Raw genomic sequence first — 57,671 nt, 5'->3', positions numbered from 1 at the left:
TGGAACATGACTTAACAACAGAGTTTGTTAAAGAGCGAAACGAAATTGTTGCTAATATTTCTAAAGCAGAAATTAATGCTCTCGCGAAAAAACACTTAAATTTAAGCGAAATGTTAATGGTGGTAGTGGGTGATGCTAAAATCTTAAAGCCACAATTAGAAGCACTTGGTTATCAAGTTATAAACTACGAAATTTAACCTAACACTCAATGATAAAGGCCGCTAATTAGCGGCCTTTTTTATATGCAGGAAGTATAGTATGCCACGATCACATGGATGTGAAAGAGTGGCGATGTATAGGCCTCTCCCAGACTTCCTGTCTTTCGAGGCACGTCGAAGCACGATTAGTTTTTTGCTCTAGACAAAAACTAAGACTTATCTTTCTGTAAGCAATACCAAGATCATACGGACGTAAAAGGTTGGTGATGTTAAGCGATTAATAATAAATAGCCGAGTTAATTATACTAATTCAGGTTTGGCTAAGCGTTTCACGGCATCAAGCAGTTCGTCTGCACAAAAGGGTTTTGTTAAGTAGGCACAAGCCCCTAAATCTTTGGCTTGTAGTTGGTCAGCTTCATCATGTGAGCCGGAAAGGAAAATAATGGGAATATCGGTACGGCTGCTAATTGATTTTATGCGCTTACAGCACTCAAAACCGTCCATTTCTGGCATTTGAATATCTAAAATTATTAATGCGGGTTTGAAAGATATTAATAGGTTTAAAGCTTGTAGTCCGGATTTTGCCGCAAATATTTTGCAACCTAGTGGTTGAATGATATTGGACACAACACGAATGTTTATCGAACTATCATCTATGATGAGTATATCGCTGTTTAAACTATTATCTTCCATGAATTCATTATCTTAGTTCCTTTAATAAGCATCATATCTGTTCGTTTAAATTTTAACAACTCCGATTAGTCATATAGCAACGTAAAGGAAAATTAATATGATTCAATATGTTACTAATAACGATAAAATAGTGAAACTAAGGCTGTTGGGGGGCTATCAACACAACAACCTTAAATAGATACGCTAAAGCTATGGTTTGCTATGATATTTTGCTGGCGTTGTTTTATTTGGCAGTGTTGCTTGCATAAAAGTACGAATATCTTGATTAGCAGACTTTAAGTCTTGGTAACGTAAGTACATCATATGGCCACTTTCATAACCTTTAAAAGATAATCTATCTCGCATTTTGCCACTTGGATCGAGCTGCCATAAAGTGTATTTAGCATCAAAGTAATTAGTGGCACCGTCATAATAACCTGCTTGCACCATTACATTTAAATAAGGGTTTTGTGCCATTGCCAAGCGTAAATTTTCGCCGGTCTTATTATTGCTTCTGTCCCAAGGATGAACATTACCAAACATATTATATTTGATATCGGTTTTGTAATTTAACTCTTCGCGTAAGTAGTAGTTAATTGCTGGCGTAAAACTATGCAGCCATGAGGTAAGTTCAGCATTGTAATCTGGGCGGCTGCCGGTAACTTTTTCATCAATACCTAAATAGCGAGAATCTAAGCGGCCCACAGTTTGCTCTCTGTCACGCAATATTTCTTTCCAAAAGTATGATGCTTCAATATCCAAGTTATTACGCAACACTTCTTGTACTGATAACCCTGAATAACGAGCAACTTGCTTAGCGATTTTTTGTTTTTCTTGTTCTGATATAAACCCACCTTTGGCAAGTGCAGGTAAGTATTGCTCAACCGTAAATTTTTCTATTTCAGGCAAAATATCTAACAAATGCTTATCTTGTAAATCTTTGGCTAAGGCATTGTGGTACCACGCGGTCGCAGCAAAGTATGGTAAGCGATTTGCAGCTTTTACTGGCCCGTCACGCTTGATGCCGATATCAGTTGGAGAAACTAAAATCACCCCGTTTAAATACATCCATTGACGAGCTTGTAACTCAAGCGCTAAGCCCGAAACGCGAGTTGTACCATAGCTTTCGCCAATTAAGTATTTAGGCGATTGCCAACGGTTATTACGAGTGACAAATGTATTGACCCAATCGGCTAGGTATTTAACGTCAGCATTAACACCAAAAAACATTTTCTTTTGTTCGGCTTTGCTTGGCATTTTGCCGTCTTTTTTCGGTAAAACACGTGAATATCCTGTATTAACAGGGTTAACAAAGACAATGTCGGCGGTATCCAAAATAGAATAATCATTTGGTTTTACACCGTAAGGTTGTAATGGGAAGCCTTCATTATCAACATTAAGAACCTTTGGGCCAGTATAGGCAACATGCATCCACACAGACGCAGAACCCGGACCACCATTGAAGGATATTAGTAATGGTCGCGTTGCACGGTTTTTAATGTTGCTTCGTTGATAATATGTATAGAAAAGAGTTGCTGTTGGGTTGCCTTCATTGTCCCAAACAGGTTGAGTGCCGGTAGTAGCGGTGTAGTCAAATGTTTTACCATTAACAGTAGTGCTATGAGTGCTGGTACTATTTTCATCGATAGCAACTTTTCGTTCAAATTCAGCGAAGGCCAAAGGTGACAAAAGTAGTAACAGACTAAGCGCTGGAACTAACAACCTGGTTTTCATACATTATCCTTAAAATACTGTGTAGTTAATATTTTCAGCCTACGCGAGCTAGCGCTAATTGTCATAATTAAAAGTCAGAAAGGGTATTTCTAGCGATTAATGACTCTAACTCGTGTAAAAGCGCAAAGGTAACTAATAACCTTCGCTCTTAATCGCAGCTATTTAGGTAGATCATTATGATATTCTCGCCATCGATATAAGTGGTATTTTCTTCAACATTCGATAGCTTTACTAGATGGCCTTGTGGTGCAACTAGGTTGTTTTCGTTGTTGCTAAAGCTGATTTTTATGTCGGAAGATAAACTATAAACAAAACAAAGTTCGCCTTTTTCGACGGTAATATTCATTGCATGTTGGTGGCAATTAACTTTTGTATGATAGCGCGACGTGCGTGCGATAACGTTAAAGTCAGTTATTGCGCCTGTGTGCAAGTTGCCAACAGTTTTATCGCCACCATCAAAAGTTGCAAAGTCCAGTAATTGGCTTAAACGGTCAATTTTGCTGTTGTTGTGTTGTAAATTAATGCCGTCGCCTTCAATTAATATTAGATTACGGGTATAGCCAGAAAAGTTTGAGAACTCACCATCTTCAACCACGCTAGCCATACTTAGGCGCCAGTCAAAATCATCTAAGGTGCCTCCCGGGTTGATCGTCATCTCTATTGTTTCACCTTTACCATTTTTCCATGGTACGGTTTTAAATGCACTTGGCGCGATAATATCTAACACGAAAACTACCTTATTTAGTGATGTAACTGAACTTGTGATCATAACGTGAATGGCGATGAAATGCCTTTGCAATAATGCACGAATTCTAACGTTTAAAGGTGTTATTCATAATTTGTTACGCTTAATGGTTATCAAAATATTATTTAACAATTGCTTAACAAGAATTGGGTTGTTAGCATGCGCGCTTTCCAAACTTTAGTAAATAATGATAAGGATATTCCTGTGTTTAAGAAGTCTTTAATTGCACTTTCACTTTTAACTCTGCCTTTAACGGCTGCAGCCAATTGGTCCGCTGGTGCTGGTTATGCGAATTTATCAGCCGAAGATGATGGTGTTGATGTTTCGTTAGGTGCTATTTATGGCTCAGTAGCTTATGAGTTTATGCTAGAAAACAAATCTATTTCTATTTTACCTGAATTTCGAATTGCTACCGGTATTTCAGACGATGATATAGAAGCTGATTTTGGTAAGGTTAATATTGAGTTAAATAGATTTTTTGCTTTCTCTATTCGCGCTCAGTATAACTATGACAATGGTGTGTATATATATCTTATGCCGTCGTATGCCGATGTTGATTTTGATTTTAAATTCAGGGGATTAACAGAAAGTGAAGGAGATGGTGAATTCGGTTTTGGCGGCGGTGTTGGTAAAAAAATTAACGACAAAACTCGTATTGAAGCATCATTTGAAAGCTACGATGACACTGACGTGTTTACTGTAGGGTTTAAATACTCATTTTAATGTCACTTATTGCGTTTGGTATTTAAGGGAAGCTAAGCTTCCCTTTTTTATATTCGCAAAAGCTACACGTTCTAATGACCCAAAATATTTAAGGTATTTACGTAGAAGTTGGCATCTACCGTTACTGATGAGTTATCAGTTATTGGCATTCTTTGCCATTTAGCATTAGGCGATAACCAATGTTCTTTGTCGTTAATCAGAATTTTTATTGGCATATCAAAGCCATCGACAATATTACTCCAACGGTATTGCATTTGTCCGTTCTTAGTAAAATATTCAAAGGTTGGAATGCGAATATCACGTAGATATTGGTCGAATACTTTAGTTAAATTTTTGCCTGATTTTTCGCTAATATAATTTTCAATTTGGGACGTTTCAGCAATACCATGGTAGAACTTCTTATTTAAGCCTCGTAAAATAGTACGCCAAGTTTCGTCATTATTTATAACTTGGCGGATGGTGTGCAACATGTTGCCGCCTTTATCATACATGTCGCTTGAACCTTCTTGATGTACGCCGTATTGGCCAATAATTGGTTTTTTATTCTGAACATTTAAGCGAGTGCCGCGAATGTACTCAAAAGCTTTTGTTTTATCGTAATGGTATTCTAAAAATAGACTTTCGGAATAATTGGTAAAGCTTTCGTGTATCCACATATCGGCAATATCATTATGGGTAATGTTATTAGCAAACCATTCATGCCCAGTTTCGTGAACAATAATAAAATCAAATAACATGCCAGGCCCTGTTTGGCTGCGATCACGACCTAAATAGCCATTTTGATAACCATTGCCATAGGTAACAGAGCTTTGGTGCTCCATGCCTAAGTAAGGAGCTTCAACAAGTTTAAAACTGTCCTGATAAAATGGATAAGGGCCAAACCAATATTCAAAGGCTTCAATAGTGCGCTTAGCGTCTTTGAATTGTACTTTCGCTTTTTCAATATTGTGGCGAAGTACGTAGTAATCCATATCTAGCTGGCCAGACTCACCTTGATATTGCTCACCAAAATGCACGTAGTCACCAATATTGATATTAATACCATAGTTGTTAATTGGGTTAACAACTTGCCAGTGATAAGTTTTTGTTTTTGCTTTTTTGTTATGATCAACTTTTACTAAACGGCCGTTGGAAACATCCATTAAGTGTTCTGGTACTTCAACACTAATTATTGCGCCATTGTCAGGCTCGTCATAGGCGTGGTCCTTATTTGGCCACCAAATGCTAGCACCTAACCCCTGACAAGATGAGGCAATAAAATCATTGCCTTTTTCGTCTGTTGACCAGGTAATTCCCCCATCCCATGGCGCTCTAATTGCCTCATGCGGAATGCCTGAGAAATGCATTACTAACTGGTATTCCTGACCAATTTTTTGTTCAGCAGTGGTGGTAATGAAATAGGAGTAACCCATTTGCTCAACAGCTAATGCTTGGCCGTTTTGCGTTACTTTAGTTAGTTGCATCGGTGCTTGTAACTCTATTTGTAAGCGCTTCTTTTCAGATAGCACCTTATATTTCATAGTATTAGTACCTGCAATGGTTTTAGTGCTTGGATCTACAGCAATATCTAAGTGGTAATGGGTTAAGTCCCACCAAGCGCGTTGCGGTGTGATTGTTCCGCGAAAAATATTTTGCTGGTGATCGTCAATGGTGTGCTTAGGAAATAACTCAGCATGAGTATTATGGCTAAGCAATAAACCAGCAAGTAATAATAGTGTTGATAAAAATGACATATTCATTAATGTAGTCGCTAGATAAGACGTGTAAAAAATGCCTTTGATATTAGCAATGAACATTGAAGTAATACAATGACATCTTGCATTTAACTAGATTTAATCTCTCTGGAAGAAAATGTAGTTTGATTTGTGATGCTATTGCAGGTGTCAAACTAGGAGCTTAGTTTTTGTCTGGAACAAAAACCTGACCGTACATCGACGTACATGGATGTACTAATGCTTTGGAAGGCAGGAGGCCTGCGAGGGGCCTGTACATGGTCACTCTTTCGCATCCGTGCGATCGTGACATACCGTACATCCTGTGCATAAAAAAGCAGCGAATAAACGCTGCTTTTTATTTTAAATCTATAAGCCTAAATAGGCTAAAAAACCTTACTTAAGAGAAGACATATATTGTGAAAGGGCAACAATCTCTTCATCAGTTAAGTTCGCAGCAACACCTTGCATCATGCCGTTTAAGTCATTATTACGAGAACCATTACGGAATTTCTCTAGCTGACTTTTCAAGTAGTCAGCACTTTGGTTTGCTAGTGCAGGGAAGCCAGCACTTGGCATACCGTGACCATTAATGCCGTGGCAAGCAACACATGCAGTAACTTCCATTTCATTGTTACCACCTAAGTAAAGTTTCTTACCGTGTGCATCATCACTACCATTACCTGCAGTTGCTTGTTGGCTTGCATAAAACGCTGCAACGTCGGCCATATCCTGTTCACTAAGTGCCATCGCCATACCACCCATCACTGGGTCAACACGTCCAGATTTTCCAGCTGAAGTCATGCCTAGCTTGAAATCAGCAAGTTGTTTAGCTAAATAACTTGCACTTTGTCCAGCTAATTTAGGGTACATAGGCACTAAACTATTGCCGTCAGCACCATGACAAGCAGCACACATAGCTGATTTGCTTTTACCTGCTTCGGCGTTACCTTCAGCAGCATTTGCCGCAGTAACTGCACTTAATCCTAGTAAAACAGTAATGATAAATTTTTTCATTGGGTTGGTCTCTGCTTGTCGTTAATACGTTTATATATTGAGTATCTTACTTGCATTGGCATTTTACACGAATTTATTGAATGTGAAATATTGTCGTGAAAAAATCGTTGAGTTAGCAAGTAAATAGATCACACTTTCTAGAAAATTGTTAATAAAAAAGCAGCGACTAGCGCTGCTTTATATTCAGATCTTTCTCAGACGTCTTGTCTTTCTAGACAAATCCGCGCAATAAAACTTACTTCATTGCTGCCATGTATTTAGCTAGTTCTTCAATATCGCTATCTGAAAGTTTAGCAGCAACGCTTTGCATCATAGTGTTGTAGTCGTTATTACGTTCACCATTTTTAAACTTCATTAGCTGTGCTTTTAAGTAAGACTCGTTTTGACCTGCGATAGTTGGGAATCCTGCTTTATTCATACCTTTACCGTCAGCACCATGACAAGCTACACAAGCAGTAATTTTACGTTTTACGTGACCGCCAAAATATAGCTTTTGTCCAACATCTGAACCGGCTAACTCAGCAACAGCAATTTTTTGCGCAGCATAGTAGCTAGCAATTTCTTGCATGTCTTGTTCGCTTAGTGCGGCAGCCATAGGTGCCATAACAGGGTCTTTACGAGTGCCCGCTTTAAATTCTTGTAACTGCTTAACAATATAGCCTGCACTTTGACCAGCCAATTTAGGGTAAATAGCAACAGGGCTATTACCGTCGGCGCCATGACACGCGGCACAAACTGCTGCTTTTGCTTTACCCGCAATAACTGCTGCTGTTATAGGAGCAGCAGGCATAACTTTACGTGGTACAACATTAGCAACGGCCGCTGGGTCAGCAAAATATGCTGCCATATCTGCAATATCGTCTTCCGTCATCGCACCAGCGAATTGGTTCATTGCGTAGTTAACACGTGACTTATTTTTGAAGTTTACTAATTGCTTAGCAATATATTCAGGGTGTTGGTTCGATAAATTTGGGTAAATTAGTACATCGCTGTTACCTTCGCTACCGTGACAACCAATACAAGCACCAATGCTACGAGAAGCATCGCCTAATTCATAAAGGCTTTTACCGGCTGCTGGGTTTGGTACGTAAGCAGCAGGGGCTGCACTTGCCGTTGCACCTGTGTCTGTGCTAGCTGCGTCTTGACTAGCGCCATCGCGAGGAAGGCTGGCGAAGTAAGCTGCTACATCAGCCATATCTTGCTCAGAAAGTGGTGCTGCCATTGGACCCATTAATGGGTCTTTACGGTCGCCTGATTTGAAAGCTTTTAACTGTTTAACAATATAGTCTGAATGTTGACCCGCTATGTTCGGGTAAGTGTCAGTTGTACCAATACCGTTTGTACCGTGACAAGCGGCACAAGTTGCGGCTTTTGTTTTACCCGCTTCAGCATCGCCCGACGCTGCTATAGCAACATTAATGCTTAATAGTGTTAAAATTAGTGAAGTTAAAATCTGTTTCATAACAAAACTCTCAACATGCTTTTGTGTTTTTTATTGAATGTATTCAATAAGCCGAAAAAATTGGCGACATCATACACTAATTACGCCCTTTAGAGGGGGTTTTAGCGAAAAAATTTGCCTAAAGTCTAATACAATTGCATCTTTAGCGCGAAAAAACGATATAATACGGTTTTAATTTTCATAGTTGAGTTTAAACCTTGTCATCTACAGCCATTCATCTAAGCAAAGCGACATTTACCATTAGTGCTCCCGATATTCGTCGTTTACCGGCAGATAGCGGTATTGAGGTGGCTTTTGCTGGTCGTTCTAATGCGGGTAAGTCGAGTGCATTAAACACGTTAACCAACCAAAAAAGTTTAGCACGCACCAGTAAAACTCCTGGTCGTACGCAATTAATCAATATTTTTGAAATTGCCGAAAACAAGCGCTTGGTAGATTTACCAGGTTATGGTTTTGCTAAAGTGCCAATGGAAATGAAGAAAAAGTGGCAAAAAGCTTTAGGTGAGTATCTTGAAAAACGAGAATGTTTGAAAGGCCTTGTCGTGCTTATGGATATTCGTCACCCATTAAAAGATCTCGATATGGACTTAATTCAATGGGCAGCTGATAGCGAACTACCTGTTTTAGCTTTACTAACAAAAAGCGATAAGCTGTCTCAAGGTAAGGTGAGTGCGCAAGTACTTGCTGTTAAAAAACAATTAAAAACCTTGAATGCAGACATTAAAGTGCAGGCATTTTCATCGTTAAAACGCACAGGCTCAGAGCAAGCGAATAATGTTATTTGTAATTGGTTTCAAGATGAAAATATTGAACGATTAAATGATGAAGCGATAGCCGAAGAATAATCACTACTTCTAAGCAGTTAATATAAAAACGCCCTGAATATTCAGGGCGTTTTTATCTCAATTAAATAATTTAGTTCAAATGGGTTATTGTTCTGGCAGCACCCAATCAGCGCGTGGAAAATGGCAGGTATATCCGTAAGGAACTTGTTGCAAATAGTCTTGATGCTCAGGCTCTGCTTGCCAAAAATCTCCCGCAGGCGCCAATTCAGTAACAACAGTTCCCGGCCACAAGCCTGATGCATTAACGTCTACTATGGTTTTCTCTGCCATTAGCTTCTGCTCGTTTGATGTATAATAAATCGCTGAACGATATGAACTACCGCGATCATTACCTTGGCGATTTTTTGTTGTTGGATCGTGAATTTGGAAAAAGTATTCCAAAATTTTTCGATATCCGATCACAGTATTATCAAATAGAATTTCGATACCTTCTGCATGATCGCCGTGGTTTCGGTAGGTTGCATTTTCTATTTCACCACCGGTATAACCGACCCGAGTTGCCGTGACACCTGTTAACTGCCGAATTAAATCTTGCATGCCCCAAAAGCAGCCGCCAGCGAGTATAGCTTTTTCAATAGCCATTGTTTATCCCTCAACTTGTGCCAAATATGCTTGGTAACCTTCAGTGGCCATATCATTTCGATGAATAAATTTAAGTGAAGCGGAATTAATACAATAGCGCAAACCACCAGATGCAGCCGGGCCATCGGGAAACACATGTCCTAAGTGACTATCGCCATGAGCAGAGCGTACCTCTGTTCGCACCATGCCATGAGTTTCATCACTTAATTCATTAACATTGGTTGAAACAATAGGTTTACTAAAGCTTGGCCAGCCACAACCTGAATCGAATTTATCCGCTGAAGCGAATAATGGCTCACCTGATACAACATCAACATAAATGCCTGGAGCGGTATTCTCTAATAGTTCACCCGTCCACGGATGTTCGGTACCATTTTCTTGTGTAACTCGGTACTGCTCGGCATTTAAGGCCGCAACTGCATCGGGTGACTTTTTATATTCAGACATAAACTCTCCTTTCGAACAGCAATAAAATTGCGTAAATATTAATAAAGCGAGTAAAAAAATAATATCGTTATACGCTGTGTCTATCAATAGACCGGAAAGTAAGTAAATAATTCGCTAAATTGGTGTTTAGATGTTTTTGAAGTTGGGAGGTTTACCGAATTTTGGGCATAAAAAAACCGATGACAAAAGGGGTCATCGGTATAGTTAGCTTGGGGAAGCTAGAATTCAAAATTAATACAACAGGTGTTCTAACGAGAACAAAGCCAGTATAGAGCAACAACTCTACAAAAGTAAAGCCTTTACTCTAAAAAGATTGCAAAAATGTAAATATTTAGTTTTGTGGGCATTTGTGACTACGCGCAATGCTTGAGATTACCAATCACTGCATGAAAATCAGTCCATCTAACATCCACTTTGATACGATAGCGGACATTAGCATAATTCGATTTTATGACTTCTCCGTGCCAGAAGCGGCCGCTGAATATAAGTATTTTATTTGGTTCGAATGCGTTTATAACGCGCATTATTATTTAACTATATTTCGTGATTTTAAGTACCTTAAGCCTTTAACAACATTTGGTAATATAAGATAAGAGATTATTGGCACTATGATAGCTAGGAGCAACATTAGTCTAGCTAGTTCATTTTCTGGCAAGTATGGGTTTAATAACTTTGGCAGAAAAAACACTAAAGGTAATAAAGATAAGTAAGTAGCGATAGCTAATATGTGCTTATTGGGAGTAAAAGTGTGCATTCTTTTTTCCTGTAAATGAATAGGTGCTGAGATACAAACCAACTATCTCAGCACCTATAGTCTTAATGTAACTTAGAAAGAATTTCTTCAAATAATACTTGAATAAGCTTCCCGCCGTTCTCACTGCTCCAGTCTTGAGCTAACTCTGCGATTAACTGGTTTGTAGAAGTTAGTGTTACGCCGTGACTTTCCATTCGTCTTAAAGCTGTTTCATCAGCAAGTGTTGTCGGCGAGCCAGAGCCATCTACAACAACCTGAACGTTGTAGCCTTCACTAATAGCTGTTATTGCTGGATAGACAACACAAACATCCGTTGTGATACCCGCGATAATAATATTTTTTCGTCCGGTGGCTTTAACTGCGGCAGTAAAATTTTCATCCTTCATGCTATCTACCACGCCCGCTCGAAGGATACGGTTTTCATAAGCTTCTGGTACAGCTTGAATCAACTCTTCAAAAAGTGGCCCTTGTGCTTGGTCTTCCATGCTAGACGTAAGTATTAATGGCATGCCTGTTTCTTTTGCTGCACGTGCTAAAGCAACTGTATTTTTTTTAATTTCATCTAGCTCTAGTGAGCCAACCCAGCCCATTGTGCCGACCTGATGATCGATTAGTAACATCACTGAGTTTTCTGGTGTAAAAGTAGTAGTTTTCATTATTGACCTCTCTATTAAGATATTTGGCGAATGCCATTTGTGTGCAGTTGTCTTATCTTTTGAACACCTGCAATTAAATTTGATTTGTTGCTGTGAACTGACGCACCATTACTGATAATCGGCTGTTTTAATGGCGCACCTGTTACCACTAAAAATTCAGCATTTTGGTTTAGTGCGTTAACTGATATAAGTTCAGATTGGTTTTCATAGATACCAAGCTCACCTGACTCTAAGCGCACTCCGCCGGTTTCTATCACCCCCTTCCTGACATAAATAAATGCTGTGGAGTGTGATGCTTGGTTTGAATGAGGCCATGTACTATCGGCATCTAGCTTGATATGAAAATATGACATATCAACTGGCGGTTGAGCAGCACTTTTCTGGCCGTGATACTCTCCTACAAGGATTTTAACGCTTGCACCATTAGCTTCGACCACTGGAATGTCTTGCTCTTGTAATGTTGAATAGGTCACAGGGCCCATTTCTAAGCCTTTTTCAGGCAGTGCGATCCAAAGCTGAAAAGCATCTACAAGTTTTCTATCAGGAAATACAGTTTCTTTGTGTAAAACTCCAGCCCCTGAAGACATGATTTGAATGCCTCCAGATTTTAGCAGTCCACTATGACCACCAGTATCCTCATGCGCTATATCGCCAATTTGAGGGTAGCTAATGGTGGCGACTCCAGAATGACCGTGAAAGTCGAATCCTGCTGTACCTTCTACGTAAGGTAAATAAAAGTGGTCCCACAACACAAAAGGATTAAGTTCTTCTATATTGGTTGTAGCAACAAAGCTATTAACAGGGCCATGCTTTCTGCCATTTCTAATTTCTTTAATTTGTCTTGTCATCGCATTTCATCCGCTTCAAATTCTGTTGATAAAGGTTATTACAAGACTTATTATTTTATTAGATGGTTTATTCGGGTTTGTTAATCCCATTTTTGAAGGTAATTTATGAACCTTAATGATATCAAGGTCTTTGTAAGTGTTGTTGAAGCAGGTAGCTTTGCAGGAGCTAGCAATATATTGGCTATGCCGTCAACAACTGTCAGCAGAAAGGTCGTTCAATTAGAAGCTGGTCTAGGAGTAAAGTTACTCTATCGAAGCACACGAAAGTTATCATTGACGGAAGAAGGCCAACACTATTTTCATTTATGTCAGCAGCACCTCGTAGCGCTTGAGCAAGCCAACGAATTGATTATGCAGGCACAATCAGAGCCTAAGGGAAAGATTCGCATATCATCGCCTTTTGACTTTGCTACGCAATACGCTCAACCTTGGATTGCTGAGTTTTTAAAAAAATATCCAGAAATTAGCATTGAGTTGGATACCTCTGATAGCTATATCAATATGGTGGAAGACAGGATTGATGTTGCATTTCGCTCCGGTCAATTACAAGACTCTTCATTAATTGCAAGGCGAATAGGACCAAAGCATAGCGTTTGTTGCGCAAGTCCAGAATTCTTGAGTGCAGCAGAAAAAATAAAAGTCCCAGATGATTTGGCAAAACTCAACTGTCTTATTATGGGAAGATCACTATTATCTAATGATTGGCACTTTTTAAATCAAGAAAAAGTCTATCAAGTTAAAGTTTCAGGAAGGTATGCGACAACAAGTATGCACTTGATTATCGAGTCTGCTCTGAGCGGACTTGGCGTCGCCTACGTACCTATTGCTTTAGTTAAGAGTCACCTTGAAAGTGGCAAACTTGTGCAGCTTTTAACTGACTATGAAACGCCACAGTCCAATATGTTTATCATTTATCAATCCCATAAATACATGACCAAACCAATTAGACTTTTCATTGACCACATAATTGAAAAGGTCAGCCCTAAGGCTCCATGGAGTCTATAATTAACCTGTTCTCTATTCATTGGGAGGCAAGAATTACTCAACAACCTTTGCCTTAAAAGGTAAGTCTTTAACTATTAATGATAAGCCTATTTCACTGCCTTTATAGTTGAGTGAATTGAACTATCTGTTCTTTAAAAAGCTGCTTTTGCATGCGGCTTTTTTTCTCTGTATTATGATTTATTGTTTTTATAATTGACACCATTTGACTATCAAACTGTGCTAGACAAATGAGAGTTAGCCCACTATAGCTTCATATATTAGGGAACTAGCGAGACAGGTGTATTTAGCCTAGCACAAGAGAGTTATCGTATTATCTACAATGCGGAATAACCAATCACTTTCTCAGTGACTATTTCGAAACATATATTATCTCTTTGAATGCAGACTTGTTTGATACCTGGCGTTGCAGATATGTTTAACATGTGCGAGGTTGTTATTTCTGTTGTTGGAATATTACTAATTTTCGTTACTAAATCACCTACTTTTAAATTGTGTTTACTCACAGGAAAGTTAGGAAATATATAGCGAATAACAAATTCTCCACTCCGTATTTTTCGTAACTCTAGACCCAGTAAATTGTATCGCATACTGATTTTTTTTTGTGGCTCTAGGTACATTTTGTCGCTCGGGTAGTCGATCACGGTTTTGTATTGGTTTAATAGGGCGTTGCCAATTACCCAAAAATCGTCTTCATCCTCATCTTTGCTTGGGATCAAGTTAGTTTTAATGTTCGGGATTTTCAAACTGCCTAATCTAAGAGCAGGTAAAGTTACGCGCTCATGTTCTACTTTTCCGTTTAGGCCAAAATCTGCAGCGGTTATGCTCTCGGAATCAATTACGATATCTCGGTTTTCAGTAAACTGGGAGGAGATTTTCAAATAGTGTCGGCTACCAGTGTCAATTATAAAGTCGCCCGTGGCGTTGTCTTTTTCATTAAATACCAGTGTACCTTCAATAGATATTTTACTGAGGAAGGTATCTATTTCGAATGACTCTGTATGCTGGTTTGCTTGATAGGGTTGTGTACCGACAGTGATTGAGTTTTTAGATTTATCGAATTGCCAAATAAAATGTTTCAGCATATCGTGACCAATTACACCATCGATTAAGGCTTCATCTGCTCTTAAAAAATAGGGGCTTGTTGATATTGGTATATAGGCCGCTTTTAGGCCATTAAATTGCACTTCTGCCATATTAAAGCTATCAATATCGGTTTGGTAAGCTTTGGTACTTTCTTCTTCTCCCCAACCTGAAAGTGATAATGGAAAACCTTCGGGTAGCTCCATTGCTTTAACTTTTGGGGTGTCAAAAAGTATTAAGAAACTCGCGCCGGTATCTATTAAAAAAAGCAATTCTTCACCGTTAACGTTGGCGTTAATGTAAGGCTTTTCACCCAAAAAACTTGCTTTTAATGCAATGGGTTGAGTGCTATCAATCACCGGTTTTACATTGGAATTAATTTGCATCATACGCAGTGAATTTAAAGTGTCACAGCCGCTTGCTGAGATAAACGTAATAGCAATTAAGCTGCTTAAAAATATGTGCTTTAGCATATTGAGATTTTATAAATATAGGGTGATATGTAGTAAGTTATTACTGTTGTTGTGAAATTTATGTGAAAAATACAATAGGGTTATGATACTAAGCTTTATTTTGTTTATTGCCGTCCTTGGCTTCATTCATATGTAACTAATGGATTTATGCTGACTGCATGTTATACATAGTGGTTATCTGCTCTTTAATAGCACTGGTGAAATTTTTATAAAGTGGCGCAAAGCTTGATGTGAGTTCTGCTTGTGCTTGCGTAATAATTTCATTTGGTTTTTTACCTGCTTGATATCCGCTTTTTACTAACTGCCATACATGAGTTAATAATTTTGCATCTCGTTTTACAGACTCAACAGTGGTTACATTGCCATGACCAGTAAGTACTACATCAGGATTTAGTTTTATTACCTTATTGAGTGTGGCAATTAAGTTCGGAACATTAGCATCAGGGATAATAATTGGCATCCAATCTGAACTTAGTACATCGCCACCAAAAACAACTTTTTGCTTTGGTAACCACATCAATACATCACCTTGCGAATGGCCGTTATTGGAAAATATAAATTCAATATCCATGTCGCCTAGGCTACGCTTTTCAATGCTAGTTAATAGCTTTGACGGGTATAAAAGTTGGCTATTGCCTGTAATGCCTTTTGTCATACGTGCGAAAGCTTTAACATCATCTTTGCCATATTTGTTCATGGTATTAGCGGCTTGTTTTTTGGCGATAATTTCTGTGTTATCGTCGGCAATTCCTGCATTTCCTAGCCAATGATCAGCATGGCTATGCGAGTTAACTATCCAGCGAATGGGTTTGTTGGTGACAGTTTTTATTGCGGCTTTAATGCTTTTACCTATGGCTTCTGATGAACCGGTATCAAATACGACTACGCCTTGTTCCGTTACAACGAAATAACTATTTGAATTCCAACCCTTATTTTCAGCGGTAGGCAAGCCAAATGATGGTGAAATAATACTGTAAATATTGTGGCTAACCATTTCTGGAGAAAATTTAAAGTCGTTATTTTGTGCCCAGGCGTTACTGGAAAATAGTGTGATAAGGCCAGTAAAAAAAAGCGCTTTCCTAATATGCATTAACATTATTCCCTATAAAATCAATTAAATAATTACTATTCATCAAGCTGTAGCAGAATGATGATGTTGATTTTTATAGCAAGGACGTTACTTAAAATATATGCGTTATAGATGAATTAGCGATTTCTTACGTTAAAACAGCTTTTCATCAGTGTTTGTAGCATTTAGTTGCAATTATAATCTTAGGTACGCGATTAATCATCAATCAATTTGCATTCATCGAACATAATTAACCTTATCAGTGTGATGTATGAATTGTAGACTATTTCTCAATCTGTCGGTTTTTTTGTAGTAGTTCATGCCATCTTTGTTCATTCCCACCGGCTTTTTTATACATTGCTTTTAAGGTATGTTCACTAAAAATATTGTCGTTGTAGTCAGGTAACCAACCGTTTTCAAATAATCGTTCAATCGTTAACTTAAGTTGTTGATGTTGTTCAATTAAAGCATACCAATAGACTTTCTCTTTATCACTGGTTAGCTGTTTTTTACTAGAAAAATAATTCGTCAATTTTTCAATAATCTGTGATTTAGTATCGAATTGCAGAGTATCACCTAACAAAGTTGCTAGAAAAATGAATTGCCCAACATTCTCACTCTTTATCTCGGTATTTACGTTAATAGTTGGAAAATATTGACGAAACTTTGTTAGCGCTTCGTCTGATAATTTCATATTTTTAAGTGCAGAAATGTATGGCATTGCATATATCGCAATATCGGGTGCAAGTTCAAGGCGAGCGGTTAACTTTTTTAATGCTTGCTCATATTTTCCCTTTGCCATCGCAAGTGCGCTTTGGCTATAAAATAGAAAGCCGGGGTTCACCTCATCTTGGTTAATATTAGTGATCAGGTTTTGGGCTTTTTCTACATCGCCTAAGCTTAGCCACACTAATGCCTGCGTAAGTTGGTAAACTCTATGATTGGCAATATTGCTTGGCTCAGTGCTAAGCCATTGTATAAATGCTTGCGCTCTTTTTGTATTTAGCGGAAGAAAATCAAGCTCTTCAATCGCACGATGTGAGTAATGTGGCTCAATAATTAGTGCTCGTTGATAATAGCTTCTCGCTTTTTCAACTTGTCGCATGTTTAGGTATGAATAAGCAAGTCCACGAATAATAATCGGAGATAAAGGGTCTAGTGAAAATGCGCTTTTTGATGCTTGTAGTGCCTGGCTGTATTGCCCTGTTTGGCGAAGGAATTTGCTACGAAAGTAATGTCCCATAGCATAATTTGGCGCAACTTTAGCTGCGCGCTTAAACAATTGTTCTGCTTCCTCAAATTGGCCTAAATCGTTAAGTAAAATGGCTTGTGTAGTCAACACTTCACCATTGTTGGCATTGATTTCCAGCGCTTTGGTGACTAAAGGTTGGCAATTTTCATGGGCTTGTGAAGACGTTAACTTGCTATAAACAGATAGATAAATATGTGTATGGCAAAGACCAATTAATGAACCAAGGTGATTAGGTGATTGTTTGAGAATTTTTTGATACAGAACTTTAGCTTGGTTCAATGCCGATACATTACGTTTGTCCCATAGATGGCGTGCCAATATATAGCTTTCGTAGTGAGGGTCTTGTTCAGGAGCTACTGAGGCTTTGATTGTTGTATTTGTTGGTAGTAGGCGTGCAACAAGCGCTTCAACAATAGTGTTTTTTAGTACCAACATGTCGTTTTTTTTTGCTTTAAAGTTTTGTGCCCAAATAATTTCGTTGTTTTCTTGATTAACAAGCTGCACTGACGCTAACAAGGAGCTATTGTATTGCTGAATACTTGTTAATAAACGAGTTTTAGCTTCAATTGTCTCAATATCTTTTCGTAAATAGATAAATTTTAACTTAGTCTGTGACACTAAATCGCTGATTAATAATTGGTTAAATGAACTTAAAGATTCAATTTTAGGTTGAGTGAGGTTGTTTGTTGGTAAAACAGCAATAGTAAGCAGTTGCTGTTCATTCGCTGTTTCTTTTGATGAATAATACCAACCAGAAAGGACAAGCAAAGCGAATGTTATTAGGCCGGCGAGGGTAATAACGTTGCTTCTTTTTAAGTGTTTTTTTTCTAGCACTTTATTTGTTGATGGTTTTTTTTTACTTTTTATTTGTTCTAAGTTTTGCTTTGGCTGTAACAGTAGGCGATAGCCTTTGCCTGAAATACGTTCAATATGGTCAATGTCAGTTTGGTGGCAATTCAGTGCTTTTCTTAGTTGAGCTATCGCCTGATAAATTGAGCTATCAGAAATAACGCGTTGTGGCCAAATGGCATCAGCGATATCGGTTTGGCTGACTGGGCGGCCATGATTCTTAGTTAAATACACACAAAGAGCCATAACTTTTGGCGTTAACTTCTGAATGCTTGGTTGGTCAGTATACTCTGACGCTTTGTCTTCATTAATCCACTTTATGTTATTTAGTGCTGGCGTGATAAGCCATGGCCCTAAAATAAAAGGTTGCTGGTAGTTAATGTCACTTTGGTTTTCGGCATTCAATTGGTTAATGTCCATCAAACAATATTCAATATCAGTGTTTTTATTCTATAACAGCACATAGTAAGTTACTGATTTTAAATTATTAAGAAAAAAATTAGATTTAAATTAGAAAGTGATTAAGTAATTATTTTATGGCTAGTGCAACCTGACGCAAAATTATTCATTAAGCAGCAAAGGATTCATGAAATATATTATTTTTCTATTTATTATCTTTAATATTTTTACAAAACAAAGTCAGGCCAACGACTTAATTATTAAAAACGTTACCCTAATTAATCCTGTTGATAACAATAGCATTTTAACACTTGAGCACCAATGGCTTTTAATTGAAGGCGGTGTTATTAAAAAAGTATCTACAACTGCAATTGAAGCAATTGAAAGTACCAAAGAGATTGACGGAACCGGTAAATTTTTAATTCCGGGACTAATGGATAGTCATGTACATACGGGCACTATGCCAGGAGCAAATGCGGATTACCTAGAAACTAAGCCGTTGCAGCAAGCCTACTTAAAGCAGCAACCGAGGAGTTATTTATATCACGGTATTACCCAGATATTGGATCCTTCACGCACTCCTGCATCGGTTGAACTATTTAATCAGGCCGCGATTAAACCTGATCTTTTGTTTTGTGGTGCCGTGCCTATTATTGGTGGTTATAATCTGCTTGGCGCCGATTTAGCGCAAGCAATACAACAGCGAAAATACTTTATTTATCAGCCTGAAAAAGATGGTTTACCGCCGAAAGGATTTGATGCAAAACAGCATTCTCCGGAAAGTGTGGTAAAGCGCATCGCAGAAGATGGTGCTAAATGCGTTAAGGTCTATATTGAAGATGGTTTTGATTTAGCTTCACATTGGCCTTCAATAGAGATGAGTACCTTAAAGCGAGTACGAAAAGCGGCGGATAAATATGGAATAAAAGTAATTGCTCATGCTAATGCTGTCGATATGCAGCGCATTGCTGTTGATGCCAACGTTGATGTGTTAGCTCACGGTATGTGGAACTGGTTAACACTTAAAAGTGATAACGGTTTACCTGAAAAAATTCAACAAATTGCTGACGATATACTAGAAGGTAAAATCGTATACCAGCCAACACTTAATGTTATGCGCAGCCTTCGAGATGTTACTGTTGCAGGACATATGGAACATCCAGATTACAAAAATGTTGTATCAGCTGATGCACTTGATTGGTATGCCAGTGAAAATGGCCAGTGGTTTAGTAAAGTTATGGTTGAAGGTTATGATAATTTACCCCTTGCACAAATTCATCGTCGCATGATATCAGTGCTAAATAACGGTGAACGCGTGCTTCAATACCTCTACAAAAATGGTTTGCCTTTGGTATTAGCAACAGATACGCCTCCTGCTCCAACTTATGCTTCGCAACCTGGTATTTCTGCCAATTGGGAGCTTAAGCATATGTACAAGTTAGGTGTAAGTTTGCCACATATATTAGCGGCGGCAACGATTAACAACGCGAAGGCTTTTAATGTTGAGAAAAGTTATGGCTCTATAGCGCCTGGTAAAGTTGGTAACTTCTTATTGCTTGATTCAAATCCGCTAAAGTCCATTAAAGCTTACGATCAAATAAATACGGTTGTGTTACATGGCGTTAGCCATAAACGAGATGTATTTAAACTGAAGTAGACATTCACTCATCAAGTGATTAAGTTTGCTATTCACTTAGTCACTTCAGTATTTTGTTTTTGTGCTTAAAAATTGATTTTAGTGCCTTTTGAAGTGTTTCTTATCGGATAAATGTGCGTATATCATTAAATAGGAATGCGCAGTAAGTTAAGGATATTACCGTCGTTCATTGACATTAACCATACAAGTGCACTGCAATTGATGATTACAGTAGCCCAAAAAACTATTCTAAAGCTTTTCTTTTGAGATTTATGTCGCAGTGTTTGTTGGGCGATTATTGCACCTGGCCATCCCCCTATTAAGGCAAGTAGGTGTAGTGTTGATTCCGGTGTACGCCAAGCATTACGCTTTGCTTTTGACTTGTCGAATGCGTAGACAATAAAGGTAATAAAGCTAGTGCTTGCATAAAATAAAACTAAATTTACTGGCAAATAGTTCATCAGAGTGGCGATTGTAATCAATACAAGAAATATTGAAGCAAAATAAATAGAAAAAGCATTACTTTGCTTGGCTTTTCTTTTGATTAGTTTCTCACCTGAAAATGTCGCTTGAACAGCGCACGAGCGACCTTGCTTATCTTTGGTGATAGAAAAAGTAATCACATCATTCAATTGCGGTACGCGACTTCTATTTGTAAAAGCACGTTTATGAATAAATACTTGCTTGCCACCCCCATTAGGCAAAATAAAACCGTATGCTTTATCACTATTCCATTTAGTTAGATTTCCCTTTAAACGCATATAGATTGTGCACCTATTATGATTGCTCGTCGCTACAACATTCATCTTGCAAAAATGCGATGACCGATAAAAACTTTTCGTATTCAACGACACAAAATAGCGTTCTTCCTTCTCGGCGCTGGGTAATAAGTCCTGCCGAAGCTAAGCTCGATATATGATGAGATAAGGTTGAACCGGGAATCGATAATTCTTCTTGAACCACACCAACGGCAATACCTTGCTCACCAGATTTTACTAAGCGCTTGAATATAGCAAGGCGAGTAGGGTGGCCTAGTTCTTTTAAGGCTTTGGCAACAATCTCAATATCCATAATTAATACTCCCACAACATGTTCGACAACTAATATTTCCATATTACTAGAAATATATTGACAAGGAAAGTTTAAAGTCTATAATTCGACAAATCTAGAAATGTAGTTTTATGGTGGTTGTTATGATTATTACGCAAGAAATGGTGTTTGATACCTTAAATATGTTTGCCTTTTTGGCTGTTGAGTTAACGTTACTCTTTTTATTGATCAGCTATATTGTTGGTGTATTGCAGGAATATATTCCGCCTAGCAAGATTCAAAGTATATTAAGCAGTAAAAATGGTAAGGGTTATATTATTGCTGGATTCTTGGGCGCTATTACGCCTTTTTGTTCTTGCTCAACCATTCCTTTTTTAAAAGGTTTACTTAGAGCAAAAGCGGGCTTTGGTACTATGATGGTTTTCCTATTTGCTAGCCCATTATTGAACCCGATCATCATTGGCTTATTTGCAGTGACCTTTGGCATGAAAGTAACCGTGTTCTATTTTGTTATCGCGATGGGTGTTTCAATTGCGGCTGGTTATTTACTCGAAAAATTGGGCTTCGAAAAATACATTAAACCAGAAGCTTATATTGAGCCAGAAAGTAAAGGTTGTGGGAGTAGCTGTGGTAGCAAAGCAAAAGAAGTAAGCAAATGGCTAAGAATTTGGTATAGCACCTGGGCGGACTTCAAAAAAGTATTACCATACCTTATTGGCGGTATTGCTGTTGGCTCAATGATCTATGGCTTTATGCCGACAGAATTAGTAGCAAGTATTGCCAGCGAAGATAACCCATTTGCAATTCCGGTTGCTGCTGTAATTGGCATTCCTTTATATATTCGTGCAGAAGCCGTTATCCCATTAAGTGCAGCGTTAGCAGCGAAAGGCATGGGGTTAGGCGCAGTAATGGCATTAATTATAGGGAGTGCAGGCGCAAGTTTAACGGAAGTTGTATTACTAAAATCAATCTTTAAAAACAAAATGATTTTGGCATTTCTCACGGTTATTTTGTCAATGGCGGTTGGTGCTGGATATTTATATACTTACCTATTTTAATTGACCTTGGTATTAAGGCGTATTGCTCTTTGTGATATAAATTTTGTTCGAATTAAACGTGATTTAATCAGGTCAAAAATATACATCAAAGATTAACACGCCCTAAGCTAAATAAAAGCTTCTGCGTTAAAGCGGAAGCTTTTACTGTTTGTAAATTTGTTGCTCAAAATCATCATCGGTAAAACTTAAGTAAGGTAATTCAATGCAAAAAATATTATTAGCAATAGGTTGTTTTTTGATGTTTTCTCGCTTGGCAAACGCACAAGAATTTGCGGTTAAAATTTCTCAGGCCGAACAAGCTAGTGTTATTGAAAAAGTACATAGCATTAAGCCTAATTGGCAGGTAGTTGCTGTTGAGAAAAGTCCGCTAAAAGGTTTTTATCGTGTTGATATCAGCGGTGGTGAAGTCATTTATTTCTCTAGTGAAAATGATTACTTTTTTCAAGGCCCTTTATTGCAACATCAAGATAATAGTATGCTTGATATTACAGAAAATAATGCCCGTAAAAAGCGACTTCAGTTGATTACTGATATCGCTTTGGAAAGCGCTATTATTTACCGCCCAAAAGGGGCAGTAAAAGCGGTTGTTTATGCTTTTATTGATGTTGATTGTGGAGCCTGTCGAGACTTACATCAGCAAATACCTGCAATAAATGAGCTCGGCATTGAAGTAAGGTATTTAGCCTACCCAAGAGCCGGATTACAGTCGCAAACCTATCAGAAAATGGCATCGGCCTGGTGTGCCAAACAGCCTAAAGAGGCACTTGAAGACTTAATGATTAATACGCGCTCGCCATTAAATTTATGTGCTCAAAGCCCCGTTGCCGAACATTACAAACTTGGCCAGTTAATGGGCTTAAGAGGAACACCAGGTATTATATTAGCCAACGGCTCATTATTGCATGGATATAAAACAGCAAACGAGTTAGCTAGGGTTATACTTGCCAGCAATTGATAAATGTTAGCTAAGTTTTCTGTTTTGCTTTTCTTAACTTCAAACCATCGTTTAAATTTAATGACATCAAAGTGATGTTAATCAAACCTGCGGTGAGTTCAAGTGCTTGCACTAGGTAGAATGTCGTATCAAAAATATTAACTATTGCTAGTGAGCGTAAATAAATAGCTGAAGGAATAAGTATGAAAATACCGTTAAGTGCGATGAAAGGCATACGTTTTTTCTTTTTGCCTATAACACCACTTTTAGCGTTAGGCGCTAATTTATTACCTATTATTCCAGTTGTTGCCATTAAAGGAATCAATAACCAAATAGCGTAGAAGATATAAGTTTTAACTGTAACAATTTGCTGCTTATCACCGAATAGCTCTGAAACTAAAGTACTAATAAAAAATGTTGTGATTATTAGTAGTGCAAGCGTAGCGGCAACAGCGTGAATTTTTACCATATCTTGTCTCATAATTTATCCTTATTTACCAAAGTGAACGATATTTCATATGACATGAGCGACAAGCTGAGGTCGCGGTGTCTAGGGCATTTTCTATGCGTTGGCCGTTTTCAGTTTTACTGACTGTTGCAAGATGTTTGAAACTTAACGACCATTGAGTTAAACGATAATCAAAGTTTTTCCAGTCTTGCCATATTTTATTTTTGCTGCGACCTTCTCCTTCACTACTTTTTGGAAAGAGTTTTTTTAGCTGTATAACATCTTGCTCTAACTTGAGCGCTAAACTCGCGACTTGCGGCCAATCTCTTTCATCTACTCTGTCTTCAAGCAATTCAACGTTATTTTCAATATGCTCGAAAAGCTGTTGGCGTTGCTCAGTAACGGCTTGTTTGGCGTAACTAGGCTGTATTAGCAGAGATGTTAATACACCAACAATTGCCCATTTATTCATTTGATGCCTCTTGGAATTGCTTAAATTGTGATGACATATTAACTTGCGTTTGCTATATTTGCAAATGCAACATTATCATTTGTGAGTTAGCTATGCTAAAAGTATGGGATCTACCAATCAGGGTTTATCATTGGCTTCAAGCCATTTTGTTCATTGGGTTGGTTGTTACTGGTTATGAATTAATTGGGGCGGAGCAAGCGCATTTAGTGCTGGGGCTTGCGCTGTTTATTGCATTACTGTGGCGTATTATTTGGGGCATTGTCGGTAGCGACACGGCACGTTTTGTAAATTTTTTGCCATCATTTCAGCAATTAATACGATATGTGACTAAGCAACAAGATCATTATATTGGCCATAATCCACTTGGCGCATTAATGGTGGTTTTGCTCATTTTTCTTTTACTGTTACAGGTTGTTAGTGGTGTCTATATCTCTGAATTTATTGATGGAAAAGGTATACTTGGCCGCAACTTTTTTAGGGCTTTTGAAACGTTTCATACCTTAAACGCTATATTTTTAACGGGCTTAAGTGTTATTCATATATTGGTGATTTTCGTTTATCAATTACAGGGTAACCCCTTGATCAATGTTATGTTTACAGGCCATAAAGTGATGCCTAAAAACTTTTACCAACCTAAAATGATGACCAACACAAATGCCTTGCTTGTATTAGCAGTATGTATTGTGCTGGTAATACTGTTAATAAGCTAAATTAAAAGGAGAATATTTTTGACAGATCATAAACCTGAGCTGCCTCGACGTACGAGTTTTGGCTGGTTAATTGCCGTTTTAGGTGCTGATATGGCACATGCATTGGATAATCGTTTAAAAGAAATAGGTTTGAATATAAGTTTGTGGCCAACGCTATTTGCGTTATGGGAAGAGGATGGCTTAACACAATCTGAGCTTACTAGCCGATGTAATACTGCGCATTATACAACGACAAGGTTATTAGATTCATTGGAAAAAATGGCGCTTGTTGAGCGGCGTCCTCACCCTACTAGTAGACGAGCACATTTAGTATATTTAACCGAAAAAGGCCGTGAATTAGAAGCTACAGCCGTACCGTTGGCAAAAGCATGCAATGATGAATTTTTATCAGGATTATCTCCGACGGAAAGAACGCAAATTCAAAGTTTAATCCACAAAATAATAATTAATCGCAACCCAGCGCTACCAAGTTAGCGGTAATTTTTGTTGCTAATGTTATGAAATGAATTAACAGTTTTAACTATCTTGGTTAATTTTCCTATATAAGCCATTTTGTAGCATATTAAGGTGGTTTTTTTATAAATTCAGCAAAAACTCAGGTTTTTTTCATATTCAATTCAATTAATTAAGTCATTTTGTTTGCAAGCTAGGGGCTGGTAAATAAAAGGAATAATAAAATGAATTTTAAGTTTTTTGTTGTAACCCTGTTGCTCAGTTTTAGCTTTTACACCTTAGCAGAAGCTGATCAGCAATTCATAGATATCAGTATCGATTCAAAAATAACAAAGCAATCGTTAAGCTTTAAATTGAGCCTACCTAACGGTTATGAAAACGCGGCAGATAAGTTTTATCCGGTTTTTATTACCACTGCTGGCGGTAGTCGGATTGAAAGTTTAATATCGCAAGTGAAGTGGTTGAGCCATGTTGATTTTGCGCCAATTCCCCAAGTAATTTTATTAACTATTCCAGATATTAAATATGCAAATAAAGATAAGTTTACTTCGGCCGCTGGGCAAGAAAGTGCGACGTTAGCACAGGTACTGCGCGATGAAGTATTACCACATATAGACAATACCTATCGAACCAGTGGCTATAGAATAATAGAGGGCTTTTCTAGTTTTGGTAATTTTCCATTGTATATGCTGCGCCATCACTCAGATGTTATAAATGCCTTTTTTATTTTTAGTCCGGCATTAGGGCTTGATAGATCAGGGCTTGTTGCTTCTCTTGATGATAACTGGCAGCTTTCATCTAAAAGACACCATTATCTATATTTAAGCTTAGGAACATTTCTTGAAAATCGTCAACACTTCGAGCAGGCGAAAGCGTCACTTAATAAGCTTGCGAAAACACCGCGTACACAGTTTGAGTTTGCGGATCTCAGTAAAGACAATTATTTGTCGGGCCCGACTATTGGCTTAATTAAGGCTTCACAATCGACTTTTGCTGACTTACAGCCTGACTACACAATTTTTCACGATGGAGGTGAAGTTGCATTAACGCGATACTTTAAAAAGCTTAATGAAAAATATGGTGAAGAGATTGACTTGAAAAACAAGCTAGTTGATTTAAGTTTTTCGTACGCTAATAGCGATAAATTCGACCAAGCAATAGCACTAATGAAAAGTGTAGTGGCAGAAAACCCTACCGATACATTATTGTATATACGCCTTGCACAAGTTCAGATTAAAGCTAAGCGTAATGACGAAGCAAAGTTATCACTAAACAATGCATACAAACTTGCCAGTGCTAGTGACAACGAAGAAGCACAGTCTTACATCAAACGTATGCAGGCTGATCTTAATTAGTGGTTTGTAATTGCACCAATTGCTGCCGTTCTGTAACAAAGTTATCACTTAGCATGCTGTGTCTAATGGCAGAATAATCGGTCATAAAAAGGGCGTTAATATCATAATGCCCTATAACTTGAGCGGTGTCGGCAATTGGGTCAAACTGCCAAATATTAAGGTTTTTGTCCTGAAAATATAGTGCATAGCGGCCATTAGCATTAGCTCGCCAGAAATAGCGCCATTGCAATGTTAACGGTGGCACGCTATTAATGTTTACTTGTTTGCCATCAACATACTTTTCTAACCGGCCGTTGGCATTATTCGTAATGAAGATATGTTCGCTAACATTTTGCGCCCAGTTAACTTCTCTTTTTAGTAGAGTTTGCCACTGTTGTGTTTCAAGATTGAGGGACAATAATTGGTGTTCATTGGCGACTTTAGCACTTAGTAATACTTGTTGATCATTAGCTTGATAAAGGCGTAATGGTGTTAAATTGAGTTTTAAATCGACTGCCGCCAACCCTTTGGCTTGTAGCCATAATGTTTCATTGCTAATAAACAATAAAGCGTTGTCGTTAAATACCGAAATATAATCTTCGATTGGCGATGCTATATTGCTAGCTTGCTGTATACCTTGATTATTATGTCGCCAAATTTGTGATGAACCCGAGCGATTTGAAAGGTAATAAATGTCACTACTTTCACTGCTATATTTTGCTTTGCTCTCTAAATAGTTGCTTTCACCAATATTCTTATCAATGTTGTCAGTTAATAAACGTTCTCTAACGCTCCAGTTTTGCTGCCCTAAAATGGCGAGGTAGTTATCGGTACTAATGGCAAGTATGTCATTTATTTTTTGCATGCCCGAAAGTTTCAATTGATTAGATTCACCAGTGAGCATCATAGTTTGTATGGAATCATCGTTAATTAAGGCGAGTTTTTCAGCTGTTAACCAACGTACTTTCGCTGTGATGAAGTTAGAGGATAAAGCCTTTGTAAATACCTGCTTAAATGCATAGTTTTCTGTTGTAAAACTTAATACTGTCAATACGCCATTGGCAATAATGGCTAGGTTATTATCGAAAACATCGTAGTGCTCAATATGTGTAGTGCCTAGCTGAAGCTGTTTCTTCACCATGGTGCTGGTGTTTAATGTAAATAAGCGGTTATTTCTATTTTTATCGGTAGCTAAGTAAACGAGATAAGTGTTGTTTAACCAAGTAGGTGAATGTTCAAAATACTTACTACACGGCAATAATGGCTTTTCAATATTCGTGTTTAAGTTGAAGTTACTTAGCTGAATACACTTTTTTTTGCTTGCTGCATGTTTTGATAGTTTACCGTATGTGAGGTGTTTGCCGTTACTAGCAAGTGTGATGGCGCCATAAACATTTAAATTACTGGCTAAGGTTTTAACATTTGCCGAATCAAGGCGCTGTTTTTGCAAACTTTGCAAGTAATCTCTGTCTTCAGAATTGTTTATGAGACTGCTATTTTTCACTAGATAATAAATATCTTGTGTCGCTTTGTTGAATGCCACACTTTGTACAATCTCACCTTGTACGGTAATTGGTGTTATTTTTTTTACTGTTATGTCGCTATCTGGCACTTGGCGATATATGAGTAGAAATATTACCGGTAAAAAAAATAGCATGGCAAGCAATAGCATGGCTTTTGATAGTACGTTATTTCTTTTAGGTATATTGGTAACTTCTACGTTGTTTTCTGCATGATAAATTAAACTGTAACCTAATTTAGGGTGGGTTTTTATTGCTTTTTGGTTACGACCATCATCATCGAATAATTTTCGTAGCTGGGTGATGGCTTGTTGAATGGTATTAGGGCTTACTACAGCATTTTCCCATACCGTATCAAGCATGTGTTGTTGAGAAACAATATTGCTCTGAGCGTGCGCTAATAGTTTTAAAATAGCGAGGTGCTTGGCCTCAATTGGCTTAGTAACATTGCTTTTGCTTAATTCGGCTCTAGCCCAATTTATTACCCAGCCATTTACAACTATTTTGTTCAATACTGTTCCTGTAACTTTCTCACTTTACGTTTGAGCGAATTAGTCTGCTTGATTATGCTAGTGATAGCAACAGTAACCATTTCGACAAAGCCTTGATATAGGTGTATTAAACGCTAGCATAAGTAATATGTTGTTTTATTATTTCGAAGCAGGAATATCCTATGAATGAATCTGACGTTTTTGAACTCTTAGCAGCCAATAAGAACGATCGCGGCGTAGATAATTGGCATAAACTTACAGATACTCAAGGTTTAGAAAGTTTTGGCATTGGCTTAACGGTATTGCGAAAGCTGGCAAAGAAAATTGGGAGAAATCATGAGCTAGCACTCGTGCTTTGGGACAGTAGAAATTACGACGCTAAAGTTATCAGTTTACTTATTGATGATCCTAAAAAAATTAGTCGAGCTCAAGTTGAGCAACAGGTTGAAGGGTTAGGAATTGGTTTATTAACTCATGTATTTAGTTCATGCGATGCAACGTTAGCTAAGGCGCCGTTTGCTTTTGAACTAGCTAGAACTTGGATGAAAAGTGATGATGCGATTCGGCGTCAATGCGGCTTTGGCTTGGTTTATGAATTTTCTAAAAACAAGCGAAATAAAAACTTTACTGATGAATTTTTTTTCGACTGCCTTTCTCTTATAGATGAACAGATTGCACATGAAAGCTCTAGTGTTCGTATGTCGATGGGCAGTGCATTAATGGGTATTGGGAAGCGTAATTTAGCGCTCAATACCGCCGCTATTAAAATAGCTAAAGTCGCTGGTTCTATTTCCTTTGGCGATGGCCATTGTGAGCCGTTTAACGTTCTTAAACATATTGATAATGAAACGTTATTGAAGAAACTGCATATGCAGAAATAATCGTTACTCTACTATTGTTAATGTACGTTTCCAGATACTGGACTTTTCCTGTTCAGTAATTCTATAGGACAATTTACTTTCATCGTGACTAACAGAGAAAAAGGAAAATTTTGGTTTATCGAATGTCCAGCGTATGTCTTCCTTTTTTGAGTTTAAGTTCATACTGATAATTGAATTGGCTCTCCAAAAGTAGACATTGTCATTACGTAGTTGCCATTTAATCCAGTCGGTAATTTTGAAATCTTCGTTGATTTTTGTTTCGATGTTATTTTTTACATCGAATAAAAACAAGCCTTTTTGACTGTATTTACTTAAAATAATTGAGTCAGTTTCGGCGTGATATTTAGCGCTATAGCCACCTTTTTCTGTAAGTTTATCAGAGGCCAAAGAGATTAAATTTACACGCCATAATTGCCAATCACCACTCTGGTCACTACTGACTATTGCATATTGGTTATCTATTACGTCGACATAATGAATATTCTTCAAATTCACTTGTAATTCTTGCCATTCTTGTTGATTTACCGTGTACTTAAAGAGCTTTGAATTAATACTGGCTAAAATAAAGCTGTCATCTTTAGCAAATGTCAGATTGCCAAAGTGTTTTATTTCTTCTGGAAAATGTAACTTAAAAGTTTTACCGTTTTCATCTAACAAATGAACTTGTAGTTCACCGTTATCTGTTGATAAATAGGTTATTGCATTTGATATATTTGCATAGTTAGGCAAAAAATTTATATGAGTGGAATGAGTAAGTGCTTTTGTAGGAGTACCCACAGCTTGTTGGTAAATATTCTTGGTCGCGCTGAACTTAACATAGGACAATTGTGATAAGTTTGGGGCGAAATTGCCTTGCGTTATATCTTCTTCTTGAATTAAATCATCTAACTCTCGGGTTGTAAGATTATATGTCGAAAACCCACCTTGTTTGGAGATCAGTAAAGTTTCTTTATTTACCCAAGAAACACTCCCTACCCCTTGAAAACTATCAAATGTCTCTTCTTTTTTTGGCTGATTCAACTGGATTGTTTTGAGTAGCGCACCGCCATCTGGTTGGTATTCGAATATTGCCATTTTTTCATTGTTAGGTGATAGGGCGAAAACATAATCACCACGTGTATTTCCGTCCTGATTTGTGTGAGTAAGTTGCTGTACTCTCATTGTATCTAAGTGAATGCTTTTAACGGTATACGGACGTGACACCTGCTCACGGTGGTTGAAATACAATTTTTTTGAGCTTTTATTATATGCTAATTGAGTCAAAGCCCGTTTCGCACATTCAGTTATTTTCCTTATGCTCTTATTGGCAATATTCAGTTCAATAATCTCACAGTTTCTATCTGTTAAATTATCAAATCGGCTGGCGAATATAGTTTCGGCATCTTTAAATACAGCATATGTATAGTAATAGTCGTCGCTTGTTAGTTTTAGTGCGCTTTTATTAGCTTGTTGTAGCCATAACTGTACGTTTCTATTTGCCGCTGAGCGATGCAAGAAAACCATTTGCCCATTTTTATATACTTGAGGCCTGAACGCATTGCCTTTTATAACCGTTAAAGGTGATGCGCTTGCAATTGAGAATGAAGCCTTAGTATTTGTCAGTGGTTGCTTAAAATTTATCAGTAAGAGAATTGCAATGAGGGGTATTAAAAGCAAAGCAATAGGCAAAGCTTTCTTAGCTGCTTTTGATAGAGGCTTTTTTCTATGAATATTGTTTTTAATAGAGACTACTGGTTGCACATCAATATCGGCATTAAACTGATAACCAACTTTACTAATAGTAACTATTAATTGAGGTTTTTTAAGATCTGCTTCGATTATCTTTCGTAATTCGCCGATGGCACGATTAATTGCTGCATTACTAACAATACGACCTGCCCAAACTTTTTCGATCAACTCATCTCGAGAAATTGCTCGCCGAGGGTTCTTACAAAAAAAACAAAGTAGTGAGAATATTTTCGGTTCAATTTCAACTCTTTGACTATTTTGCGTAAGTAAAAAGTTATTTTCATTTAGTGAAAATGAAGCAAATTTAAATAGCATTATTATTCTTAATTATTGTTTTTGTTGGCATTATCAATTCATTATTATTTCATTACTTCTTCATTATTGCTCTTTTTTTAGGTCTTTAACAAGCTGTTTGTAATTATTTTATTGGAGAAAGTCATGAACAGAAAAATAAATAAAAACTTTAGAGTTTTGGTTGGTAGTTTCGCAGTTATTTTGATGGTGTCGGCATGCAGTGGAGGCTCAGATGGTGATAAGTCGCCTGCACCTGGTCCTAGTCCTATACCTACACCACCGTCAAATACAACATCATGTGGTGGGGTAATCATTGGAAATGAGCAAAACTGTATTACTGTAGATGATCGTGAAATCATATCCTACGCTACTAATACCACAGAACAATATTCTGGCATTGCAATATTTTTACATGGAGCGCCAGGGAGTCCTGGAAAAGTATCTAATATATTTGGCAGTAAAATGCTCGCTGATAAATTTAACCTTGTTGCCTTATCACCTCAAGGCAATAGCTCTCCTTACGAGTGGAATAGCTCAAATAAGTTGACAGGCACTACTCCTGATGTCGACTTTTTACTTGCGACTATTGATGATGTACAAGGGCGATATTCTTTTAATGACGACAAAGTTTACATTTTTGGCTATTCAGCAGGCGGCTTTATGGCATACAAGTTAGCTTGTCAGGCTCCCGAGCGCTTAACGGCAGTTATTGCTCTAGCCGGGCAATTTCGAGGAGATTTTGATGCATGTACAACGTCAACTCCAGTTAACCTGCATCACTTACATAGTACGATTGATAGCGATGTTCCTTTTGATGGAAGAGACAATGGTGATATTGCATCTGTGTCTGATACTATGTCATTTTGGCAGCAAAAAAATGGTTGCAGTGCCGAATCGGAAGAAGTCATTCAAGGTGGAGTAACAGCAGCCAGCACACAAACGAGTACAGAAAAATATACTGGGTGTACAAAGTCTGTGGCTCTTTCGACGTTAGATGGGGTGACTCATGAAGATGAATATGTCGCGGAGAGTTTACTGGCTACATATGAATACATTTTTGAGTAGAGGGTATCTAAAATCATAATTATTAAGGTATTGTCATTCGGCGAAGTAGTATTTATTGGACTTAGTCACCAAATAAGAAATTCTTCCAAAGCCTAATGAATTTGAATCAAGAGTAGCGAGGTAATACCTGCGCTACTCTTAATTAGTTAATGCACTTACATCAACTCCCAAACTTCCCAGCTGGCAAATTGGTTTTTCTTGGCAAGTTTAATTGCTAGTTTTTGATGTTTTTCGGCTAAATCTTGTCGATTAATACTGCTATAGTAAACACTCATTTGTTTATGCCAACCAGGGTAACTTTCACCCTCTGTTTTAATATTATTTAATAATTGTAATGCTTTAGCGTGATCTTTCTTTTTATTAAAGCCGTTAGCTAAATGAATGCTCACCATAGTGAATGATTCAGGAAAATCCTTTTGAATATCAACTAATATTTCATCTACTTGCCTTATTTGCTTTGACCAAAATAAATATTTATTAAATTGGTAGCCATGCAACCATTCAAACTGAAAGCCAGCCCATTGTTGTTGCTGTTTTTTAAAGTGCGCTAGCACTTGCCTATAGTCACCAATAGCTAACATGTCGGTACCATCAATAGCATAGTTTGGTGCTAAAAATTGTAAGCCGTCATAAAGCGCCGGTAGCGCGGTGGTAAAGTGATTTTCATTCGGAAAATGCTTAAATTGCCATTTTAAAGCAGGCTTGGCAAACGACTCAAATACTTGCACGAGTTCATCAACTCCCATATCTTCCTCGTTGGCTAGAGAAATGAACACGGGTGCTGAAAGCTTGTTTTGTTTTAATAGTGGCGTTAGTTTGTTAGGCAAACTTTTGTTGTCGAACCATGCACTTGGGCTCATAGCGAGAAAAGCATTAAAGGGTGTATCTGCTTGCATCATACTATAAAGGGTGAATATACCACCGAGTGAATACCCAGATAAGGCTTTTTGTTGATTAGTGCGGTAAGTGCTATCAATCAAAGGTAATAATTCGTCGGTTAGATATTGTTGAAGTTTGTTAGCGTCGCCAAATGCTTGATCTTTACTATCAGGCCATGTGGTAGTTTTTAGATAGTCATCGCTACCTTGGTTTGCAACGCCAACCACTATCATTGGCGGTATCTTCCCCATTCTTGTTAGGTTTTTAACTACTGCCGATACATGTTGAAACTGAAAATCTGCGTCAATAACGAAAAGGCTAGGGTACTGTCTTTCGGTTAACAAATAACGCTCTGGTAGTGACACCATATAACGCCTTTGCTCCGAAAATATTGTTGATGCATGCTGAAATTCGTGACCTCTAATTATGGGGTTGCCAAGTTTTTGAGTTTCATTGGCAAAAGAAGAAAAGCTCAGTATTGTTAACGCTACTAATGGCAGTAAAAGTCTGTTCATGGGATTAGCAAAATCCGTTGTCTGTTAAATCAGAAAGAAACAGTATCAGAATCGTTTCAAAAGACAGTATTAATTCGGTGAAGTATTGGTGAAGTTTGGTGAATCTACTTAAAAAACAATAATTAAATTGATTAAAGGGTAGCAATAGTAATTGTAAATTTAATCCAAGTTGCTACTTGTTTTTGGTGCGATTGCTATTGTGTGAATTAGTGCTAGCACCACTTAAATAGAAAATTGACCGCTACTATAGTTTTCAGGCTATTCACATCTTTCATCGTTAAAGTCGTAGAAGTTGAATAAAAATGATGATGATTGAAACTAAATAACCTCTATAGGTAGGAAAATAGCAATGAGAAAATTATTAGTGTTGGTTTTGGCTTTATATATAGTGTTAAGTGAAGCTAGTGCCGCTAACAATCCCCAAGGCATCAATGGCACCTGGCAAGGACCTTTGCTGATCACTGAGAATAAATCTATGCAGCTAATTGTACATTTTATTGCTAATGATAAAGGCTACAAGGCCACCCTTGATGTTCCCGAACAGAATCAATACGGACTTGAATTTAATCAAGTTAATGTAGATGGTAACGAAGTAAATTTGGCGTTGAGCGCTGCGAACATAAACTATAAGGCGACATTAAAAAATAATGTGCTTGAAGGGACTTATTCGCAAGGTACTTTTAATGCACCACTAAATTTAAAGCGAACTTCAAAACCCGTTGCACGTCAAAAGAAACCTCAGGAGCCAGAGAATAACGCATTGTTCCGTCATGAGTTGGTGACATTTCCGAGTTTAGACGGTCAACATCAGTTATCAGGTGTTTTGAGTTACCCTAAAGGCAGTGCATCTCATGTGGCAATTTTGTTGTCAGGCTCAGGCCCGACCACTCGAGATGCTGATGTATTTGGTCATAAAGTATTTACGGTTATTGCAAAACAGCTTAATGAGTTAGGTGTTGCCGTGTTACGTTATGATGACCGAGGCGTGGGTAAATCAACAGGTGATTATGCGTCAGCAACCAGTGCTGACTTTGCTAATGATGCCAATGCAGCCTACCAATTTTTGTCTAAACACTCACTATTATCACAAAGTAAAATAGGTTTTATTGGCCATAGTGAAGGTGGATTAATTGGCGCGATAGCAGGGGCTAACAATCCGCAATTAGATTTCTTGGTGAGCCTAGCTGGGTTGGGTACTAGCGGTGCCGATATCCTAATTGATCAATCTTATTACATACAAAAACTGTTGGGCATGGATGAACAGGCACTAATGGCGTCAGACAAAGTTCAACGTGAGATTATCGGGGCAATTAAAGCGGGTATTTCGAAAACGGCACTCGTTGATTTAATGAAAAGAAACGGCATTTCTCCGCAACAAGCAAATGCTCAGACTGAGCAAATGACATCGCCTTGGTTTGAATTTTTTATAAAAACCGACGCAAAAAAATACTTAACTCAGCTTCGTATGCCAGTGCTGGCGCTAAATGGTGAACTCGACTCACAAGTATTAGCAGAAAAGAATATTGAAGGTTTTGAGCATGCTCTTCAAAACGGTCGCTTAACAACAAAAATTTACCCGCGCTTGAATCACTTATTTCAGCCTGCGAAAACTGGCTTACCTAGCGAATATGCAGAAATTGATATTACCTTTTCAGCAACGGTTAGCAGTGATATTGTTCAATGGTTAAAGTCACTTAGTTGATATTAAGACATGAAATTATTATGGATAATCAAAAAAAGCAATTTAATACGCTATTTTGGCTGCTACAGCTTGGTGGTTGGAGTCTCTTTACCTTAGCAAATTTATTTGGTCGTAAATACTTTGTTTACTTCCACATATCAGAGTTAATTAATTCTTTGGTGCTTGGTGTGAGTTTAGTTATATCGACCTGCCTACTGAGGGTGTTTTATCAGCGCTATCTTAAAAGTGATAAAATTTTTCACGCCTTAGTGCAAATCTTATTAGGTTCTATTGTTGCGGGGCTTGTTACTATGGCACTTTATGCCGCAGTCATTATCCCCAATCAAAAAGCTATTTTTAATGTTGAAAGTGACCTGGTTTGGCAACAAATATTATTAGGTTTACCAATGATCATGTTTCTTGTTGTTGCGTGGTCGGCACTGTATGCGACAGTTAAAAAACAGCGGTTGTTAAAGCAGGCAAGACGGAGGCAAGCGTTTTTAGATCGCTCACTTAAAGATGCTCAATTAGACGTGTTTCTTAGTCAAATTAATCCACATTTTATTTTTAATGCCATTAATAATATTCGTGCGTTAATTTTGGAAGATTCAGATAAAGCGCGTGATATGCTGGCAAATTTATCAGAAGTCATGCGTCATACTATGAAAATCGATAAAACTGCCGTGGTCACACTCAGTAATGAATTAGAAGTGGTTAAACAATATGTCGCGTTAAACAAACTGCAATTTGAAGATAAGCTGCAAGTAGATTTTAATATCGAACAGGAAACGCTATGTTTATCCCTGCCGCCAATGATTTTGCAATTAATGGTGGAGAATGCCATTAAACACGGCATAGGTAAACTCAAACAAGGAGGGAAAATTCAGATTAATAGCCATCATAAATCTGATATGTGGTATATCAGTGTTGAAAATAGTGGTAGTTATGAGCCTCCTAATGAAAGTGGCACTGGCATAGGTATGAATAATATTAAGCAACGATTATTACTAGTTTTTGGACAACAAAGTCAGTTTAGCGTAAAAGCTTCTGAATTTGGCGTGTTAGCCCAGGTTAAAATTCCCTTATAGTTTGAAACGGACTTTCCATGATTAAAGCAATGATTATCGAAGACTCTCGATTGGCAAGACTGGAGCTAAGCTCGCAAATAAAAAATATCAACGATATAACCGTAGTTGGTGAAGCTGATAATGTTGAAGCGGCGGTGAATGTGTTTCATCGGTTGCAACCAGAGCTAGTTTTTCTCGATATTGATTTACCCGACGGTACAGGCTTTGACTTTCTAACCCAACTTGCACATACACCGTATGTTATTTTTACTACAGCTTTTGAAGAGTATGCGCTTCAGGCGTTTGATAATGACGCCATTGATTATTTATTAAAGCCTTATACTCTACAACGGCTAACTCAGGCATGCGATAAGGTAAAAAGCAAAGTTGATGACGAGTCGGTCCAAGTGAATAGTGCCATGAGTCTAACGAGTCAATTTTTTGTTAAAGACGGAAATCATTGTTGGTTAATCAACCTTGAACAAGTAGAGCGTTTTGAAGCCATGGGAAATTACACTCGAGTTTACTTTGAAGATAAAAAGCCTATGGTTTATCGAACACTTGCACAAGTTGAAGCGCGTTTACCTAAACAAAATTTTTTCCGTATAAGCCGGCAAAATATAGTGCAGTTAAATAAAATCTCTAATGTCGATTTATGCAGCTCTGGAGGCCTAGAGCTGACGCTACAAAGTAGTGCAATTGTCGAGGTTTCTAGGCGCCAAGCAAGCGTTTTTAAATCTCTACTTTCATTATAGTGTTCATTTTTGTGATAAATCCGTCATAAATTTGAGGTTCGTCAAGGCATTAAATATTGTTTGAGATAGACTAGGCTTAAGTTAGTGTTTATAACACAGCAGGTAAGTTATATATTTTTAAACGAGTTAGGCGATAAAAAATGAAAAAATACACTCTAGTTTTGTCAGCATTGCTAATGCTTTTAGTGGCTTGTACACAATCGGTTAATGTTAAGCTCGACCCTGAAGTAACAGTATTTTTAAGCGATGCGAGTGATAAAACTATGCGTTTAAGTGAGCAAAATTCTGAATATGTATTACTTAAAGAGTGGTTGGTTACACATAAAGATAATTGGCTCACCACCTCAGGTAAATACTCAGGAGGGGTTTATTTAACCTCTGGCGAATTTGGTATTCAGGTTACTGACTCAAAAGTGGTGCTATATACTGATATTACGACAACACCGACTGCAATTTACGCACAAGAAATTGAACGTAGCGAGTTAAAATCGTTAAAAATGTTGGGTAAGTAACTAAGTCGCTTGAGCGGTTATAAATTGTAATTCTATTCTTAAATTTGGTAAGTATATTCTTTTAGTCGCCACTATTTAGACGAAACTAATAGTGGTATTACTTGCTGCTTGCACTATCTTGTAACGGCAACCTCATTATAAATTTTAAATATTTTCGTCTTTTTAAAGCTCACTTCGTCTTAAGGGTATAAATTATTTAAATAGAAGTGAGATATAAAATGCTTAAAATTATTAGTTTTAAAATTTGCCCTTTTGTTCAACGTGTTACGGCGGCTCTTAATGCCAAAAATGTCCCTTATGAAATAGAGTACATTAACTTAAAAGATAAACCTCAATGGTTTTTAGATATTTCGCCAAATGGCCAGGTACCAGTATTAGTAACCGAATCAGGTACTGCGTTATTCGAGTCAGATGCGATTACTGAATATATTGAAGATGAATATGGCGCCATTGAAAGCGATGTAACGAACGAACAAAGAGCTATAGATAGAGCATGGAGCTATTTAGGAACCAAACACTATTTAGCGCAGTGTGGCACTATGAGTAGCAAAGACGAAGAAGTGTTTAAACAAAAATCAGCGAAACTCATTTCTGTATTTGCAAAAGTTGAGCAGAAGCTTTCTGGCAGCAATAAGTTCTTCAAATCAGATCAGTTAAGTAATGTTGATATTGCTTGGTTACCATTATTACATCGCGCCAATATTGTTAAAAATCACACAGGCTTCGACTTTTTATGTGGATTGCCAAAAATGCAGGCATGGCAGGTAGCTTTATTAACTTCAGGCGTTGCTGAGAATACGACATCAGCTGACTTTGAAGCGCTGTTTACTGACTTCTACCTAACAAATACCTTTTTAGGGACAGGTAATAGTCAGCAATCAAGCAGTAGCTGTGGTGAGTCAAGTTGTTGTGGTTAATTTTCTAATCTGTAATTAGAGTAATTTCAATTAATGCTGAAACTAGCATCTATTCTTGTGATGGTGCTAGTTTAGGAGGTTTGAGCGATGAATGTAGAGTCAGTTTGGCGTGAGTATCAAGCGAGTTTAAAGGGCTTTTTGCATAAAAACGTGGCAAGTCCTGATGATGTCGATGATCTATTGCAAGATATATTACTGAAAAGTTATCAAAACTTGCATCGAATTCATGATAGCAAAAAGGTAAAAGCTTGGTTATTTCAAATAGCGAATAACACTATTATTGATTTTTACCGCCGACGTGGCAGAAACCAAAAAGTTGAAAAAGAAGAGCTTTGGTATTCTCAAAGTGATAAGAGTGTTTTACAGCAACTTTCACTATGTGTTGTCCCTTTTATTAGTGCCTTACCTAAACAAGAAGCTGAGTTACTCACAGCAATCGAGATCAATGGTGTCTCACAAAAAGAATATGCAGCGCAACATGGCATTAAATATTCAACATTGAAATCTCGAGTACAAAAAAGCCGACAGTTGTTATTTAATTTATATAGTAATTGTTGCGACCTATCATTAGATGAACACGGCAATCTTATCGAATTTCAAGAAAAAACAAATAAATGCCAGCAGTGTTAATAGTCCAGTTCTAGTGCAGATAATACATTAATATCAACTAGTTGCTGCAATACTGTATGGCACTTTTTTCTAAAGTGATCTCGTAACAATCTTACTGCTGGAGTTATTGATTGACGACTTGGGCAAACTAGCCAAAGCTCAGTATTTTTCGGCGAATACTCAGGGAGTACTTGGACTAAATTTCCGGAAATCAAATCACTTGCAACATCAAGTGCTGACTTTGTTGCTAATCCATGACCTGCTACGCACCAACGTCTGACAATGTCTCCATCATTGCCAGCTCTGTTGCCTTTCATTTTAATTTTAAATGTCTCGTTGTTATGTGAAAAATCCCAAACATCGTGAATTATGTCGTGAAGTTGATAGAAAAGGCCGTTATGTGTCATTAAATCGCGCGGGTGCTTAGGTAAGCTGTGTTGTGCTAAATACGCTGGGCTTGCACAAAGTAACCTCGGTGTATTGCAGACTTTAAAACCGTACATATTGCTATCGGCTGGCGAACCGTAGCGCAAACATATATCAACAGAATCCCGATAGAAATCAATGTTGCTGTCATTGAGGTTAACTTTTAAAGTAATCGCTGGGTGGCTTTGCATAAATTCATCTAACCAAGGCATAACTACATTTCGCCCTAAATCAGAAGAAATACCTATGCGTAATTCACCATCAACAATATCTAAGTCATCTTTTACATTGAGCTTGGCTTGTTCCAACATATTAAGTGCTTGCTGGCATTGTGGCAAGTATCGCTCGCCGGCATTACTGACTTTTAAGCTGCGGGTTGTTCGGATAAATAATTCCACCCCTAAGGCTCGCTCAACGCGCTTAATCGCTGCACTTGCGGTAGCTGCTTGCATATCTAAACTGTTAGCAGCAGCAGAAATACTGCGAAACTCTGCCACTTTTAATACCATTTTTAAATCTTCTATTTGCATTATTATCAAATATATTTTGGTAATGTATAAAATATTATGCTGTTTATCTGTGGTAAATCAAGCGCTATTATTTGCTGGAATTAGTAATTCAATGAACGAATAAATTGAAGAGTGAGATGCAAAATATGAGTAAACTAACGATAGTGGCAAATATTAAAGCCAATGCTGATAAAGTTGAATTGGTTAAAGCTGAACTGCTAAAACTTATTGATATAACTCGCGGCGAAGCAGGTTGTATTAACTACGATTTACACCAAGATCACGAAAATCCAGCGCACTTTATGTTTTATGAAAATTGGCAATCACGTGATTTATGGCAGGCACATATGAATAATGAGCACTTAGCTGAATATCTAAGGGCAACAGAAGGTGCAGTCGCTGAATTTACGTTGAATGAAATGAATCACATCAGCTAAATATTATGAAGTTAGCTTAATAAAAGCCTTTCACTGGAAGGGCTTTTATTTAATTAAAATATCGTATTGGTAAAAATAAGGTTAATTCCCTATGTGTCGGTACAAAATATTTTATTATTAAAAACGAAGTTCCAAGTTAGCCGCACCATTGTGTTATGCTGTCAGCCATCAAAGAATATATTATTGGTTTGTTTGGAATTAATTCGTGACTTTACTTTTTATCTATTTGGCCATAGCAATTGGCGTGTCATTCTTATGCTCAGTACTCGAAGCTGTTTTATTGTCGATAACTCCGAGTTTTGTTGAACAAGTTCAATCAAAAAAGCCAAAAGCTGGGGCAGCACTAGCAAAAGTTAAAACACGGTTGGATGAGTCATTGTCTAGCATTTTAATTTTGAATACTTTTGCTCATACCATGGGAGCTGCTGGTGTTGGTTCTCAAGCTATTCAAGTATTTGGCGAACAATGGGAAACCTTGGTCGCGGTTTTACTTACCTTAGCTATTTTATATTTTTCAGAGATTATTCCTAAAACCTTAGGTGCTACATTTTGGCGTGGTTTAGCAGTTCCTTCAGCCCATATTATTACTTGGTTGGTGAGGATAGTATATCCGCTAGTTTGGATTTCCACGCGATTAACCCGTGTTTTTAAGCGAGGAAAAGAAAATGAAATTACCCGCGAAGAAATTATTGCACTAGCATCATTAAGTCATAAAGATGGCAGTTTGTTTTCACAAGAAAATGAATACCTGTCGAATATGTTGAAATTACGTGAACTGCGTACAGCACAAGTTTACACCCCACGTACGGTCGTTCATATGCTACACAAAGGCACGACTGTTACCGAAGCGCTAAATCATGAACAAACAAGCCAATTTACCCGGATCCCGGTTTACGATAAAACTGTTGATGATATCAAAGGCAAAGTGATTAAAGGTGATCTTTATGAAGCTGAAAGAAACGGTCAGGGCGACGAAATTATTGGTCATTTTATGATCCCACTTACGCGCGTTTCTGAAAAGCTCCCAGTGCAGCAGTTGCTAGATATGTTTATTAAGAACCATATACATATGTATTTAGTCGAGGATGAGTTTGGTCAAACTGCCGGTGTTGTTACCTTAGAAGATGCCATAGAAACATTGCTAGGCCGTGAAATTGTTGATGAAAGCGATGCTGTAACGGATATGCAAGCGTTAGCGCGAGACAAGTACCGAGAACGCCTACGTACAATTAAACAACAAGGTGATGACGAGTAATTTAAGCTGACTTCACTTTTTACTGCCGACTATGATTAATCATGTCACGAGTAATATCAGATCAATACTTGACTTATGTGCGACAGTTGTCGCATTATGTCGCTTCTGTAATTAAGCAATAAGCGACCAAGTGCGCAATTAAAATAATATGAATGCTCATTTAGTGAAAATACTTCTGCCTTTAGTTTGCGTGTTTTTTATAACAGCGTGTCAGCAAACCCCTGTTTTACCAACAACAATTGACGAAGCAAATAGTGCGAAACCTCAAGTACCCGAGGACAAACCACAGCAGCTGACCAAGACTGAAACTCCCGCCCCAATCGTTTATGAAGATATTTGGCTACGTATTCGCGACCAACTGACGTTTACTGTACCGGATAATCAGGAGGTAGCGAAATGGCGAGCGTATTACTTACGCCATCCAAATTTTATGGTGACTATTTCTAAGCGTGCGAAACCATTTCTTTATTATATAGTTGAAGAGATAGAGCGCCGCAATATGCCAATTGAATTAGCGCTTCTACCTATAGTAGAAAGCTCCTACCTTCCTTATGGTGTTTCTCATAAAAGTGCCGCCGGCTTGTGGCAGTTTATGCCTGTTTCGGCAAAACGATTTAATTTATCACGTAATTGGTGGTACGACGGTAGACGCGATATTGTTACATCAACGACGGCGGCACTCGACTATTTTCAGTTTTTTCATCGTACACTTGGGCAAGATTGGCTAAATGCTATTGCCGCATTTAACTCGGGAGAAGGGCGTGTTGGAAGAGCAATTGCGAAAAATAAAAAAGCAAACCAAGCGATTGATTTCTGGTCTTTAAAGCTGCCTTCAGAAACCACAGCCTATGTACCTAAACTATTGGCCATTATTGATATATTACAGCGCGCCGAAGAACTAAAATATACCTTTACCCCTATTGCTAATAAGCCTGTTGTAACAACTATTAATCTCGACGAGCAACTCGATCTAACATTAGCTGCACAATGGATGAATATTGAGGGCAAGCATTTAGCACGACTCAATCCTGGTTTAAATTTTGGTGTAACACCACCTGAAAAAGCACATCAACTATTAGTGCCATTAGCGTCAGTAGATTTATTAAGTGATAAGTTAGCTTCGACTGATAAGGCAGATTGGTTGAGGTGGCACAAATATCAGGTTAAGTCTGGCGATACCTTAAGTGAAATATCAGCTAAATATTCAACAAACGTAGCAAGAATAAAGCAACTAAATAAACTCACCTCAAACCAGATTCGTATAGGGCAAACATTGGTTATGCCATTAACCAGTCAAATTATTAACTTAGCTGACTATACTCGATATGGTACAAAAAGGCGTTATCATGTGGTTAAAAGCGGCGATAATCTCTGGGATATCAGTCGTAAATATAAAGTAAAAGTGCAAGATTTAGTGCGTTGGAACAAACTGGCAAGCAATGGCTTATTGCAACCTAAACAAAAACTCAAAGTGTCACTTTAGTTAAGCAACATCGGCAAAGTTGTTGCTGATATACACCAGAGTACGGCCCATAATGGTGAACGATGCCAAATAGAGATAATGGCAAAAGCTATAGTCGCAATGGCAAGGTCGATATTGCTAGCGATACTTACCTTAATAATTGGATCGTATAGTGCAGCTGCCAAAATGCCGACAACAGAGGCATTTATACCTGTTATAGCATTAGTTACGGCAGGTTTTGAGGCTATGCTTTGCCATAACGGTAGAGCGGCAGAAAGCAAGAGAAAGCCAGGCAAAAACATCAATAATAGTGCCATAGTGGCACCAAACCATAGGTTATGATCAGTTGGTATTATAGCGCCTAAATACGCGGCAAAAGCGAACATTGGCCCCGGTATCGCTTGAGCTGCACCATAGCCAGCTAAGAAATCCACTTGAGTTACCATACCATTAGAAACCACAGCATTTTCAAGCAAAGGAAGTACGACATGGCCGCCGCCAAATACTAACGACCCAGCGCTATAAAAAGTTTGTGCTATTAAGAGCAAATTCGACTGTGTTGATATTGCTAGCAGCACCAAAAATAAAGCGATAAAAGCAATAATAAGCCCAAGACTTGTGCGCCTGCCAAAGTTAATGTTCATTTGATCACTAACGTCAATACTCGCACTTCGACAGTATTTAATGCCGACAACTGCTGCAACTAATATCACAAGTATTTGCATGAATGACTGCTCAAACATTAACAAAGCGCACATAGTTGCGATAGTGAGCCCTTTAGTTTTTATGTCGAAACAGAGCTTTTTTGACATCCCCAATATTGCATCCGCAACAACAGCGCAAGCAACAAGTTTTAATCCATGAATCGTGGCATCAAAAAATTCTCCTGAAAATAATTCCAATGCGGAAGCAAAGGCTATCAATAAAAGTGCTGACGGTAGAGTAAAGCCTGCGAAAGCCGCTATGGCACCAGTCCACCCTGCTTTAAGTAGCCCAATAGCAAAACCTAATTGGCTACTTGCTGGCCCTGGAATAAATTGACAAATAGCTAAAAGCTGGCTGAAAGTGTTTTCTGATAACCAGCGCTGTTTTTCAACGAACTCTTTGTGAAAGTAGCCAATGTGAGCGATAGGTCCACCGAATGACGTCAAACCGAGTTTGAGAAAAATAAAGAACACATTCCAGAAATTGCCTGAATGTTTATTAAGTGCTTTATCAGTGCTTCTTTGCATAAGAATGAACCAAGAAAATCACGCATTATATGACATCCATGTGACAATTAGATGACAAGTTGTCATATGGGTGTTTATTTTACATAGATTTAAATAGTGTTAAAAATATCAATTAGATCGAGTCACTGGTGATAGTATTAAAACCAGTTAACATTGGAATAGCTTAACAAAAAGGATAGTTATGAAAACTAATATAATAAAAACAATTGGTTTGGCTACTATGCTGCTGACCACGTTAGTACTTGATGCTAATGCAGTGAGCATAAAGAATTATGATGCTGTAATTGAAAAATACGTAAAAGATACCGGTCCTGGTGTTGCGGTTATTGTGACTAAAAATGGTAAAACGCTTTATAAAAAAGCGCGTGGTTTGGCAAATATTGAATTGCAGGTTCCACTAAAAACCAACAGTGTTTTTCGTTTAGGCTCTATCACTAAACAGTTTACCGGTGCTGCAATTATGATGTTAGTTGAGCAAGGTAAATTATCATTATCAGATGATTTACATAAGTATGTGCCCGACTTTCCAACTGAAAATAACAAGGTAACAATAAGGCATTTATTAACACACACGTCAGGTATTGCCAATTATACAGAAGACGAAAATATTTGGCTTAGAGAGCTGCAAACACCGACGACGCTTGATGACATGATCATTCGTTTTGCAAAACACCCTATGGCATTGAAAGTTGGAGAGGCCAATCGCTATTCAAACACTGCTTATGTTTTATTGGGTAAAATAATTGAAATTGCTAGTGGTAAAACATATGCGGAGTTTATTGAGCAAGATATATTTGCCAAACTAGCAATGAAAAATAGCCAGTATGGTGGTTTGCAGATTATTCCTAACCGCGCAAATGGCTACTCTGCGAGTAAAGAAGGTTACGTAAATGCTAACTTCATCGATATGATGTGGCCACATGCGGCGGGTTCGTTGTTATCCACGGTTGATGATTTAAATATATGGTTTAAAGCATTGCGCAATGGCCAGTTAATATCAGCAGAGAGCTATAAGTTAATGACCTCACCCATGAAGCTAAATGACGATAGTATGTCAAATTACGGCTTTGGCTTAGGTATGTTTAAGCTTAATAAATACGATGCTATTGGTCATGGTGGCGGTATTCATGGTTTTGCTACTCATGCTTTTTATATTCCTAGTGAAGATCTTTATGTTGCGGTTCTGAATAATTATGACGCAGGTAACCCAAGTGAAATTTCCAGAGTGTTAGCGGCCGTTGCCCTTGAAATTCCTCTGCCTAAATTTGAAAAAATTGCTTTTAATAAACAGCAATTAACGCCAATGATGGGAAGTTATAAGCTTGCATCGGGTGATATTCGCGAAATTTTTATAGAAGACAATAAAGTTTATTCGGTGCGTGGGGACGGGCATAAATGGCAAGTTTTTCCAATGTCGGATAATGGATTCTATTACGATGGCAGCTTGAGTTATTTCACTATCGGCAAGAATGCTAAAGGCCAACAAGTGATGAATTTTTACAGTGACTTAGCCGAAAATCCAGACGTTGCAGTTAAACAATAAGTAGCGTTTTATAGCTATAGTAATGCCGCCTCTGCAAGCGGCATTTCATTCTAAACTGCAAACAAATATCTAGCCTTTTAATATTACCGACTACCATCAACTTTGAAATTTATATTTACATTTATTAAAAATCAATTATTTGCATTAAGTGTGTTGGTGATATATAACACTATAGTGAATGATAAATAACCAAGGAAAATAACAATGCCAACACAGTGGGATCCAGATACACCCATCTACATTCAGCTGTATCAGCAAGTACTCTCTAGAATACTCGATGGTTATATCATCGAAGGGGAGGCGTTACCTTCTGTTAGAAAGGTTGCAGCAGAATATCAATTGAATCCAATTACTATTTCTAAGGCGTATCAGATGCTACAGGACGAAAATATAGTTGAAAAACAACGTGGTAAAGGGTTGTTTGTCAACCATGGCGTACAAGACATTATTTTGAATAGAGAGCGAGAAAGCTTTTTAACTTCTCAATGGCCAAAAATAGTTGAGCAAATCAACCGATTAAAGCTTTCAACTGAGGATTTATTACAACCAATTGAGGAGGCTAAATAATGACAACATTAATCTCTATCAATGGCTTGAGTAAAAGCTATGGCAAGAAAAAGGTAGTATCGGATATTAATTTAACAGTAAGCGCTGGGCAAATACTAGGTTTAGTTGGGCCAAATGGTGCTGGTAAAACTACTTGTTTGCAATCGATGTTAGGTTTATCTGACTTCGACGGTAGTATTGATGTAATGGGTTATGATCCTCGCAAGCAACGTGCAGAAATGCTTAATGACGTTGCCTATATTTCCGATGTGGCAGTGTTACCTAGATGGTTAAAAGTGGAACAGGCTTTGAGTTATATGGCTGATGTACATGGCAACTTCGACCGTGAAAAAGCTGAACATTTTTTGTCAAAAACCAATATAAACCTAGCATCAAAAGTAAAAACTTTATCAAAAGGTATGGTTACACAGCTGCACCTTGCACTTATTTTAGCCATAGATGCCAAAATCTTGATACTAGACGAGCCGACATTAGGGTTAGATATTTTGACTAGGCATCAGTTTTATAACCACTTGCTGGAAGACTTTTATTCGGATGAGAAATGCATTCTTGTTACCACTCACCAAATTGAAGAAATTGAGCACATTCTGACAGATGTTGCTTTTATTCAAGACGGTAAATTGGTACTAAATGAAAGTGTTGAAGCCATGCGAGAGCGTTTTAAATTAGTTGCTGTTACTAACGACAAGCTAACTCAGGCGCAAGAACTGAAACCAATACACACCAATAGTTTAATGGGCTTAACAACGATGTTGTTTGATCGCTCAAGTGGTGAAGAATTACAAACGCTGGGTAATATTAGCGCGCCTAGTTTGGCTGATATTTTTGTCGGAGTGATGACCAAGGAGGCTGTGTAATGAGTATTGCAACATTTAACATGAACATTAAAAAAGAGCTTTGGGAATTTAATAAACTACTTTTTTGGGTACCCGTCATTATTATCTCTATGATGGTTGCTGCACCACTTTTGCAATTATTGATCATCGAAGATTATCAGATGAATGCTATGTTTGATGGTTTAGCACAATTGCAGCACCATGCCTTAGATGAAGAGTTTACGCATTTTAGTTTTGTGGCAATATCTGGATTGTTTGTACCTTTTATGGTGGTGGCGTTACTGGTGCAACTTTATTATTTTTTGGTTTGTCTGTTTGATGAAAGAAGGGATTTATCCATTTATTTTTGGCGTTCTATGCCGGTTTCTGATCTTTCAACAATTGCTTATAAACTATTTACCGGAGCCTTTGTCATTCCTGCCGTGTTTATGCTGGCAGCAACGGTCACATTAATAATTGCAGCATTACTTGCTTTTATTGCTTGTATGGTACTTTCAGTAGGGTTTGATATTTCACTGTGGCATATTTGGGGAAGCTTTAACTTTTTCAGTAGTTTAGCATTAACATGGTTAAGCTTAGTTCCTTTTGTTCTATGGCTATTTCCACTATTTGCTTGGTTAATGCTGGCGTCAATGTTTGCCAATAAAGCACCTTTTTTATGGGCGTTATTACCTGTAGTTATTGTTATTTTAGTGGAAGCCTTTGTTGTTCATTACTTTAATTTAGAATCTCAAATGTTTGCTTCACTATTACTGGACTATTTTGGCATTAGTGATGATACCTTACGTAGTAACTTTACTCATGAAAACGCAATGCATTTAATGCCTATTAAGGTATTAATGTCGAAAGTGAGTATTGTGGCTTTAGCGATAGGAGCTGGGCTAATGTACTTAACCTATTGGCTACGGGTGAATAGAAGCCACGCGTAATTACTTACTAAAATGATATAAAAGCCAATTTAATTGTTATAGATTACATTGGCTTTTTTGTTGCGATAAACTTTATAACGCCGAAGCTTTTAGTTTTTCTTGGTATTGTGCTAGGAATTTTCTATGGCGCTTTTTATGCCAAGTAAGAATATTGTCAGCGATAAGTACTGCTGATTTTTGATATTTTACCGCTAACAGATAATTACCAAGTTTTGCATAGGCTTTTGCTAGATTATGGTAACTATAAGCATCGTTGGGATAAAGTTTTAAGCTTTGTTGTAAAACGGATAGCCCTTTTGTTTGATCAACATCGAGCAAATAAAAACCTAATTTATTGATGGAATTTTTCGGTGAAACGTCGAAACCGTATTTCTGCTTAGAAAGATATTTAAAATGCCTAATAATTGCTGGCACCCCTTGCTGAGATATTACTGATTGTGGCGCAAGTCCTTGATTAATATCGTCAAATATTATTTCTATACCGTATATCGTGGCAAGCGGCGGGAGTGACATAAAGTAATGGTCATTAAAATCCTTGTAGTGCCAGTCTAGTAGTGCGGGTGCTGAAGTCTCGATTATTTTTTTCAGGTTCTTATAGTCTGTTAGTTGATGTTCTTCTTTAATGCCTGCCCCATGGCTAAACAATAACATACGGGGTTTATCATTGAGTTTGCTTAACTTATTTTTAGCGGTTGAGAGAATGGCAACATAATCATCTTTTATTTCTGGGCTAGTAGCAATATAGGCGTTTGCCATATTAGGTTTATTGATTAAGCCAGATAATACTATGGTTGCATTTGTTCTAAAGCCACTCATGATTCGATAGCCATTAGTGCGATATTTATTGTCGACAGCGGTAAATAGCTGTTCGTCAAAAAAGTCTAATAATGGCGTGGTTTTACCTGTTTCATCGAATATCATACCAATACGGTTACCGGGTGCTGGTGTAACAATAATGGTTTGTAACCAAGGCCATTCACCGTTGTGACTCATCCATTGATGCATACCACCTAAATAGGAGTTTGCATAATGATGAAAGTCAAACATCATGGTGTACGACTTGTCGGTATTTTTAGCGTAGCCTGAAGGCAATGTAACGTTAAATTTTAATGGCTCTGAAAATTTGGGATGTGCAATTTCTACGATTTCAAGCGTACTGTTGGCTGTTGCAACTTGGCTAAATATTCCAACTAACAGCAAGGCAAACGTTATAAATCTTCTCATTATTTTCCCTAATATTGATTCACACTAATCTCTCTAGTCTGCTTTAACTAAACGTTATATTCAATGTTTTGATTTTTATAATGATTTTGCAGTGAACCAGATTATCTTTCGCAACGTATTCTTAGCTAGGTCTAATCATTTTATGTAGAGCAAACACCATGAAAATCATCATTGTAATTTTTTCATTATTAATAAGTGCATGTGGCACTGTGTATCCAAATAAAGATATCACCGGACAAGCTTTTCCAATTGTCGAAGGGCAATCATTGGAAGAAAAAAGCGTCATTATCCCAAGTGATTTCTCTGATGATATGACTTTGCTATTAATTGGTTACAAGCAAAACTCACAGTTTGATATTGACCGCTGGCTAATAGGTTTAGATATGACGAAAACGCGAGTCAATGTATATGAAATACCGACTATCCAAGGTTTAGTGCCCAAAATGTTCAGTACCGTTATCGACAATGGTATGAGAGCTGGAATTCCTAAACCTATGTGGAAAGGAGTTATTACTGTTTACGGCGATGGTGAAAGAGTTCAAGCATTAACAGGTAACGAAAATGCCGCTAATGCTCGAGTAGTATTGCTAAATAAAAAAGGAAAAATTTTGTATTTTTACGATCAAGGGTTTTCTGTTGCGGCGCTTAATGAAGTGAGAGCTGTGCTTGCAAATCACCGTTAGTAGAGCGTTCGAATGATAATATGGTCAGCCGAAATTGGCTATTAAAGCCAGTGTTTTAGTATTTTTGATTAAACGAATTATCGACGAGTTTTGAAGATAAAGTTCCTCAGAAGAACTTACGTGAATATAGGTAGTCCTATTCACGTAAGTTCGATAATCATGCTACATCTTATTAGCTAACAGCAAGTTCTAATATTTCACGACTTTGCGTTAAGGTAATGACTTGATGCTCACCAAGTTTAACCATGTTGTGCGATTCAAGTTGAGTAATCACGTCATTGACTGCTTTTGTTTTATCGCCGCCATGTTCGGTCAGTTGTGTTGCAACATTGAGGCTATGATAGAAAGCTTCAATAGCATCAATAGTGCGTTCTGCTAGATCGTCACCAGCGGCTAATGCAAAAACATTACTGCCTAATTGTTCTAACTTAGCTTTTTTCACTGCCAGTTGATTACGCAATAATGATGGTTGGATTATCGCTAATGAACGTGCATGGTCTACGCCATATAAAGCCGTTAGTTCATGTCCAATCATATGGGTTGCCCAATCATGTGGCACACCAGCACCAATTAAACCGTTTAAAGCTTGATTGGCGGTCCACATTAGGTTTTCGCGCCATTGCAAGGTTTCTCGCTGATCATATTGCTCGGCTAACACTAATAAATTCTTTAATAATGCTTCAGCGTAACCGTCTTGAACCATAGCGCCAGTTGGTAGTGTTAAATACTGCTCACAAATATGTACCCAAGCGTCGACTAGGCCGTTAATTAACTGACGCTCTGGTAGTGTTTTCATAGCATCGGCATCAAGCACTGCAAACTTTGGTTGTACAGCAGGAGAGAAGAATGGCAGTTTATCTTGCGTTTCTGCGCGAGTAATTACCGATGCAGCATTTGATTCCGAACCTGTCGCTGGCAGTGTAAGTACTGCGCCAATGGCAACTGCGTCTGTAACATTATGCTTGCCTAACAATATGTCCCAACCTGCGCCATCATAACGTGCAGCTGCGGCAACGTATTTCGCACCGTCGATCACGGAGCCTCCACCGACAGCCAAAATAAAATCAATATTTTCAGCTTTTACTAAAGCAACGGCTTTATCTAATGTTTCCATGGTTGGGTTAGGTTCTACACCTGAAAATTCCAACCAAGAATGATTTGCTAATGCGCTTTCAACTTGCTGGTAAACACCGTTTTTCTTGATAGAGCCGCCGCCATAAATCACTAACACTTTACTATTCGATGGAATGGCATCGCTAATACTGGCTATTCTACCTTGGCCGAAGTGGATTTGTGTTGGGTTAACGTATGAAAATTCCATGAAGTACCTCGTCTAATGATTATCTTGTTATCAAATAACTACTTTGTTGATTGCATATTACTATCGCCTACAGCCTTTAAGTAGAGTATTAGTCGATATTTATTGCCTATTCGTGTAGAGTTTGGTTTTTGTCTTTGTTAAACGGCCTTTAAGGTAGCTAAAATTATGCAACAGCTAGTGAGCGCTATGCAGTGTTATGCAGATTTAAAGTCACTAAATAACTTGTCAGGTTCACATCGAACAGTTATCGATGGCGTTAAGTTTTATCGCGCTGCTCAAAGCAGTTCTCGGCAACCCTTGTTGTATCAATCTGGCATTATTGTGATGGCGCAAGGACATAAGAATATTTATATTGGCGAGAACTGTGTGCGATACGGTGCTGGTGATTATTTAGTGCTTGGTGTGCCTATGCCATTAGAATGTGAAGCATTTACGGCCCAAGGGTTACCCTTATTAGGCCTAGCAATTGATGTGAACTCACACACTTTGCATAAACTAGTTGCGCAAATAAAGGAGCAAAACGATAAATTTACAACTAATAGTGCTCAAGACAATACGAAGGAGAGAAATCAGCTGGACTTTGGTATTAAATCTAATACGTTAGGCGAACAATTGCATGAAACAATATTGCGTTTATTAAAGGTTTTGCAAAATGACGCTGAAGCGAGAATTCTTGGGCCAGCTATCGTTGAGGAAATAGTCTACCGCGCATTAATTGGTAAAAATGGTCATATTCTTTTTGATCTTGCTCATCATGATGGACATTACGCACGCATTGCTCGCGTGCTAGATACGCTGCACAAGCGCTACGCTGAAACGATATCGATAGAATATCTAGCCGAACTTGCTCATATGAGTGTTTCGGGTTTCCATAAAGCTTTTCGGCAAGTAACGAAAGAAACACCGCTACAATATCTGAAAAAAATTCGATTGAATAAAGCAAAAGATTTAATTGTTTCTGATGGCAAGCAAGCAACAGAGGCGGCGATGTTAGTTGGTTATACTAGCCCTTCACAATTTAGTCGTGAGTTTAAGCGTCACTTTAATGCGACACCTAAATCGATGGCGTAATGAACAGCCTATTGAGTTTACGCTGTTAACCTTGCTCTCAGCTTAGCCATTAAAATGCCACTGAGTACAATAATTATCGCCCCCGATAGTACTGGCGTTAGTAAGAAACTCCAACTTTGCCCTGTTAACATAATGAGGATTGGGTTGGCGCCTGCCGGTGGGTGAGTGGTTTTACTTAATAACATTACGCTAACACCAAGCCCTGTTGCTAGTGCTAATGTTGTAGGTGTTACGGAAAAATAGCTGACAAATATTAAACCTATAATGGCAGTTATTAGGTGTCCTAGTATGACATTCTTAGGTTTTGCTAGGGGGCTGTCGGGGACGCCAAAAACTAACACAGCCGTTGCACCAAATGGTGCCATAAGCCATATGTAGTGATGTTCAATATTGTCAGCAAATGCCAGTATGAATATAGCCATGGAACTGCCAACACCTGCAAATAACGCAGCAATTATATTTTTCATCTTACACCTATAAATTTAAAATCAATGTAGACAGATTTGTCTCTTTTCATGGTAGACAAATCGGTATACTTGTGTCAAGGTGTATCGATATTATGAGGAATGATATGAACACTAAAAAGCAATTACTTATTGATACCGCTCTAGATTTATTTTATCAAAATGGTGTCAATTCAGTTGGTATTAATGAAATACTCAGCGTGTCTGGTGTGGCCAAAAAAACACTTTATCGCTATTTTGAAAGCAAAGAAGCCTTAATAATTGCAACGTTAATGCAGCGACACGAAATTTTTATTAATTGGCTGCACTCATGCCTTAATAATTCAGCAAATAATCAAGAATTTGTTAGATCATTATTTAACGCTTTAACTAAATGGTTTCATAATGAAGTACCTGAACTAGCCGATTTTAGAGGCTGTTATTTTATTAATGCGGCAGCAGAATGTGCAGAGCAGAGTGATGAAATCAGTCGTTATTGTCAGCAGCATAAAAATAGGGTGCGAGCAGCATTAACAGTAGAAATGCCTGTTTTTGACGATTCACATTTTGAGCTAATCTGTATGCTAATGGAAGGAGCGATTACTTGTGCCTATGTGCAGCGAGACTTATCTGCTGCCGATAAATGTATAACATGGGCACTGTCTTATACAAGTTCTCACTAACTTAATTAGCTTTAATACAAATAAGTGTGACAAGTGTCGCAATTAATGCTTGTGCTTTTGTGACTAATGTCGCACTATGGTGTTTATGAGCATTGAATTGGTGATAAAATATGCAACCAACAGCACCTGAATTAGAAATACTGAAACTACTTTGGCATAAGCAACCACGTACTGCACGTGAACTTCATGATGAAATTGAAGCGATTTTGGATTGGAGTTACTCGTCAACCCGAAAAACGTTAGAGCGTATGGGGGATAAAGGTTTTGTTGAAATAGAGTCGCAAGGTAATAAAAAAATTTATACCGCTAAACTTGAAAAAGTATCAACCTTAGCGGCCTTTGCCCAAGACTTTGCAAAGCGAGTTTTTGAGTTAGACACTCCGCTCCCTGTTGCTATGTTTAGTGATAGTCGTTTGGTAAATGATGACGAAATAGCTGATTTAGAAAAGTTACTAGAAAAACTTGCCGCCGAAAGTAAAGGGCGAGAATAATTCATGTTAACCATTCAAACGGTGTTAGTAATTTCATTAAGCTTGATAGGTTTTATTTCTTGGAGCTTGTTACTCGTTTTACTTGCGAAAGTAGCGCAGCGCTATAGTCAAACGATGACTAATTGGTCGCGCTTTTGGTTGCTCATAATTGCTATTGCCATTATGCCTTTGCTTCCTATATCTATTCCTGTTACTCATACCGTGTTACCTGAGGCACTGTTAAGTGGAATTACTAGCTCAGTTGAACCCTTGTTGCAGCAGGCATCTATCGTTGATATTAGTAATCAGAAAATAGCATGGTTTAGTGTTGTTGCTATGCTATTGGGGTTTATCTTTGCTTTGAGTTCCTTGGCATTAGTCCGGACATTGTACAATTTAAGTAAACTCAATAAATTAGTATTAGCTGCGCCACAACTGACTAACCTTTCAGCTTTTAGCCAGCAACAGCAGTCATATTTCAAGCAAAAAAATATTAATGTGTATTTGCTTAATTCACATGGTTGCGCTTTTGTTTTTGGTTTTTTAAAACCTTGCCTAGTGTTATCAGAGAAAACATTAGCATTGCCTCCACAGCAATTACATTTACTTATTGAGCACGAGCTTTGCCATATTAAGCGTCACGACCCTAAGGTGTTAATTTGCTTACGCATACTTTCCGCAGTGTGCTGGTTTAATCCAGCGATATCTTATTTTACTCAGCGCTTTTTAATCTCTATGGAGTTAAATTGCGATGCAGAAGTGTTGACGTTGAGGCCGCAGGATAAGTTACCTTATTCTGAGACTTTACTCGCTAGTATTAAACTAAATCGTGATGAATATAAAGCTCAACTTATGCCGTATTTCTCAGGTTCGTCAGTAGAAAAAAGAGATATGGAAGCGAGAATTCGAGCAGTAATGAAGAGTAAAAACCATGGCAAAATCTCGTCTGTACAACTAATAGTTTTAGGCTTAATAACTTTATTTTTACTTGCTGGCGCAGTGTTAGCAAAACCATTGTTTACTAAGCAAATATTGAAGCCAAATGAAAGTAATATGCTATTACCTGTGCAAGGTGCGCGCATTTCATCGGGCTTTGGTGAGGCGAATAGTTTTAGAGGGCCGAAACAACACTTAGGAATTGATTTCGCTATAGCAAAGGGGAATGCTGTGGTTGCAACTATGTCGGGAATAGTAGTTATTGCCGATGCAAAAACTTTGCACGGCAATTATGGCAAAGTTGTATTAATTGAACACGACAATAAGTTGCAAAGTTTATACGCGCATTTGGATGAGATTACAGTACAAGCAGGTGATTACTTAATTGCCGGACAAAAATTGGGTACAGTTGGTACAACAGGCAGGGTGACGGGCCCGCATGTTCATTTTGAACTGCTTAAGAATGGTGAGCGTGTTAATCCAACTACTTATTTAAATTTATCGAATTAGTGTTGTTATGATGAAACTAAAATTAATATTGAGTTTACTGGCCGTGATCGCAACGAATGTGTGGGCAGGAAAAGTGCATGACCACTTTCCAGAGCAAGTAAATACTAATGAGCACTATGTGTTTTATTCCCATGGCTTAATCGTGGAAGGAGAAAATGCAACTCCGGTGAGTCCACGTTGGGGAATTTATGATTTCCCCGCGGTTAAAAAGGCATTACAAGATAAGGCATATCACCTGATTGCTTACCACAGGCCAAAAGGTACAAATCCAAGAGCGTTTGCCGTTAAGCTAGCTGCTGATATTGATAAGTTAGTTAAACAGGGGGTGCCTTATAAAAATATAACAGTGCTAGGCTTTTCGCGTGGCGGTGAAATAACGGCGCTCACATCGAATATTGTTGCATCGAATGACATGAATACTATTATTTTAGCGGCATGCGCTGGCTGGCTAATGAAAGACCAAAGCATTAAATTGCACGGTAGGGTGTTTTCAATTTATGAAACCTCTGACGGTGTTGGTTCGTGTCAGCGCTTAGTAGATAGAAGTCCCACTGTGGCAAGCTTTACAGAAGTCGCTATCTCTACTGGTGAAGAACATGGCGCTTTTTACAGGCCACTACCGGAATGGGTTGAGCCAGTAAAAAAGTGGCTGAAAAACCCTCGAGGTTAATATGAGCGGTGGCTTTTATTTGAGAAAAAAGCCACTGCAAATGAATGACCCTATTTTCGCAATGCCTCCATATCAGCAATGATCTCTTCAAGCTTTTTAAACTCGCGACCGTAAATTGGTTTCATATCTAGCTGATAAATGGCACTGGCAAAATAAGACAATAAAAATGCTATTAATACCGCACCGACACTAAATACTATTGGCACACCAAATAGCACCGGTATATTTGGAAAGTCCACTTGAAAACCTTGAATAATTGATTGACCTACCGCAGAAAAACCAAACTGTGCGACACAAGCTAGAAATATGGCCGGGTATACAAATTGATATATTCTCGTGTACTGAGCAATTAAGGTTTTTAGCCAAGTATCAAATGATTTAATGTACTGATAACTGCTGGTTTTCTTATCTAAATGTTCGAGTGTCGCAAGCTGTTTTTTTCCGAGCCATACCAACATTAATAAAATAGCAGAAGTGAAGGCGGCTAAAGCTGGCATGCCTAAAGCGCTCAGTACAATGAGGATTGCTATCGCACCGATCGCAATGGCAATGATATTAATTTTAAACATGCGATGTAGTTTATCGACAATATTATTTGATTTTTGATTGTATAAGTCGTTAATTTTAGGCGCGACAAGTGCTTTATCGTCGATAAAACCTTGCTGCCAAATTGTTTCTATTGATTTAGTCATTTAATCGCTCTCCATGTTAAGTATTTTATTTAACCGCTGCTTTATTCGCGTGATACGCACGCCGATGTTGTTGGCATTAGAGCCGATAATATCGGCAATTTCGTGATAACTTTTCTCTTCTAAATACAGCAAAGTCAGCGCTCTGTCGGTTTCCGAAAGCTGGCGAATGGCAGTGTAGAGTTGGTTAACCGATTCATCAGCAAAATGCTGGCTGTCTGTAATTGCCTCTGCTGGTAATGTGTCAGAAGCAAAATACTGATTTTTATTATCTTTCTTTTTTA

The 57,671-nt window shown here is 37.9% G+C and carries 58 protein-coding genes (2 of these 58 cut by a window edge); 31 read left to right on the top strand and 27 right to left on the bottom strand.

Annotated elements, in window-relative coordinates; all coding sequences use genetic code 11:
* Positions 1-197, top strand: the end of a protein-coding gene (locus tag AC27E9_RS16645; protein WP_487132124.1) for a M16 family metallopeptidase. The gene continues 2,653 nt to the left of window position 1, outside the view; only the last 197 of its 2,850 coding nucleotides appear in the window; its start codon lies beyond the left edge, outside the window; its stop codon occupies positions 195-197.
* Between the two features lie 261 nt (positions 198-458).
* On the opposite strand, the gene AC27E9_RS16640 is transcribed toward AC27E9_RS16645, so the two are convergent.
* From AC27E9_RS16640 to AC27E9_RS16630, 3 genes are all read right to left on the bottom strand, one after another.
* Positions 459-851, bottom strand: coding sequence for a response regulator (locus AC27E9_RS16640; protein WP_487132122.1), 393 nt, complete (start codon positions 849-851; stop codon positions 459-461).
* 189 nt (positions 852-1,040) lie between these two features.
* Positions 1,041-2,564, bottom strand: coding sequence for a S10 family peptidase (locus tag AC27E9_RS16635; protein ID WP_487132121.1), 1,524 nt, complete (start codon positions 2,562-2,564; stop codon positions 1,041-1,043).
* 148 nt (positions 2,565-2,712) lie between these two features.
* A complete protein-coding gene (locus tag AC27E9_RS16630; protein ID WP_487132119.1) occupies positions 2,713-3,291 on the bottom strand; it encodes a HutD/Ves family protein in 579 nt (192 codons plus the stop codon).
* Between the two features lie 177 nt (positions 3,292-3,468).
* Between AC27E9_RS16630 and AC27E9_RS16625 the strand changes: the two genes are divergently transcribed.
* Positions 3,469-4,032 (top strand): outer membrane beta-barrel protein, encoded by a 564-nt coding sequence (locus tag AC27E9_RS16625; RefSeq protein ID WP_487132117.1) that lies wholly within the window; start codon positions 3,469-3,471, stop codon positions 4,030-4,032.
* A gap of 71 nt (positions 4,033-4,103) precedes the next feature.
* On the opposite strand, the gene AC27E9_RS16620 is transcribed toward AC27E9_RS16625, so the two are convergent.
* The 3 genes from AC27E9_RS16620 to AC27E9_RS16610 form a co-directional block, all read right to left on the bottom strand.
* Positions 4,104-5,771 carry a M1 family metallopeptidase gene (locus AC27E9_RS16620; protein ID WP_487132115.1) on the bottom strand — a complete coding sequence of 556 codons (1,668 nt, stop codon included), beginning with the start codon at positions 5,769-5,771 and terminating at the stop codon, positions 4,104-4,106.
* A 369-nt stretch (positions 5,772-6,140) separates the two neighbouring features.
* On the bottom strand, positions 6,141-6,761 hold the full coding sequence (locus AC27E9_RS16615) for a c-type cytochrome (protein ID WP_487132113.1): 621 nt from the start codon (positions 6,759-6,761) through the stop codon (positions 6,141-6,143).
* Positions 6,762-6,996: 235 nt separating this feature from the next.
* Positions 6,997-8,223 (bottom strand): c-type cytochrome, encoded by a 1,227-nt coding sequence (locus AC27E9_RS16610; RefSeq protein ID WP_487132111.1) that lies wholly within the window; start codon positions 8,221-8,223, stop codon positions 6,997-6,999.
* Between the two features lie 197 nt (positions 8,224-8,420).
* Between AC27E9_RS16610 and yihA the strand changes: the two genes are divergently transcribed.
* Positions 8,421-9,068, top strand: a complete 648-nt coding sequence (gene yihA, locus AC27E9_RS16605) for a ribosome biogenesis GTP-binding protein YihA/YsxC (RefSeq protein ID WP_487132109.1) — start codon at positions 8,421-8,423, stop codon at positions 9,066-9,068.
* A gap of 84 nt (positions 9,069-9,152) precedes the next feature.
* Here the strand turns inward: yihA and msrA are convergent, their stop codons facing one another.
* From msrA to AC27E9_RS16585, 4 genes are all read right to left on the bottom strand, one after another.
* A complete protein-coding gene (msrA, locus tag AC27E9_RS16600; RefSeq protein WP_487132107.1) occupies positions 9,153-9,650 on the bottom strand; it encodes a peptide-methionine (S)-S-oxide reductase MsrA in 498 nt (165 codons plus the stop codon).
* Between the two features lie 3 nt (positions 9,651-9,653).
* A complete protein-coding gene (gene msrB / locus AC27E9_RS16595) occupies positions 9,654-10,097 on the bottom strand; it encodes a peptide-methionine (R)-S-oxide reductase MsrB (RefSeq protein ID WP_487132106.1) in 444 nt (147 codons plus the stop codon).
* 816 nt (positions 10,098-10,913) lie between these two features.
* A complete protein-coding gene (locus AC27E9_RS16590) occupies positions 10,914-11,507 on the bottom strand; it encodes an isochorismatase family protein (protein ID WP_487132105.1) in 594 nt (197 codons plus the stop codon).
* A gap of 14 nt (positions 11,508-11,521) precedes the next feature.
* Complete coding sequence (locus tag AC27E9_RS16585) at positions 11,522-12,355, bottom strand: pirin family protein (protein WP_487132103.1); 834 nt, start codon at positions 12,353-12,355, stop codon at positions 11,522-11,524.
* Positions 12,356-12,460: 105 nt separating this feature from the next.
* Here AC27E9_RS16585 and AC27E9_RS16580 point away from each other — a divergent pair, with 105 nt between their 5' ends.
* Positions 12,461-13,360 carry a LysR family transcriptional regulator gene (locus AC27E9_RS16580; RefSeq protein ID WP_487132101.1) on the top strand — a complete coding sequence of 300 codons (900 nt, stop codon included), beginning with the start codon at positions 12,461-12,463 and terminating at the stop codon, positions 13,358-13,360.
* A 314-nt stretch (positions 13,361-13,674) separates the two neighbouring features.
* Here the strand turns inward: AC27E9_RS16580 and AC27E9_RS16575 are convergent, their stop codons facing one another.
* From AC27E9_RS16575 to AC27E9_RS16565, 3 genes are all read right to left on the bottom strand, one after another.
* Positions 13,675-14,913 (bottom strand): aspartyl protease family protein, encoded by a 1,239-nt coding sequence (locus tag AC27E9_RS16575; protein WP_487132099.1) that lies wholly within the window; start codon positions 14,911-14,913, stop codon positions 13,675-13,677.
* 145 nt (positions 14,914-15,058) lie between these two features.
* The gene (locus AC27E9_RS16570) at positions 15,059-16,003 is read right to left on the bottom strand and encodes an MBL fold metallo-hydrolase (RefSeq protein WP_487132098.1); all 945 of its coding nucleotides are present in this window, start codon (positions 16,001-16,003) and stop codon (positions 15,059-15,061) included.
* 262 nt (positions 16,004-16,265) lie between these two features.
* Positions 16,266-18,503, bottom strand: a complete 2,238-nt coding sequence (locus tag AC27E9_RS16565; RefSeq protein WP_487132096.1) for a winged helix-turn-helix domain-containing protein — start codon at positions 18,501-18,503, stop codon at positions 16,266-16,268.
* Positions 18,504-18,669: 166 nt separating this feature from the next.
* Between AC27E9_RS16565 and AC27E9_RS16560 the strand changes: the two genes are divergently transcribed.
* Positions 18,670-20,139: an amidohydrolase family protein gene (locus AC27E9_RS16560; RefSeq protein WP_487132094.1), complete on the top strand. Its 1,470-nt coding sequence runs from the start codon at positions 18,670-18,672 to the stop codon at positions 20,137-20,139.
* A gap of 125 nt (positions 20,140-20,264) precedes the next feature.
* On the opposite strand, the gene AC27E9_RS16555 is transcribed toward AC27E9_RS16560, so the two are convergent.
* A complete protein-coding gene (locus AC27E9_RS16555) occupies positions 20,265-20,879 on the bottom strand; it encodes a DUF1294 domain-containing protein (RefSeq protein ID WP_487132092.1) in 615 nt (204 codons plus the stop codon).
* 16 nt (positions 20,880-20,895) lie between these two features.
* Positions 20,896-21,189: an ArsR/SmtB family transcription factor gene (locus AC27E9_RS16550; protein ID WP_487132091.1), complete on the bottom strand. Its 294-nt coding sequence runs from the start codon at positions 21,187-21,189 to the stop codon at positions 20,896-20,898.
* Between the two features lie 122 nt (positions 21,190-21,311).
* Between AC27E9_RS16550 and AC27E9_RS16545 the strand changes: the two genes are divergently transcribed.
* Entirely contained in the window at positions 21,312-22,226 is a 915-nt protein-coding gene (locus AC27E9_RS16545) for a permease (RefSeq protein WP_487132089.1), read from the top strand.
* 202 nt (positions 22,227-22,428) lie between these two features.
* Entirely contained in the window at positions 22,429-23,181 is a 753-nt protein-coding gene (locus tag AC27E9_RS16540; protein WP_487132087.1) for a DsbC family protein, read from the top strand.
* Positions 23,182-23,191: 10 nt separating this feature from the next.
* Here the strand turns inward: AC27E9_RS16540 and AC27E9_RS16535 are convergent, their stop codons facing one another.
* Together AC27E9_RS16535 and AC27E9_RS16530 are read right to left on the bottom strand one after the other, a co-directional pair.
* Positions 23,192-23,641, bottom strand: coding sequence for a hypothetical protein (locus AC27E9_RS16535; RefSeq protein ID WP_487132085.1), 450 nt, complete (start codon positions 23,639-23,641; stop codon positions 23,192-23,194).
* A 13-nt stretch (positions 23,642-23,654) separates the two neighbouring features.
* Positions 23,655-24,080: a cytochrome c gene (locus AC27E9_RS16530; RefSeq protein ID WP_487132083.1), complete on the bottom strand. Its 426-nt coding sequence runs from the start codon at positions 24,078-24,080 to the stop codon at positions 23,655-23,657.
* Between the two features lie 92 nt (positions 24,081-24,172).
* Between AC27E9_RS16530 and AC27E9_RS16525 the strand changes: the two genes are divergently transcribed.
* From AC27E9_RS16525 to AC27E9_RS16515, 3 genes are all read left to right on the top strand, one after another.
* Complete coding sequence (locus tag AC27E9_RS16525; protein WP_487132081.1) at positions 24,173-24,790, top strand: cytochrome b/b6 domain-containing protein; 618 nt, start codon at positions 24,173-24,175, stop codon at positions 24,788-24,790.
* A gap of 18 nt (positions 24,791-24,808) precedes the next feature.
* Positions 24,809-25,264, top strand: coding sequence for a MarR family winged helix-turn-helix transcriptional regulator (locus AC27E9_RS16520; protein WP_487132079.1), 456 nt, complete (start codon positions 24,809-24,811; stop codon positions 25,262-25,264).
* A gap of 203 nt (positions 25,265-25,467) precedes the next feature.
* The gene (locus tag AC27E9_RS16515; RefSeq protein WP_487132077.1) at positions 25,468-26,598 is read left to right on the top strand and encodes a tetratricopeptide repeat protein; all 1,131 of its coding nucleotides are present in this window, start codon (positions 25,468-25,470) and stop codon (positions 26,596-26,598) included.
* On the opposite strand, the gene AC27E9_RS16510 is transcribed toward AC27E9_RS16515, so the two are convergent.
* Positions 26,591-28,609 carry a winged helix-turn-helix domain-containing protein gene (locus tag AC27E9_RS16510; RefSeq protein ID WP_487132075.1) on the bottom strand — a complete coding sequence of 673 codons (2,019 nt, stop codon included), beginning with the start codon at positions 28,607-28,609 and terminating at the stop codon, positions 26,591-26,593. The two genes, AC27E9_RS16515 and AC27E9_RS16510, sit on opposite strands and share 8 nt — an antisense overlap.
* A gap of 161 nt (positions 28,610-28,770) precedes the next feature.
* Between AC27E9_RS16510 and AC27E9_RS16505 the strand changes: the two genes are divergently transcribed.
* Complete coding sequence (locus AC27E9_RS16505; RefSeq protein ID WP_487132073.1) at positions 28,771-29,469, top strand: DNA alkylation repair protein; 699 nt, start codon at positions 28,771-28,773, stop codon at positions 29,467-29,469.
* A 3-nt stretch (positions 29,470-29,472) separates the two neighbouring features.
* On the opposite strand, the gene AC27E9_RS16500 is transcribed toward AC27E9_RS16505, so the two are convergent.
* Positions 29,473-31,512 (bottom strand): winged helix-turn-helix domain-containing protein, encoded by a 2,040-nt coding sequence (locus AC27E9_RS16500; protein ID WP_487132071.1) that lies wholly within the window; start codon positions 31,510-31,512, stop codon positions 29,473-29,475.
* 123 nt (positions 31,513-31,635) lie between these two features.
* On the opposite strand from AC27E9_RS16500, the gene AC27E9_RS16495 reads away from it, so the two are divergent.
* Positions 31,636-32,556, top strand: a complete 921-nt coding sequence (locus AC27E9_RS16495; RefSeq protein WP_487132069.1) for a CE1 family esterase — start codon at positions 31,636-31,638, stop codon at positions 32,554-32,556.
* A gap of 155 nt (positions 32,557-32,711) precedes the next feature.
* Here AC27E9_RS16495 and AC27E9_RS16490 read toward each other — a convergent pair whose 3' ends face one another.
* Entirely contained in the window at positions 32,712-33,950 is a 1,239-nt protein-coding gene (locus AC27E9_RS16490; RefSeq protein WP_487132067.1) for an alpha/beta hydrolase, read from the bottom strand.
* 349 nt (positions 33,951-34,299) lie between these two features.
* Here AC27E9_RS16490 and AC27E9_RS16485 point away from each other — a divergent pair, with 349 nt between their 5' ends.
* The 6 genes from AC27E9_RS16485 to sigZ all read left to right on the top strand — a co-directional run bounded on the left by AC27E9_RS16485 (position 34,300) and on the right by sigZ (position 39,512).
* Entirely contained in the window at positions 34,300-35,652 is a 1,353-nt protein-coding gene (locus tag AC27E9_RS16485; RefSeq protein ID WP_487132066.1) for an alpha/beta hydrolase family protein, read from the top strand.
* Positions 35,653-35,672: 20 nt separating this feature from the next.
* Positions 35,673-36,719, top strand: coding sequence for a sensor histidine kinase (locus tag AC27E9_RS16480; RefSeq protein ID WP_487132064.1), 1,047 nt, complete (start codon positions 35,673-35,675; stop codon positions 36,717-36,719).
* Positions 36,720-36,736: 17 nt separating this feature from the next.
* Complete coding sequence (locus AC27E9_RS16475) at positions 36,737-37,453, top strand: LytR/AlgR family response regulator transcription factor (RefSeq protein WP_487132062.1); 717 nt, start codon at positions 36,737-36,739, stop codon at positions 37,451-37,453.
* A 140-nt stretch (positions 37,454-37,593) separates the two neighbouring features.
* Positions 37,594-37,965, top strand: coding sequence for a hypothetical protein (locus AC27E9_RS16470; protein ID WP_487132060.1), 372 nt, complete (start codon positions 37,594-37,596; stop codon positions 37,963-37,965).
* A gap of 218 nt (positions 37,966-38,183) precedes the next feature.
* Entirely contained in the window at positions 38,184-38,882 is a 699-nt protein-coding gene (locus AC27E9_RS16465; protein ID WP_487132058.1) for a glutathione S-transferase family protein, read from the top strand.
* An 87-nt stretch (positions 38,883-38,969) separates the two neighbouring features.
* Positions 38,970-39,512 (top strand): RNA polymerase sigma factor SigZ, encoded by a 543-nt coding sequence (gene sigZ / locus AC27E9_RS16460; protein WP_487132056.1) that lies wholly within the window; start codon positions 38,970-38,972, stop codon positions 39,510-39,512.
* Here the strand turns inward: sigZ and AC27E9_RS16455 are convergent.
* On the bottom strand, positions 39,509-40,447 hold the full coding sequence (locus AC27E9_RS16455) for a LysR family transcriptional regulator (RefSeq protein WP_487132054.1): 939 nt from the start codon (positions 40,445-40,447) through the stop codon (positions 39,509-39,511). The two genes, sigZ and AC27E9_RS16455, sit on opposite strands and share 4 nt — an antisense overlap.
* A gap of 125 nt (positions 40,448-40,572) precedes the next feature.
* Between AC27E9_RS16455 and AC27E9_RS16450 the strand changes: the two genes are divergently transcribed.
* The 3 genes from AC27E9_RS16450 to AC27E9_RS16440 all read left to right on the top strand — a co-directional run bounded on the left by AC27E9_RS16450 (position 40,573) and on the right by AC27E9_RS16440 (position 43,601).
* Entirely contained in the window at positions 40,573-40,863 is a 291-nt protein-coding gene (locus tag AC27E9_RS16450) for a putative quinol monooxygenase (RefSeq protein WP_487132052.1), read from the top strand.
* A 205-nt stretch (positions 40,864-41,068) separates the two neighbouring features.
* Positions 41,069-42,118, top strand: a complete 1,050-nt coding sequence (locus AC27E9_RS16445; RefSeq protein ID WP_487132050.1) for a CNNM domain-containing protein — start codon at positions 41,069-41,071, stop codon at positions 42,116-42,118.
* Between the two features lie 190 nt (positions 42,119-42,308).
* The gene (locus AC27E9_RS16440; protein WP_487132049.1) at positions 42,309-43,601 is read left to right on the top strand and encodes a LysM peptidoglycan-binding domain-containing protein; all 1,293 of its coding nucleotides are present in this window, start codon (positions 42,309-42,311) and stop codon (positions 43,599-43,601) included.
* Here the strand turns inward: AC27E9_RS16440 and chrA are convergent.
* Positions 43,598-44,812, bottom strand: a complete 1,215-nt coding sequence (chrA, locus tag AC27E9_RS16435; RefSeq protein WP_487132047.1) for a chromate efflux transporter — start codon at positions 44,810-44,812, stop codon at positions 43,598-43,600. The genes AC27E9_RS16440 and chrA overlap by 4 nt on opposite strands.
* 181 nt (positions 44,813-44,993) lie before the next feature.
* Here chrA and AC27E9_RS16430 point away from each other — a divergent pair, with 181 nt between their 5' ends.
* The 4 genes from AC27E9_RS16430 to AC27E9_RS16415 all read left to right on the top strand — a co-directional run bounded on the left by AC27E9_RS16430 (position 44,994) and on the right by AC27E9_RS16415 (position 48,687).
* Positions 44,994-46,355 (top strand): serine hydrolase domain-containing protein, encoded by a 1,362-nt coding sequence (locus tag AC27E9_RS16430; RefSeq protein WP_487132045.1) that lies wholly within the window; start codon positions 44,994-44,996, stop codon positions 46,353-46,355.
* Positions 46,356-46,559: 204 nt separating this feature from the next.
* Positions 46,560-46,922 carry a GntR family transcriptional regulator gene (locus AC27E9_RS16425; RefSeq protein ID WP_487132044.1) on the top strand — a complete coding sequence of 121 codons (363 nt, stop codon included), beginning with the start codon at positions 46,560-46,562 and terminating at the stop codon, positions 46,920-46,922.
* Positions 46,922-47,779, top strand: a complete 858-nt coding sequence (locus AC27E9_RS16420) for an ABC transporter ATP-binding protein (RefSeq protein ID WP_487132042.1) — start codon at positions 46,922-46,924, stop codon at positions 47,777-47,779. The genes AC27E9_RS16425 and AC27E9_RS16420 overlap by 1 nt, the downstream gene beginning before the upstream one ends.
* Positions 47,779-48,687 (top strand): hypothetical protein, encoded by a 909-nt coding sequence (locus AC27E9_RS16415; protein ID WP_487132040.1) that lies wholly within the window; start codon positions 47,779-47,781, stop codon positions 48,685-48,687. Before AC27E9_RS16420 ends, AC27E9_RS16415 begins: the two co-directional genes overlap by 1 nt.
* A 72-nt stretch (positions 48,688-48,759) precedes the next feature.
* Here the strand turns inward: AC27E9_RS16415 and AC27E9_RS16410 are convergent, their stop codons facing one another.
* A complete protein-coding gene (locus tag AC27E9_RS16410) occupies positions 48,760-49,911 on the bottom strand; it encodes a tetratricopeptide repeat protein (RefSeq protein ID WP_487132038.1) in 1,152 nt (383 codons plus the stop codon).
* 158 nt (positions 49,912-50,069) lie between these two features.
* On the opposite strand from AC27E9_RS16410, the gene AC27E9_RS16405 reads away from it, so the two are divergent.
* The gene (locus tag AC27E9_RS16405; RefSeq protein ID WP_487132036.1) at positions 50,070-50,594 is read left to right on the top strand and encodes a hypothetical protein; all 525 of its coding nucleotides are present in this window, start codon (positions 50,070-50,072) and stop codon (positions 50,592-50,594) included.
* A gap of 172 nt (positions 50,595-50,766) precedes the next feature.
* On the opposite strand, the gene AC27E9_RS16400 is transcribed toward AC27E9_RS16405, so the two are convergent.
* Positions 50,767-51,915, bottom strand: a complete 1,149-nt coding sequence (locus AC27E9_RS16400) for an iron-containing alcohol dehydrogenase (RefSeq protein WP_487132035.1) — start codon at positions 51,913-51,915, stop codon at positions 50,767-50,769.
* 165 nt (positions 51,916-52,080) lie between these two features.
* Here AC27E9_RS16400 and AC27E9_RS16395 point away from each other — a divergent pair, with 165 nt between their 5' ends.
* Positions 52,081-52,986: an AraC family transcriptional regulator gene (locus AC27E9_RS16395; RefSeq protein WP_487132033.1), complete on the top strand. Its 906-nt coding sequence runs from the start codon at positions 52,081-52,083 to the stop codon at positions 52,984-52,986.
* 17 nt (positions 52,987-53,003) lie between these two features.
* Here the strand turns inward: AC27E9_RS16395 and AC27E9_RS16390 are convergent, their stop codons facing one another.
* Positions 53,004-53,453, bottom strand: coding sequence for an HPP family protein (locus tag AC27E9_RS16390; RefSeq protein WP_487132031.1), 450 nt, complete (start codon positions 53,451-53,453; stop codon positions 53,004-53,006).
* Positions 53,454-53,557: 104 nt separating this feature from the next.
* On the opposite strand from AC27E9_RS16390, the gene AC27E9_RS16385 reads away from it, so the two are divergent.
* The 4 genes from AC27E9_RS16385 (at position 53,558) to AC27E9_RS16370 (ending at position 56,698) form a co-directional block, all read left to right on the top strand.
* The gene (locus AC27E9_RS16385) at positions 53,558-54,112 is read left to right on the top strand and encodes a TetR/AcrR family transcriptional regulator (protein WP_487132029.1); all 555 of its coding nucleotides are present in this window, start codon (positions 53,558-53,560) and stop codon (positions 54,110-54,112) included.
* Positions 54,113-54,222: 110 nt separating this feature from the next.
* Complete coding sequence (locus AC27E9_RS16380; RefSeq protein ID WP_487132028.1) at positions 54,223-54,603, top strand: BlaI/MecI/CopY family transcriptional regulator; 381 nt, start codon at positions 54,223-54,225, stop codon at positions 54,601-54,603.
* Positions 54,604-54,606: 3 nt separating this feature from the next.
* Positions 54,607-56,028, top strand: a complete 1,422-nt coding sequence (locus tag AC27E9_RS16375) for a M56 family metallopeptidase (protein WP_487132026.1) — start codon at positions 54,607-54,609, stop codon at positions 56,026-56,028.
* Between the two features lie 7 nt (positions 56,029-56,035).
* Complete coding sequence (locus tag AC27E9_RS16370) at positions 56,036-56,698, top strand: alpha/beta hydrolase (RefSeq protein ID WP_487132024.1); 663 nt, start codon at positions 56,036-56,038, stop codon at positions 56,696-56,698.
* Between the two features lie 50 nt (positions 56,699-56,748).
* Here AC27E9_RS16370 and AC27E9_RS16365 read toward each other — a convergent pair whose 3' ends face one another.
* On the bottom strand, positions 56,749-57,390 hold the full coding sequence (locus AC27E9_RS16365; RefSeq protein ID WP_487132022.1) for a hypothetical protein: 642 nt from the start codon (positions 57,388-57,390) through the stop codon (positions 56,749-56,751).
* A protein-coding gene (locus AC27E9_RS16360; RefSeq protein ID WP_487132021.1) for an RNA polymerase sigma factor crosses the window boundary here: on the bottom strand, positions 57,391-57,671 show its 3' portion. It continues 211 nt past the right edge of the window; only the last 281 of its 492 coding nucleotides appear in the window; its start codon lies beyond the right edge, outside the window; the stop codon is at positions 57,391-57,393.

Source organism: Colwellia meonggei (genome assembly GCF_057537295.1).
Note: the sequence above shows the minus strand (reverse complement) of the source record. Positions and strands in the feature narration are given on the sequence as shown.

Excerpts from the sequence above, each read along its gene's own strand:
- AC27E9_RS16570 (WP_487132098.1), bottom strand. The coding sequence starts at position 16,003 with ATGCATATTAGGAAAGCGCTTTTTTTTACTGGCCTTATCACACTATTT.
- AC27E9_RS16395 (WP_487132033.1), top strand. The coding sequence starts at position 52,081 with ATGCAACAGCTAGTGAGCGCTATGCAGTGTTATGCAGATTTAAAGTCA.
- AC27E9_RS16575 (WP_487132099.1), bottom strand. The coding sequence starts at position 14,913 with ATGCTAAAGCACATATTTTTAAGCAGCTTAATTGCTATTACGTTTATC.
- AC27E9_RS16640 (WP_487132122.1), bottom strand. The coding sequence starts at position 851 with ATGGAAGATAATAGTTTAAACAGCGATATACTCATCATAGATGATAGT.
- AC27E9_RS16450 (WP_487132052.1), top strand. The coding sequence starts at position 40,573 with ATGAGTAAACTAACGATAGTGGCAAATATTAAAGCCAATGCTGATAAA.
- AC27E9_RS16525 (WP_487132081.1), top strand. The coding sequence starts at position 24,173 with ATGCTAAAAGTATGGGATCTACCAATCAGGGTTTATCATTGGCTTCAA.
- AC27E9_RS16465 (WP_487132058.1), top strand. The coding sequence starts at position 38,184 with ATGCTTAAAATTATTAGTTTTAAAATTTGCCCTTTTGTTCAACGTGTT.
- AC27E9_RS16390 (WP_487132031.1), bottom strand. The coding sequence starts at position 53,453 with ATGAAAAATATAATTGCTGCGTTATTTGCAGGTGTTGGCAGTTCCATG.
- AC27E9_RS16625 (WP_487132117.1), top strand. The coding sequence starts at position 3,469 with ATGCGCGCTTTCCAAACTTTAGTAAATAATGATAAGGATATTCCTGTG.
- AC27E9_RS16410 (WP_487132038.1), bottom strand. The coding sequence starts at position 49,911 with ATGAGAAGATTTATAACGTTTGCCTTGCTGTTAGTTGGAATATTTAGC.
- AC27E9_RS16485 (WP_487132066.1), top strand. The coding sequence starts at position 34,300 with ATGAGAAAATTATTAGTGTTGGTTTTGGCTTTATATATAGTGTTAAGT.
- AC27E9_RS16400 (WP_487132035.1), bottom strand. The coding sequence starts at position 51,915 with ATGGAATTTTCATACGTTAACCCAACACAAATCCACTTCGGCCAAGGT.
- AC27E9_RS16530 (WP_487132083.1), bottom strand. The coding sequence starts at position 24,080 with ATGAATAAATGGGCAATTGTTGGTGTATTAACATCTCTGCTAATACAG.
- AC27E9_RS16455 (WP_487132054.1), bottom strand. The coding sequence starts at position 40,447 with ATGCAAATAGAAGATTTAAAAATGGTATTAAAAGTGGCAGAGTTTCGC.
- AC27E9_RS16620 (WP_487132115.1), bottom strand. The coding sequence starts at position 5,771 with ATGAATATGTCATTTTTATCAACACTATTATTACTTGCTGGTTTATTG.
- AC27E9_RS16590 (WP_487132105.1), bottom strand. The coding sequence starts at position 11,507 with ATGAAAACTACTACTTTTACACCAGAAAACTCAGTGATGTTACTAATC.
- AC27E9_RS16555 (WP_487132092.1), bottom strand. The coding sequence starts at position 20,879 with ATGCGTTTAAAGGGAAATCTAACTAAATGGAATAGTGATAAAGCATAC.
- AC27E9_RS16430 (WP_487132045.1), top strand. The coding sequence starts at position 44,994 with ATGAAAACTAATATAATAAAAACAATTGGTTTGGCTACTATGCTGCTG.
- AC27E9_RS16480 (WP_487132064.1), top strand. The coding sequence starts at position 35,673 with ATGGATAATCAAAAAAAGCAATTTAATACGCTATTTTGGCTGCTACAG.
- AC27E9_RS16475 (WP_487132062.1), top strand. The coding sequence starts at position 36,737 with ATGATTAAAGCAATGATTATCGAAGACTCTCGATTGGCAAGACTGGAG.
- AC27E9_RS16365 (WP_487132022.1), bottom strand. The coding sequence starts at position 57,390 with ATGACTAAATCAATAGAAACAATTTGGCAGCAAGGTTTTATCGACGAT.
- AC27E9_RS16380 (WP_487132028.1), top strand. The coding sequence starts at position 54,223 with ATGCAACCAACAGCACCTGAATTAGAAATACTGAAACTACTTTGGCAT.
- AC27E9_RS16545 (WP_487132089.1), top strand. The coding sequence starts at position 21,312 with ATGATTATTACGCAAGAAATGGTGTTTGATACCTTAAATATGTTTGCC.
- AC27E9_RS16500 (WP_487132071.1), bottom strand. The coding sequence starts at position 31,512 with ATGCTATTTAAATTTGCTTCATTTTCACTAAATGAAAATAACTTTTTA.
- msrB (WP_487132106.1), bottom strand. The coding sequence starts at position 10,097 with ATGTCTGAATATAAAAAGTCACCCGATGCAGTTGCGGCCTTAAATGCC.
- AC27E9_RS16370 (WP_487132024.1), top strand. The coding sequence starts at position 56,036 with ATGATGAAACTAAAATTAATATTGAGTTTACTGGCCGTGATCGCAACG.
- AC27E9_RS16425 (WP_487132044.1), top strand. The coding sequence starts at position 46,560 with ATGCCAACACAGTGGGATCCAGATACACCCATCTACATTCAGCTGTAT.
- AC27E9_RS16495 (WP_487132069.1), top strand. The coding sequence starts at position 31,636 with ATGAACAGAAAAATAAATAAAAACTTTAGAGTTTTGGTTGGTAGTTTC.
- AC27E9_RS16385 (WP_487132029.1), top strand. The coding sequence starts at position 53,558 with ATGAACACTAAAAAGCAATTACTTATTGATACCGCTCTAGATTTATTT.
- AC27E9_RS16535 (WP_487132085.1), bottom strand. The coding sequence starts at position 23,641 with ATGAGACAAGATATGGTAAAAATTCACGCTGTTGCCGCTACGCTTGCA.
- AC27E9_RS16550 (WP_487132091.1), bottom strand. The coding sequence starts at position 21,189 with ATGGATATTGAGATTGTTGCCAAAGCCTTAAAAGAACTAGGCCACCCT.
- msrA (WP_487132107.1), bottom strand. The coding sequence starts at position 9,650 with ATGGCTATTGAAAAAGCTATACTCGCTGGCGGCTGCTTTTGGGGCATG.
- AC27E9_RS16405 (WP_487132036.1), top strand. The coding sequence starts at position 50,070 with ATGAAAATCATCATTGTAATTTTTTCATTATTAATAAGTGCATGTGGC.
- AC27E9_RS16585 (WP_487132103.1), bottom strand. The coding sequence starts at position 12,355 with ATGACAAGACAAATTAAAGAAATTAGAAATGGCAGAAAGCATGGCCCT.
- AC27E9_RS16515 (WP_487132077.1), top strand. The coding sequence starts at position 25,468 with ATGAATTTTAAGTTTTTTGTTGTAACCCTGTTGCTCAGTTTTAGCTTT.
- AC27E9_RS16635 (WP_487132121.1), bottom strand. The coding sequence starts at position 2,564 with ATGAAAACCAGGTTGTTAGTTCCAGCGCTTAGTCTGTTACTACTTTTG.
- chrA (WP_487132047.1), bottom strand. The coding sequence starts at position 44,812 with ATGCAAAGAAGCACTGATAAAGCACTTAATAAACATTCAGGCAATTTC.
- AC27E9_RS16375 (WP_487132026.1), top strand. The coding sequence starts at position 54,607 with ATGTTAACCATTCAAACGGTGTTAGTAATTTCATTAAGCTTGATAGGT.
- AC27E9_RS16610 (WP_487132111.1), bottom strand. The coding sequence starts at position 8,223 with ATGAAACAGATTTTAACTTCACTAATTTTAACACTATTAAGCATTAAT.
- AC27E9_RS16615 (WP_487132113.1), bottom strand. The coding sequence starts at position 6,761 with ATGAAAAAATTTATCATTACTGTTTTACTAGGATTAAGTGCAGTTACT.
- AC27E9_RS16540 (WP_487132087.1), top strand. The coding sequence starts at position 22,429 with ATGCAAAAAATATTATTAGCAATAGGTTGTTTTTTGATGTTTTCTCGC.
- AC27E9_RS16490 (WP_487132067.1), bottom strand. The coding sequence starts at position 33,950 with ATGAACAGACTTTTACTGCCATTAGTAGCGTTAACAATACTGAGCTTT.
- AC27E9_RS16505 (WP_487132073.1), top strand. The coding sequence starts at position 28,771 with ATGAATGAATCTGACGTTTTTGAACTCTTAGCAGCCAATAAGAACGAT.
- AC27E9_RS16580 (WP_487132101.1), top strand. The coding sequence starts at position 12,461 with ATGAACCTTAATGATATCAAGGTCTTTGTAAGTGTTGTTGAAGCAGGT.
- AC27E9_RS16420 (WP_487132042.1), top strand. The coding sequence starts at position 46,922 with ATGACAACATTAATCTCTATCAATGGCTTGAGTAAAAGCTATGGCAAG.
- sigZ (WP_487132056.1), top strand. The coding sequence starts at position 38,970 with ATGAATGTAGAGTCAGTTTGGCGTGAGTATCAAGCGAGTTTAAAGGGC.
- AC27E9_RS16470 (WP_487132060.1), top strand. The coding sequence starts at position 37,594 with ATGAAAAAATACACTCTAGTTTTGTCAGCATTGCTAATGCTTTTAGTG.
- AC27E9_RS16415 (WP_487132040.1), top strand. The coding sequence starts at position 47,779 with ATGAGTATTGCAACATTTAACATGAACATTAAAAAAGAGCTTTGGGAA.
- AC27E9_RS16560 (WP_487132094.1), top strand. The coding sequence starts at position 18,670 with ATGAAATATATTATTTTTCTATTTATTATCTTTAATATTTTTACAAAA.
- AC27E9_RS16565 (WP_487132096.1), bottom strand. The coding sequence starts at position 18,503 with ATGGACATTAACCAATTGAATGCCGAAAACCAAAGTGACATTAACTAC.